The sequence below is a fragment of the Streptomyces sp. NBC_01264 genome (assembly GCF_026340675.1).
Classification (GTDB): domain Bacteria; phylum Actinomycetota; class Actinomycetes; order Streptomycetales; family Streptomycetaceae; genus Streptomyces.
In genome coordinates, this window is sequence record NZ_JAPEOX010000002.1 from 1,819,976 (window position 1) to 1,877,646 (window position 57,671).

Annotated in this window: 46 protein-coding genes and 10 pseudogenes (2 of these 56 running past the window's edge); 40 read left to right on the forward strand and 16 right to left on the reverse strand. The window is 69.6% G+C overall.

Annotation, left to right across the window (positions count from 1 at the left end; translation table 11 throughout):
• On the reverse strand, positions 1-152 hold the beginning of the coding sequence (locus OG435_RS41260) for an STAS domain-containing protein (protein ID WP_266885310.1). It extends 253 nt beyond the left edge of the window; only the first 152 of its 405 coding nucleotides appear in the window; its start codon is at positions 150-152; its stop codon lies beyond the left edge, outside the window.
• A gap of 72 nt (positions 153-224) precedes the next feature.
• Positions 225-893 (reverse strand): HSP18 transcriptional regulator, encoded by a 669-nt coding sequence (locus OG435_RS41265; protein WP_266885312.1) that lies wholly within the window; start codon positions 891-893, stop codon positions 225-227.
• A gap of 129 nt (positions 894-1,022) precedes the next feature.
• Between OG435_RS41265 and OG435_RS41270 the strand changes: the two genes are divergently transcribed.
• The 3 genes and pseudogenes from OG435_RS41270 to OG435_RS41280 all read left to right on the forward strand — a co-directional run bounded on the left by OG435_RS41270 (position 1,023) and on the right by OG435_RS41280 (position 2,459).
• Entirely contained in the window at positions 1,023-1,457 is a 435-nt protein-coding gene (locus OG435_RS41270) for an Hsp20/alpha crystallin family protein (protein ID WP_266885314.1), read from the forward strand.
• A gap of 109 nt (positions 1,458-1,566) precedes the next feature.
• On the forward strand, positions 1,567-1,962 hold the full coding sequence (locus OG435_RS41275) for a DUF2267 domain-containing protein (protein WP_266885316.1): 396 nt from the start codon (positions 1,567-1,569) through the stop codon (positions 1,960-1,962).
• Between the two features lie 52 nt (positions 1,963-2,014).
• Positions 2,015-2,459 (forward strand): annotated as a pseudogene (locus tag OG435_RS41280) (DUF2267 domain-containing protein).
• An 88-nt stretch (positions 2,460-2,547) separates the two neighbouring features.
• On the opposite strand, the gene OG435_RS41285 reads toward OG435_RS41280, so the two are convergent.
• Positions 2,548-2,907 carry a hypothetical protein gene (locus OG435_RS41285; protein ID WP_266885318.1) on the reverse strand — a complete coding sequence of 120 codons (360 nt, stop codon included), beginning with the start codon at positions 2,905-2,907 and terminating at the stop codon, positions 2,548-2,550.
• Positions 2,908-3,497: 590 nt separating this feature from the next.
• Between OG435_RS41285 and OG435_RS41290 the strand changes: the two genes are divergently transcribed.
• The 5 genes and pseudogenes from OG435_RS41290 to OG435_RS41310 form a co-directional block, all read left to right on the forward strand.
• Positions 3,498-3,701, forward strand: a complete 204-nt coding sequence (locus tag OG435_RS41290; protein ID WP_008734853.1) for a cold-shock protein — start codon at positions 3,498-3,500, stop codon at positions 3,699-3,701.
• A gap of 319 nt (positions 3,702-4,020) precedes the next feature.
• The gene (locus tag OG435_RS41295) at positions 4,021-5,541 is read left to right on the forward strand and encodes a DEAD/DEAH box helicase (protein WP_266879728.1); all 1,521 of its coding nucleotides are present in this window, start codon (positions 4,021-4,023) and stop codon (positions 5,539-5,541) included.
• Positions 5,542-5,587: 46 nt separating this feature from the next.
• Complete coding sequence (locus OG435_RS41300; RefSeq protein ID WP_266879727.1) at positions 5,588-5,992, forward strand: CBS domain-containing protein; 405 nt, start codon at positions 5,588-5,590, stop codon at positions 5,990-5,992.
• Between the two features lie 49 nt (positions 5,993-6,041).
• Positions 6,042-6,356, forward strand: a complete 315-nt coding sequence (locus OG435_RS41305) for an SCO5918 family protein (protein WP_266885320.1) — start codon at positions 6,042-6,044, stop codon at positions 6,354-6,356.
• Positions 6,357-6,631: 275 nt separating this feature from the next.
• Positions 6,632-7,123, forward strand: a pseudogene (locus OG435_RS41310) (transposase); the annotation flags it as partial.
• 30 nt (positions 7,124-7,153) lie between these two features.
• On the opposite strand, the gene OG435_RS41315 reads toward OG435_RS41310, so the two are convergent.
• Positions 7,154-8,311 (reverse strand): IS30 family transposase, encoded by a 1,158-nt coding sequence (locus OG435_RS41315; protein ID WP_430625678.1) that lies wholly within the window; start codon positions 8,309-8,311, stop codon positions 7,154-7,156.
• 38 nt (positions 8,312-8,349) lie between these two features.
• On the opposite strand from OG435_RS41315, the pseudogene OG435_RS41320 reads away from it, so the two are divergent.
• A pseudogene (locus tag OG435_RS41320) lies at positions 8,350-9,105 on the forward strand (IS256 family transposase); the annotation flags it as partial.
• Between the two features lie 87 nt (positions 9,106-9,192).
• On the opposite strand, the gene OG435_RS41325 reads toward OG435_RS41320, so the two are convergent.
• The gene (locus OG435_RS41325; RefSeq protein WP_266885322.1) at positions 9,193-9,597 is read right to left on the reverse strand and encodes an ATP-binding protein; all 405 of its coding nucleotides are present in this window, start codon (positions 9,595-9,597) and stop codon (positions 9,193-9,195) included.
• Positions 9,598-10,810: 1,213 nt separating this feature from the next.
• On the opposite strand from OG435_RS41325, the gene OG435_RS41330 reads away from it, so the two are divergent.
• Positions 10,811-11,152, forward strand: a complete 342-nt coding sequence (locus OG435_RS41330) for a MerR family transcriptional regulator (RefSeq protein ID WP_266886539.1) — start codon at positions 10,811-10,813, stop codon at positions 11,150-11,152.
• A 69-nt stretch (positions 11,153-11,221) separates the two neighbouring features.
• On the opposite strand, the pseudogene OG435_RS50230 reads toward OG435_RS41330, so the two are convergent.
• Positions 11,222-11,521: pseudogene (locus OG435_RS50230) on the reverse strand (serine/threonine-protein phosphatase); the annotation flags it as partial.
• 598 nt (positions 11,522-12,119) lie between these two features.
• Between OG435_RS50230 and OG435_RS41335 the strand changes: the two are divergent.
• Positions 12,120-12,494 carry a PRC-barrel domain containing protein gene (locus OG435_RS41335; RefSeq protein WP_266885324.1) on the forward strand — a complete coding sequence of 125 codons (375 nt, stop codon included), beginning with the start codon at positions 12,120-12,122 and terminating at the stop codon, positions 12,492-12,494.
• Here OG435_RS41335 and trhA read toward each other — a convergent pair.
• Positions 12,488-13,273 (reverse strand): PAQR family membrane homeostasis protein TrhA, encoded by a 786-nt coding sequence (gene trhA, locus OG435_RS41340; RefSeq protein WP_266885326.1) that lies wholly within the window; start codon positions 13,271-13,273, stop codon positions 12,488-12,490. The two genes, OG435_RS41335 and trhA, sit on opposite strands and share 7 nt — an antisense overlap.
• Positions 13,274-13,578: 305 nt before the next feature.
• Here trhA and OG435_RS41345 point away from each other — a divergent pair, with 305 nt between their 5' ends.
• The 5 genes and pseudogenes from OG435_RS41345 to OG435_RS50840 all read left to right on the forward strand — a co-directional run bounded on the left by OG435_RS41345 (position 13,579) and on the right by OG435_RS50840 (position 15,912).
• Positions 13,579-14,040, forward strand: a complete 462-nt coding sequence (locus tag OG435_RS41345) for a hypothetical protein (protein WP_266885328.1) — start codon at positions 13,579-13,581, stop codon at positions 14,038-14,040.
• Between the two features lie 520 nt (positions 14,041-14,560).
• Positions 14,561-14,743 (forward strand): annotated as a pseudogene (locus tag OG435_RS41350) (CorA family divalent cation transporter); the annotation flags it as partial.
• A gap of 97 nt (positions 14,744-14,840) precedes the next feature.
• Positions 14,841-15,026: pseudogene (locus OG435_RS41355) on the forward strand (CorA family divalent cation transporter); the annotation flags it as partial.
• 197 nt (positions 15,027-15,223) lie between these two features.
• Positions 15,224-15,385, forward strand: a complete 162-nt coding sequence (locus OG435_RS41360) for a helix-turn-helix domain-containing protein (protein ID WP_266885331.1) — start codon at positions 15,224-15,226, stop codon at positions 15,383-15,385.
• 56 nt (positions 15,386-15,441) lie between these two features.
• On the forward strand, positions 15,442-15,912 hold the full coding sequence (locus OG435_RS50840) for a transposase family protein (protein WP_430625853.1): 471 nt from the start codon (positions 15,442-15,444) through the stop codon (positions 15,910-15,912).
• Here the strand turns inward: OG435_RS50840 and OG435_RS50845 are convergent.
• Positions 15,846-16,142: pseudogene (locus OG435_RS50845) on the reverse strand (IS1380 family transposase); the annotation flags it as partial. The gene OG435_RS50840 and the pseudogene OG435_RS50845 sit on opposite strands and share 67 nt — an antisense overlap.
• Positions 16,143-16,878: 736 nt before the next feature.
• Here OG435_RS50845 and OG435_RS41375 point away from each other — a divergent pair.
• Positions 16,879-17,823 carry a DMT family transporter gene (locus OG435_RS41375; protein ID WP_266885333.1) on the forward strand — a complete coding sequence of 315 codons (945 nt, stop codon included), beginning with the start codon at positions 16,879-16,881 and terminating at the stop codon, positions 17,821-17,823.
• A 122-nt stretch (positions 17,824-17,945) separates the two neighbouring features.
• Here OG435_RS41375 and OG435_RS41380 read toward each other — a convergent pair whose 3' ends face one another.
• A complete protein-coding gene (locus OG435_RS41380) occupies positions 17,946-18,752 on the reverse strand; it encodes a LuxR C-terminal-related transcriptional regulator (RefSeq protein WP_266885336.1) in 807 nt (268 codons plus the stop codon).
• A 501-nt stretch (positions 18,753-19,253) separates the two neighbouring features.
• Between OG435_RS41380 and OG435_RS41385 the strand changes: the two genes are divergently transcribed.
• From OG435_RS41385 to OG435_RS41480, 20 genes are all read left to right on the forward strand, one after another.
• Positions 19,254-20,024: a thioesterase II family protein gene (locus OG435_RS41385; RefSeq protein WP_266885338.1), complete on the forward strand. Its 771-nt coding sequence runs from the start codon at positions 19,254-19,256 to the stop codon at positions 20,022-20,024.
• Between the two features lie 46 nt (positions 20,025-20,070).
• The gene (locus OG435_RS41390; protein ID WP_266885340.1) at positions 20,071-20,964 is read left to right on the forward strand and encodes an isocitrate lyase/PEP mutase family protein; all 894 of its coding nucleotides are present in this window, start codon (positions 20,071-20,073) and stop codon (positions 20,962-20,964) included.
• A complete protein-coding gene (locus OG435_RS41395) occupies positions 20,961-21,923 on the forward strand; it encodes a 3-oxoacyl-ACP synthase (protein ID WP_266885344.1) in 963 nt (320 codons plus the stop codon). The genes OG435_RS41390 and OG435_RS41395 overlap by 4 nt, the downstream gene beginning before the upstream one ends.
• Positions 21,923-24,172 carry an iron-containing redox enzyme family protein gene (locus tag OG435_RS41400; RefSeq protein WP_266885346.1) on the forward strand — a complete coding sequence of 750 codons (2,250 nt, stop codon included), beginning with the start codon at positions 21,923-21,925 and terminating at the stop codon, positions 24,170-24,172. Before OG435_RS41395 ends, OG435_RS41400 begins: the two co-directional genes overlap by 1 nt.
• Positions 24,173-24,236: 64 nt before the next feature.
• Positions 24,237-25,457 carry an acyl-CoA dehydrogenase family protein gene (locus OG435_RS41405; RefSeq protein WP_266885348.1) on the forward strand — a complete coding sequence of 407 codons (1,221 nt, stop codon included), beginning with the start codon at positions 24,237-24,239 and terminating at the stop codon, positions 25,455-25,457.
• Positions 25,458-25,558: 101 nt separating this feature from the next.
• Positions 25,559-26,737 carry a cytochrome P450 gene (locus OG435_RS41410; protein ID WP_266885350.1) on the forward strand — a complete coding sequence of 393 codons (1,179 nt, stop codon included), beginning with the start codon at positions 25,559-25,561 and terminating at the stop codon, positions 26,735-26,737.
• Positions 26,738-26,846: 109 nt separating this feature from the next.
• A complete protein-coding gene (locus OG435_RS41415; RefSeq protein WP_266885353.1) occupies positions 26,847-27,965 on the forward strand; it encodes a saccharopine dehydrogenase in 1,119 nt (372 codons plus the stop codon).
• Positions 27,955-29,151 carry a saccharopine dehydrogenase C-terminal domain-containing protein gene (locus OG435_RS41420; RefSeq protein ID WP_266885355.1) on the forward strand — a complete coding sequence of 399 codons (1,197 nt, stop codon included), beginning with the start codon at positions 27,955-27,957 and terminating at the stop codon, positions 29,149-29,151. The genes OG435_RS41415 and OG435_RS41420 overlap by 11 nt, the downstream gene beginning before the upstream one ends.
• Positions 29,148-30,518, forward strand: a complete 1,371-nt coding sequence (locus OG435_RS41425) for an ATP-grasp domain-containing protein (protein WP_266885357.1) — start codon at positions 29,148-29,150, stop codon at positions 30,516-30,518. Before OG435_RS41420 ends, OG435_RS41425 begins: the two co-directional genes overlap by 4 nt.
• Positions 30,508-31,836 carry an MFS transporter gene (locus OG435_RS41430; protein ID WP_266885359.1) on the forward strand — a complete coding sequence of 443 codons (1,329 nt, stop codon included), beginning with the start codon at positions 30,508-30,510 and terminating at the stop codon, positions 31,834-31,836. The genes OG435_RS41425 and OG435_RS41430 overlap by 11 nt, the downstream gene beginning before the upstream one ends.
• Before the next feature lie 89 nt (positions 31,837-31,925).
• Positions 31,926-33,248: a lysine N(6)-hydroxylase/L-ornithine N(5)-oxygenase family protein gene (locus tag OG435_RS41435; protein ID WP_266885361.1), complete on the forward strand. Its 1,323-nt coding sequence runs from the start codon at positions 31,926-31,928 to the stop codon at positions 33,246-33,248.
• On the forward strand, positions 33,245-34,333 hold the full coding sequence (locus OG435_RS41440) for an NAD(P)/FAD-dependent oxidoreductase (RefSeq protein ID WP_266885363.1): 1,089 nt from the start codon (positions 33,245-33,247) through the stop codon (positions 34,331-34,333). The genes OG435_RS41435 and OG435_RS41440 overlap by 4 nt, the downstream gene beginning before the upstream one ends.
• Positions 34,330-36,621: a class I tRNA ligase family protein gene (locus OG435_RS41445; RefSeq protein WP_266885365.1), complete on the forward strand. Its 2,292-nt coding sequence runs from the start codon at positions 34,330-34,332 to the stop codon at positions 36,619-36,621. Before OG435_RS41440 ends, OG435_RS41445 begins: the two co-directional genes overlap by 4 nt.
• A complete protein-coding gene (locus tag OG435_RS41450) occupies positions 36,618-39,971 on the forward strand; it encodes a non-ribosomal peptide synthetase (protein WP_266885367.1) in 3,354 nt (1,117 codons plus the stop codon). Before OG435_RS41445 ends, OG435_RS41450 begins: the two co-directional genes overlap by 4 nt.
• Positions 39,968-41,500: an AMP-binding protein gene (locus OG435_RS41455; RefSeq protein ID WP_266885369.1), complete on the forward strand. Its 1,533-nt coding sequence runs from the start codon at positions 39,968-39,970 to the stop codon at positions 41,498-41,500. The genes OG435_RS41450 and OG435_RS41455 overlap by 4 nt, the downstream gene beginning before the upstream one ends.
• Positions 41,490-41,786 carry an acyl carrier protein gene (locus OG435_RS41460; RefSeq protein WP_266885371.1) on the forward strand — a complete coding sequence of 99 codons (297 nt, stop codon included), beginning with the start codon at positions 41,490-41,492 and terminating at the stop codon, positions 41,784-41,786. The genes OG435_RS41455 and OG435_RS41460 overlap by 11 nt, the downstream gene beginning before the upstream one ends.
• A 3-nt stretch (positions 41,787-41,789) precedes the next feature.
• Positions 41,790-42,428 (forward strand): GNAT family N-acetyltransferase, encoded by a 639-nt coding sequence (locus tag OG435_RS41465; protein WP_266885373.1) that lies wholly within the window; start codon positions 41,790-41,792, stop codon positions 42,426-42,428.
• Entirely contained in the window at positions 42,425-43,474 is a 1,050-nt protein-coding gene (locus OG435_RS41470) for a C45 family autoproteolytic acyltransferase/hydolase (protein ID WP_266885375.1), read from the forward strand. Before OG435_RS41465 ends, OG435_RS41470 begins: the two co-directional genes overlap by 4 nt.
• Positions 43,475-43,517: 43 nt before the next feature.
• On the forward strand, positions 43,518-44,270 hold the full coding sequence (locus OG435_RS41475) for a 4'-phosphopantetheinyl transferase family protein (protein WP_266885377.1): 753 nt from the start codon (positions 43,518-43,520) through the stop codon (positions 44,268-44,270).
• A 29-nt stretch (positions 44,271-44,299) separates the two neighbouring features.
• Positions 44,300-45,043, forward strand: coding sequence for a hypothetical protein (locus tag OG435_RS41480; RefSeq protein ID WP_266885380.1), 744 nt, complete (start codon positions 44,300-44,302; stop codon positions 45,041-45,043).
• Between the two features lie 190 nt (positions 45,044-45,233).
• On the opposite strand, the pseudogene OG435_RS41485 reads toward OG435_RS41480, so the two are convergent.
• Positions 45,234-45,512: pseudogene (locus OG435_RS41485) on the reverse strand (flavoprotein); the annotation flags it as partial.
• Between the two features lie 200 nt (positions 45,513-45,712).
• Between OG435_RS41485 and OG435_RS41490 the strand changes: the two are divergent.
• Positions 45,713-45,895: pseudogene (locus OG435_RS41490) on the forward strand (CorA family divalent cation transporter); the annotation flags it as partial.
• A 165-nt stretch (positions 45,896-46,060) separates the two neighbouring features.
• Here OG435_RS41490 and OG435_RS41495 read toward each other — a convergent pair.
• Complete coding sequence (locus OG435_RS41495; RefSeq protein ID WP_266885383.1) at positions 46,061-47,530, reverse strand: hypothetical protein; 1,470 nt, start codon at positions 47,528-47,530, stop codon at positions 46,061-46,063.
• A 126-nt stretch (positions 47,531-47,656) separates the two neighbouring features.
• Between OG435_RS41495 and OG435_RS41500 the strand changes: the two genes are divergently transcribed.
• Positions 47,657-50,278 (forward strand): DEAD/DEAH box helicase, encoded by a 2,622-nt coding sequence (locus tag OG435_RS41500; protein ID WP_266885385.1) that lies wholly within the window; start codon positions 47,657-47,659, stop codon positions 50,276-50,278.
• A 98-nt stretch (positions 50,279-50,376) separates the two neighbouring features.
• Positions 50,377-50,754, forward strand: a pseudogene (locus OG435_RS41505) (transposase); the annotation flags it as partial.
• A 66-nt stretch (positions 50,755-50,820) separates the two neighbouring features.
• Here OG435_RS41505 and OG435_RS41510 read toward each other — a convergent pair.
• The 5 genes from OG435_RS41510 to OG435_RS41530 form a co-directional block, all read right to left on the reverse strand.
• Positions 50,821-51,579: a hypothetical protein gene (locus OG435_RS41510; RefSeq protein WP_266885387.1), complete on the reverse strand. Its 759-nt coding sequence runs from the start codon at positions 51,577-51,579 to the stop codon at positions 50,821-50,823.
• A 12-nt stretch (positions 51,580-51,591) separates the two neighbouring features.
• Positions 51,592-56,319, reverse strand: coding sequence for a putative T7SS-secreted protein (locus tag OG435_RS41515; RefSeq protein WP_266885389.1), 4,728 nt, complete (start codon positions 56,317-56,319; stop codon positions 51,592-51,594).
• Positions 56,319-56,882 carry a hypothetical protein gene (locus tag OG435_RS41520; protein WP_266885391.1) on the reverse strand — a complete coding sequence of 188 codons (564 nt, stop codon included), beginning with the start codon at positions 56,880-56,882 and terminating at the stop codon, positions 56,319-56,321. Before OG435_RS41520 ends, OG435_RS41515 begins: the two co-directional genes overlap by 1 nt.
• Positions 56,882-57,280 carry an SseB family protein gene (locus OG435_RS41525; protein WP_266885393.1) on the reverse strand — a complete coding sequence of 133 codons (399 nt, stop codon included), beginning with the start codon at positions 57,278-57,280 and terminating at the stop codon, positions 56,882-56,884. Before OG435_RS41525 ends, OG435_RS41520 begins: the two co-directional genes overlap by 1 nt.
• A 116-nt stretch (positions 57,281-57,396) precedes the next feature.
• A protein-coding gene (locus OG435_RS41530; protein WP_266885395.1) for a serine hydrolase domain-containing protein crosses the window boundary here: on the reverse strand, positions 57,397-57,671 show its end. 958 nt of this gene lie beyond the right edge of the window; the window shows 275 of its 1,233 coding nt (coding positions 959-1,233); its start codon lies beyond the right edge, outside the window; its stop codon occupies positions 57,397-57,399.

Sequence of the window (57,671 nt, forward strand, 5' to 3'; positions counted from 1 at the left end):
GAGGCATGGGCGAGGGCCTCGGCCATGGCGAACCGCAGGGAGGGGGCCGTCGCGATGTCGATCTCGCCGATCGGCCGGACCGCCACCGTATGGTCCAGGACCTCCACGGCGATGTCGTCGGCACCGGCTTCCTGGGGAAAGCGTTCGACCATGGTGGATCATTCCTTCGATCTACAGGCGTGGCCCCGAAGCGTGTTGGTCAGCCGCCGGTTCGGGGTAACGGGTCACGTGCTGCGCTGGTCGTGGGTGTCCTGGCGGAGCTGGTCGGTGTGCCGGGTCATGGCGTCGATGCGATCGACGAGGTCCGCGTCTTCGGGTCGCAGGTGGGGCCGGGTGTCGGTCAGGGGGCGGACGAGGCGCGCGGCGTCGTTCTCGGCGAGGGCCAGGTTCAGGTCGCCGACGGCGCTCTCGGCGCTTGCCGAGAGACCGGTGAGGGAGGTGACCTGGCCGGCGAGCCGTCGCAGGTCGGCCGCGTTGTCGCGGGCCCAGGCGGTCACGGTGCGGTCGGCGGCGCGGGTGTCACGGGTGGCCTGGACACGCTGGTCGCCGGTGCTTCCGGCGATGCCGGGGCGCAGTCGCAGGTAGCGGCGTTCGGCGGCCTGACGGCTGGCGACCCCCAGGGGTCCAGCGAGATCGGCCCAGCTCGCTCCGTGCCCGCGGGCGGTTTCGATCAGGCCGCTCTCCCAGCCGGCCAGCTCCTCCCGGATCTCGCGCAGCATGACCAGCGCGGCCAGCGCCGGGTCCGGGCCGGTGTCGGGTGAGGGTTCGAGCCGGTCCCTGGGGGTGCCCATGTGCGGATCTTGGGCGGCTTTTACGGCCTGGTTGATGGCTTCCAGGGCTGCGGCAGCAGCAACGAAGGGGATGGGTGAGAGCGACTCGGCGGACTCGTTCATGGCACTCCTCGCGACCCTGTCACCCTCCAGGCGACATCCTGGTTGTCATCGTTTCGATGACATGTTACAACGGGAGCACGTTGAAGCGCATTGGCAGTTTCTGCCTGAACCAACTGGAGGTGTTTCGCGATGTTGATGCGCACTGACCCGTTCCGCGAGATGGACCGGATCGTCCAGCAGCTGTCGGGTGCCTCGGGCACGTGGTCGAAGCCGTCCGTGATGCCGATGGACGCCTACCGCCAGGGCGACGAGTACGTGATCGCCTTCGACCTCCCCGGCGTGAGCACCGAGGCGATCGACATCGACGTCGAGCGGAACATGCTGACCGTCAAGGCCGAACGCCGGCCCACGGGCAAGTCCGACGGCGTGCAGATGGAGCTCTCCGAGCGGCCCCTGGGCGTCTTCTCCCGTCAGGTCATGCTGGCCGACACCCTTGACACCGAGCGCATCGAAGCCGAGTACGACGCGGGTGTCCTGACCCTGCGGATCCCGATCGCCGAGCGCGCCAAGCCCCGCAAGATCAGCATCGGCAGCGAGTCCGGCCGCAAGCTGATCTCCGGCTGAACCCTCCAGCACCAGCCGGCAGCGGAGGGCGGGGAAAAACCGATCCCCCTCCGGCACCCCGCCCTCCGCACCCCCCTTTCGCTCTACACCCCTTCTCGGAGGTGTCGTGATGTCGATGCGCAGGGAGTCGTTCCTGGCCCATGTCCAGGAACGCGGCGAGTACGAAACCACGGAGGAGGCGGACCGCGTTGCCCGCGTCGTCCTGGCTCTGCTGGGCGCCCACCTCGTCGGCACCGTGCGGGCCGAGCTCGCGGCCCGGCTGCCCGAGACCTACGCCCTGGTCCTCCTCAACCCCCTCCAGGCAGCCGAGCCCCTCTCGCCTGAGCGTTTCGTGCGGGCGACGGCGGCATGGATCGAGGGCGCCACGGAGAAGACGGCCCTGTGGGACATCGGCGCGGCGCTGTCCACCGCGGCCGCCGCCGCGGGCGACGTCCTCACCCGCGAGGTCCTGCTCCAGCTCCCGCCCGGCTACGACCTCCTCTTCGGCCACCCCCAGCCCACCTGAGCGAAGTCGGCCGCAGACACGAATCCTCGAAGAGAAAGGCAACCGCAGCACCATGTACGACCAGCCTCGACCGAACCCGGCCCTGCCCGCCATGACGTTCGAGCAGATGCTGGAGCGCGTGCGCTACGAGGGTGCGTACCCCACCCGCGAACGCGCCGAGGAAGCCGTCCGCACCGTCTTGGCCGCCCTCGGCCGGCAAGTCACCGGAGACGAGCGCGTCGATCTCGCACAGCGCCTGCCCCTCGAGGCAGCCCTCGCCCTCACCGCCCAGATCCCCGACACCGAACAGCTCACTGGCTGGGGCTTCGTCAAGGACCTGGCCACCCGCACCGGCGGCCACCCCTGCCACCGCACGCTGGGACACCGGCGCCGTGCTCGCCGTCGTCACACGCCTCGCGGGGCCCAACCTCCTCGCCCGCATCCTCCACCAGCTCCCCGGCGGCTACGCCCTCCTCCTCGGCCAGGCGGAACTGCGCCAGCCCCAGCACGCAGCCTGATCCGGCGCTCCGTCACAGCGGTGAGGGCCCGACCGGATGCACCGGTCGGGCCCTCAGTCCTACGGTGGATTCTCGCCGTAGTCGCGGGTCAGCTGTCGGAGTAGCTGAAGTCGCCCACCGTCCAGGCACTGACGTCCTTGATCGAGATGCGGTACATCCCGCCCGTCTCCGGGATGCCCACGGTTCCCTGCAGGATCCGCGCCACATGGAAGTGCAGATGCGTGGGTGGCCCCTCCTTGGGTGTCGTGGCAGTGAAGATGGCGGAGAACTCGCCCAGGCGGGCGGAATCCGTCAGCACCTCCGACACCCATTCTCTCCACACGGTTTCCGGGGCGAGCCGGCCGGTGATGACAGCACCGCCGGTGACCATGGTCAGGGACATCTGGTTGCTCTGCCCGGACTCCACCAGGGCGGCGACGTTCACGAGCAGCTCGTCAGGCTTCGACATGGAAGTCAATTCTATTCTCCGCTGCGCCCCGGCGGGCAAAGCATGCGCGCGATTGCTCTTGCAGGGCCTGCTGGGGCGGCCGCTGTCGGGCCTCCGAACCGCCAATGGCGCCGGTGGTCGAGCCCCTCCCGAGGCGCGTTCGTTGCCGTACAGGACTTCGTCACCGCGAGGACCACCGTCCAACGGTCCGCCACGTCGGAACCTGTCCCCACCACGTCTCCACCAGCCGACTTCGCCGCCGCACTCCTGCAGCCGGCAGCCGGCAGCCGGCAGCGAACAACCGAAAAACACTGCGGTCAGGGCGAATCAATATCTGTCGCCGCGGTCTGAGGATTTAATGGATCCGGTGGGGAGAGTTTCTACCGCAACGCGACTGACGGAAATATTCAACACACACGGGCCGCTGCAGCGTGCTACTGTCGATCTCGGTTGCAGTTTTGGTACCCAAGAACTTCAAGCGCGTCCAGCCGGAATTCGTTCCGCTGGAAGCGCTTTGTATTTCCCGGTTGTTTACCGGGCGGGGCATCATCGCGGCGACACGGCGTCCGCACAGTGCAGATGCTGATGTATTGCCCCAAAGGAGATATGACATGGCTGCTGGCACCGTGAAGTGGTTCAACGCGGAAAAGGGTTTCGGCTTCATCGAGCAGGACGGTGGCGGCGCTGACGTGTTCGCCCACTACTCGAACATCGCCGCCCAGGGCTTCCGCGAGCTGAACGAGGGCCAGAAGGTCACCTTCGACATCGCGCAGGGCCAGAAGGGCCCGACGGCCGAGAACATCGTTCCCGCCTAAGCGCTGACACGCATTCTGCAGCTGGGGCCCGCATCCCTCGGGGTGCGGGCCCCAGCTGCACGCATTTCCCGCGGTGCGTTCACCCGCGGTATCGATCATGGAGACACTCGGCCGACCGGCCCTCTCTGAGCCACACCGAGCCAATTGCTTTGGTTGTCGCGTCCGCATGACGCCACCGTATTCCAGCGCCTGAGCCCGTACAGATTTCCTGTCTGCCAGATCCGCTTTCGCGTCAAATTCGGCCCGTTCTCGCAATTCCCTGCGCCGCTCCTACGCTGCGGGAATTCCTTGATACGTGCCGCATCAAGGAAGGTTCCGCATGAACCCCACACGTACGAACGACCGCTCCTCCCGCACCCGCAGCCGCACCGGCGGCCCCGCTTTCGCCGCCGGCTCCGGTTCGGGTCGGGTCAGCCGATTCGGCTCACCGGCCCCCAGCCGCTCCAGCGGCCACAAGCGCTCCGGTGGCGGAGGCTTCGGCCGTCGCCCCGCCGCACTGCAGGGGGAGTTCGCCCCGCCGAAGACGATCACCCCCGCGCTGCCCGCCGTCGAGGCCTTTGCCGACCTCGCCATGCCGGCCCAGCTGCTCGCCACGCTCACCCGTGAGGGCATGGCCACGCCGTTCCCGATCCAGGCCGCCACGCTGCCCAACACCCTCGCGGGCCGTGACGTGCTGGGCCGCGGCCGCACCGGCTCCGGCAAGACCCTGGCCTTCGGCCTCGCCCTGCTGGCCCGTACCGCCGGGCAGAGCGCCGAGTCGGGTCAGCCGCTCGCGCTGGTCCTCGTACCGACGCGTGAGCTCGCCCAGCAGGTCACCGCAGCCCTCACCCCCTACGCCCGGGCGGTCAAGCTGCGCCTGGCCACCGTCGTCGGCGGCATGCCCATCTACCGGCAGGCGCAGGCGCTGCGCGCCGGAGCGGAAGTGGTCGTCGCCACGCCCGGCCGGCTCAAGGACCTCATCGACCGGGGTGACTGCCGGCTGAACCAGGTCGGGATCACCGTCCTGGACGAGGCCGACCAGATGGCCGACATGGGCTTCATGCCCCAGGTCACCGCGCTCCTGGACCAGGTGCGCCCCGAGGGCCAGCGGATGCTGTTCTCCGCGACGCTGGACCGCAACGTCGACCTGCTGGTGCGCCGCTACCTGACCGACCCGGTCGTGCACTCCGTCGACCCCTCGCAGGGTGCGGTCACCACGATGGAGCACCACGTCCTGCACGTGCAGAGCTTCGACAAGCAGGCCGCCACGACCGAGATCGCCGCCCGCGAAGGCCGCGTGATCATGTTCCTGGACACCAAGCACGCCGTGGACCGCCTCACCGAGCACCTGCTCAGCAGCGGAGTGCGCGCCGCGGCCCTGCACGGCGGGAAGTCCCAGCCGCAGCGGACCCGTACCCTCACCCAGTTCAAGAGCGGGCACGTCAGCGTCCTGGTCGCCACCAACGTGGCGGCGCGCGGCATCCACGTCGACAACCTCGACCTCGTCGTCAACGTCGACCCGCCGACCGACCCCAAGGACTACCTGCACCGCGGCGGCCGTACCGCCCGCGCAGGCGAGTCCGGCAGCGTCGTCACCCTGGTCACCCCCAACCAGCGCCGCGAGATGGCACGCCTCATGCAGGCCGCCGGGATCAGCCCGGAAACCACTCAGGTCCACTCGGGCGACGAGGTCCTGAACCGCATCACCGGCGCGCAAGCACCCTCCGGCATCCCGGTCACCATCACCGCCCCGGTCGTCGAACGCGCCAAGCGCAGTACGGCCTCCCGCGGCCGCCGCGGTCCCGCTTCGGCCGCACGGCGTGCGAGCGCGCGGCAGTCCGCCTTTGATGCGGCGGCCTGAGAACCACGTGATCAGGAAACTGACCCATCTCTGCAGGAGGCAGATTTTGACGCTGGTCCAGATGCAGCCCCGCTCCCCGCACGTCGACATCGTCGGCAGGACGGTGGACGACGCCATGGAGGCGGCCGGTCCGCAGGTCTGCGACGACATGACCGTCGAGGTGGCCCTGGCCGTCACGGCCGGTTCCCGCACGGATCATCTGCTCGTCTGCGACGAGGACGGCCTCTGCACCGGACTGATCACGCGGACGCGGCTCAGCGCCATCCGCGACAGCTCCGCGTACACCGACCGGCTCCGTCTGCGCGATGTCCTCGGCCACGGCCAGCCGTTCGCCTCGCCCACGACCGCGATGGCCGAGGCCGAGCACGCGATGCGCTACCGCAACGTTGCCGCCCTGGCCGTCGTAGACGAACAAGGCAGCGCTCTGGGCGTCCTCGCCCTCGCCCGCTGAACCACCTCACCGTGGCCGGACCGTTCCCTTCTTCTCTCTGTGAGGCATCATGCGCTGTGTCATCGCCCGCTTCCCGTTCGACCTGACCAAGAGCGGCGTCCTGGAGTCCATGAAGGGCATCAAGCCCGAGCAGGTCATCGGCGAGTCCGTGATCATCGGCCGACGCACCTACCCCGTCAAGCAGGTCGGCCAGGTCCTCACCCGCCAGGACCGCCGCGACTTCAGCGCCGGCGAAGTCCTCCGCGCCATGACCCAGCTCGGCTTCACCTGCCACGCCGGCCTCCCCCGAACCGCAGTGGCCACACGGACGCCCAGCCCCCTCCAGCGGGCCTCCGCGATGCTCGGCACCCCCGTCACCGCCTGACCGGTGGGCCCAGCGCGCCACCACCCGCACAGCAAGAGGGCCCGACCGGCACGCGCCGCTCGGGCCCTTCCGCATACCCACAGGGAAGAACATTTGGGTGGACCGCACTCCGGGCGCCCTGGCATCAGCACCCTGATCGCCGCCCGCAACCGGAGCGTGTCTGAAAGATCGTGTAAGTCCGTGATGTGGAAGCCTGGCCCGGGGCTCGGCCTCGGGCCTGTGGGCCAGGCGGATCGGACGAGTCATGGCAGACAAAAAACGAAGCGGCCGCGTCCGTGGCCAGCGACAATACGGTCGACGAGGTGGTCGAGCGGCTGCTCGACAAAGCTGACGCCTCCGGGGCGGCCCTTCTCGGTGAGGGCGGGCTCCTGACCGAGAACACCAAGGCCGTCCTCGAGCGGGCCCTGGAAGCCGAGATGAGTGAACACCTCGGCTACGAACGCGGAGATTCCGGAGGTCACGGGTCTGGGAACTCCCGCAACGGAACCTCGCCCAAGACGGTCCTGACCGATGCCGGAGCGGTCACTCTGGCGGTGCCGCGTGACCGAAACGGCAACTTCGAACCGAGGCTGGTCCCGAAGAACGCCCGCCGCCTCGCTGGGTTCAACGACCGGATCCTCTCGCTCTACGCCCGCGGGATGAGCGTGCGCGACATCCGCTCCCACCTCGCCCAGATCTACGGGATCGAGGTCAGCCCGGACCTGATCAGCAAGGTCACCGACGCCGTGATTGACGAGCTCGTGACCTGGCAGAACCGGCCTCTGGACGCAGGGGGGGGTTCCACTGATCGTTGCGACTCAGCAGTAGGCGAGTTCTCTTGACCAGCGTCTCATGGCCTCGGCCGGTGTTCGGTCTCCGAGGACCAGACGGGGGCGCTCGTTGAGCTCACGTTCGACTTGCGCGAGGTCGCGGGCGGTGTAGTGGTAGAGGTTCGTGCCTTTCGGGAAGTACTCGCGGAGCAGTCCGTTTGTGTTCTCGTGGGTGCCTCGCTGCCAGGGCGAGTGGGGGTCGCAGAAGTAGATCCGGAATCCGGTGAGGTCCTCTATTTCCTCATGGTGGTAGAGCTCTCGGCCCTGGTCCCAGGTGAGCGTGCGCCGCAGCGAGGCGGGCCAGGCGGCGGTCTGGGCGACGAGCGCGTCGCGGACCTGCGGAGCTTTCCAGCCTTGGGGCAGGTGGATGAGCCGGACGTAGCGGGTGGCACGGTCGACCAGGGTGCCGATCGCGGAGGCCTGTGCCTTTCCGACGATGAGGTCGCCCTCCCAGTGCCCTGCTCGTTGTCTGGCCTCTGCCTCGCGGGGGCGGGTGTGGACCGGCCGCATGTTCGGGATGGCGTTCTTGGACGGTATGCCGCGGCGCTGCTTCTTGCGGCGGGAGCGCCGGGTCCTCAGCCGGGCGGTGCGCTTGTCCAGGAGTCCGCGGTAGAGGGCGCGGTAGATGGTCTCCGGGCAGGCGTTCATGTCGGTCTGGCCAGGATGGGTGCGGGCGAGGTGACGGGTGATCTGCTGCGGTGACCAGCGCTGCCCCAGCTTGTCGTTGACGAAAGCACGCAGTTCGTTGCTGGTCTGGAACTTCTCCTCTTTCGGGCGGCGTCGGCGCAGGATGGCCTGGTTGTGCGACCACCACGGGGAGTAGGCACCACCGGGGCAGCGGCCTCGGGAGATCTCCCGGTAGACGGTGGAGCGGTGCTTGCCGATCTCCTGGCTGATCTGCCCGGGAGTACGGCCGGCGAGCAGTCCTTCTGCGATCGCGATGCGGTCGTTTTGGGTGAGGTAGCGGTCGTCGATGGGCACATCGGGCAGGAGCATGCGTCCAGCCTTGATGAACCACAGCGAGCCAGCGCTGGTGGATACGCCCACCTGGCGGGCAGCGGCAGCCCCTTTCAGGCCACCTCTACGCAGTTCGAAGTACCTCTTCGGCACAGACAGCGGCAAACGGTTCGGCGGATGCCTCTGCATAGGACCGGCTCCTTTCAGGAGTCGCGACCACCGATGGAAACCGCCCGGTCTGGCCGATCATCTACATCGACGCGCTGTGGGTGAAAATCCGCTCTGGCTCGGTGACCTCGAAGCCGGTCTACCTGGCCGTGGGCGTCAACATGGACGGCCGTAAAGACGTCCTGGGCTTGTGGGTCGGCTCCGAGGGCGAGGGCGCCAGCACCTGGATGGCGGTCCTGTCCGAGCTGCGAAACCGGGGTATCGAGGACGTCTGCATCGTGGTCTGTGACGGGTTGAAGGGCCTGCCGGACGCGGTCACCGCGACCTGGCCCCAAACCACCGTCCAGACCTGCGTGATCCACCTGACGAGAGCCTCGCTCAGGCTCTCCTCGTCGCGGGACCACCCGAAGCTGGTCCCGGCCCTGAAGGCCATCTACACGGCCCCGACCGAGGCCGCGGCAGAGCAGGCCCTCGACGCCTTCGAGGACTCTGAGCTGGGCGAACGCTATCCGGCGATCGTCCGGACCTGGCGTTCAGCCTGGCCGGAGTTCACGCCCTACCTGGCGTTCCCGCCGGCCATAAGGACCGTGGTCTACTCAACGAACACGGTCGAATCCATGAACGCCCGGCTCCGCAAGGCCACCCGAAATCGTGGCCATTTCCCCTCGGAACAGGCCGCGTTGAAAGTCCTCTACCTCGCCGTCCGCGAGCAGATCAACCCGAAAGCGCGCGACGCGAACCACGTCGCCGCACACTGGAAAGAGGCACTGAACCAGTTCTCACTCTTCTTCGAGGACCGGCTCAGCATCCAATGACACCAGACGACTTACACAAAATCGCTGACACGCCCCGCAACCGCGTACAGGCCGCCCTGGATCGGCTACCCGCCCGCAGGCTCGCGTCTATCCGCAGGTCCGACGGGGCAGGAGGGCGCGTACGGTCTTCCCGCCTTCGGGCGTGGGCGCGACGATGGTGGCGTGGGCGAGGTCTTTGACCATGGGCCAGCCGAACCCCCCGGTGTCGTCCACGAGGTCGGGAGTACGCATGCGCGGCGGGAGAGGACTGGAGTCCTCGACGGCGACCTCGATGGTGTCGGGGTGCACCGCCAACCGGAGCGTGTAGGAGCCGCCGCCGTGACGCAGAGCGTTGGTGACGAGTTCGGAGACGACCAGGATCACGGTGTCGGCGCAATCCCGATCCACGCCCCACGGCCCGAGGGCTCCGAGGAATGTCCGGGTGGCCTGGCGCGCCTCGGAGACGGCGGAGGGCGAAGCAAGGGCTGTGCACTCGGCGCTCATCGTGGTCATCGCGCGCTCCGGGTCTGCTGTCGGTGTCCGGCCTTGCCTGCCCGGTCGTTGTTCCCTGACCCACGACTGTTCAACCTGACGGGACCCAATTACCTCAGTGACACGCACTCAAAAATCTATCCTCACTGGAGTAGACATTGGGCGGTGGCGTGGTTATGGTTTCTCTCGTAACCCAGAGAGACCGCAGGGCCGGGCAGAGACGAACTGCCGGGCAGCAGTACAGGCAGTACCCGTAGGTGCAGTACGCAGGACGGTGCGGTGGTGGAGTTCCGAAGCCAGGGCTGGTGCAGGACGGCAACGGGACTGACGACCGGACCGGGCGGCCCGCAGTGATCAGGGGCCACCACGAGCAGTACCCAGCAGTGAAGTCAGTGAGCAGCACCTCGGTGAAGGCGTCGGCTGCGGGCGCGCGCACCGGGAAGTTCGGCAGTGGGGTTCCAAGCCAGAGCAGACGCAGGACGGGCGACGGGGCTGGCTGCCGAAACGTGGCGCTAGACCAGGCCACGAGCAGTACAAGCAGTACGCATCACCAGTAGTACCCGTAGTTGCAGTGCGCAGGTCGGTGCGGTGGTGGAGTTCCGAAGCCAGGGCTGGTGCAGGACGGCGACGGGACTGACGACCGGACCGGGCGGCCCGCAGTGATCAGGGGCCACCACAAGCAGTACCGCAGTTAACGCAGTGGCAGTACTTGTAGTGCAGTTCTCGTAGGTGCAGTACCCAGCAGTTGAGTCAGTGAGCAGCACCTCGGTGAAGGCGTCGAATGTGGGCGCGCGCACCGGGAAGTTCGGCAGTGGGGTTCCAAGCCAGAGCAGACGCAGGACGGGCGACGGGGCTGGCTGCCGAAACGTGGCGCTAGACCAGGCCATGAGCAGCACAAGCGGTTAGCAGTACGCAGTATGAGCAGTAAGCATCACCAGCAGTACGTAGTCCCCCGTTTGGTAAGTAGTTGATCACTGAGGGAAGGAACGGAGGAGCTTAGCGCCATCAGGATCGCCCGGGCCGGCAGGTTGAAGCCCGGGTACCGCAGGACATCGTTAGTGAGGTGGTCTCCGGTCAAGCAACCGCGATCCCCGCACCCCGATCACGCATGAGTCGGGTCCGCGGACACAGGAGGCCGGCGCAGTACAAGGGCCGGCAGATGGTGTAGTAGTTCCTTCGGGGCCCTGGTGCCATAGGCACCAGGGCCCCTCCACGCGTTCCAGAAAGAGGTTCAATGACAGCAGATGACTCGTTCGGCCGTCTCGACGACGACGACTACCCCGCCTACACCATGGGCCGGGCCGCAGCGATGCTCGGAACCACCCAAGGTTTCCTCCGCGCACTGGGCGAGGCCCGCCTCATCACCCCGCTCCGCTCGGACGGCGGTCACCGGCGCTACTCCCGCTACCAGCTGCGCATCGCCGCCCGCGCTCGCGAACTCGTCGACCAAGGCACCCCGATCGACGCCGCCTGCCGCATCATCATTCTCGAAGACCAACTCGAAGAAGCCCAACGCATCAACGCCGAATACCGCCGCGTGGCCGGCGAATCCTCCGCTCCATCGCCCTCGGCCTGAGGTGACAGCCTGTTCTTCGAGATCGGCCCCGGCACGTCGCGCCCTGCGCAGGGCGCCCACGGCCAGGGTGGCGAGAAGCGCGGCTTCCACATCATGGCCCATGGCATCGGTGACGGAGAGCTGCATGGTGTCGCGGTCGACGACGTAGTCGAAGGTGTCACCGCCGACGTGCGTCGCCGGTTCCAGTGCTCCGGCGACCATGAACTGGGCTGCCTCACATGCCAGTGAGGCGGGGAGGAGCCGGTGCTGGACCTCGGCCGCCAGGTTCAGGGGACGGGTACGGCGGCCCCATTGGTAGACGTCGGTGAAGGACCGGTTGGCGATGACGATGTAAGCCCGGGCGTGCGCGGTCGCAGCGATCTGCCTCATCCCGTCGTCGTCCGGACGGTCCGGCAGGAACAGTTCGACCAGGCCGGTGGGCGTCGCCGCGATTGGTGACGGGCGCCAGCACCCTGACCAGACCGTCTCCCTCCAGCTGGACGGCAGGCCGTTGCGTGCGCAATACGCCCGCCTAGACGGTGCCCGGCAGAGCGACGCGCTCAGGGGGCTCACTGGACTCGACGTCGTCGGCTGCCCCGAGAGGCACCACAGACGACCCGGTGAAGTCCACGATCAGGAACGTGGCCGCAGCAGCGTTCAGGCGGCCCCTGAGCATCCGGGCGACGACATCCAGCGACTCCACAGAGGAGGCGGCTTCCGCTGCCGCGAGCGCCGCTACCGCCCGTGCTGCCGAGCTGGTTCACCCGACAAGCGGGCAGCGGCCCGTACTCGGGAAATGTCGCCCCCATCGCTGCCTGCGCTGGGAGCCACTGTCCGGCCACGAGCGTAGCGCGCACGCCCGGAGTGCTCTGCTCACTGGGTTGCGCGGCAAGTACGGGATGCGGTCGGGCAGACGCGAACCGGTGGTGCACCGAGCCGCCACGTCCGGTCGCCTGGGACGAGGAGCTGGTCTGTGAGCAGGATGTGGATGTACGCGCAGGACAGCGGATACACGCCCGCGCAGTCATTGGTGGGATTCACCGTGGAAGCCGCTGACGGTGCCATCGGGCACGTGGACCGCCAGCAGGACCAGTCCTGCATGCAACACCTGGTGGTCGACACCGGCGTGTGGGTGTTCGGCAAGAGCGTCCTGATCCCGGCCGGGGCCGTCACGCGCATCGATGCCGAAGTGCAGGCGGTAAGGGTCTCGGCCACGCAGGAAGAGATCAAGGCCGCGCCACGGTTCATCACCGACAGCGAAACAGCCGAACACGACTACCTGTCCGCGGTCGGCAACTACTACGTCTCCCTCCGCCGCCCGCTCGCGCCCGGATCCGAAACCGGTCGGTCTCCTGCTCAGTAGGCGGCGAGGAAGACGGCGATGCAGTGCGCGGTGAAGGCTGCCACGGTCAGGGCGTGGAACACCTCGTGGTAGCCGAACCAGCGGGGTGAGGGGTCGGGGCGCCGGAGGCCGTATACGACCGCGCCGGCGCTGTAGAGCAGCCCGCCCGTCACGATCAGGGTGAGGACGGCCGCGCCGCCGCTGTGCAGGAAATCGGGCAGGTAGCGCACCGGTGCCCAGCCCAGGGCCAGGTAGCAGGGCGTGTACAGCCAGCGGGGCGCCCCGATCCACAGGACGCGGAAGGCGATGCCGGCCAGAGCGCCCGACCACACGACCCACAGGAGGACGGACCGCTGATCAGGGCCGAGGAGGAGCACGGCCAGCGGGGTGCAGGTGCCGGCGATGATCAGGAAGATGTTGGCGTGGTCGAGGCGGCGCAGGACGGCCTCTCCGAGTGGTCCCCAGGTGCCCAGGTGGTAGACGGCGCTCGTCCCGAACAGCAGCCAGGCGGTGACGGCGTACACGGTGCACGCCGCAGTGGCCTGCGGTGTTCCTGCCAGACAGATGAGGAGGATGCCTGCGGCCAGGGACGCGGGGACCATGCCGGCGTGGAGCCAGCCCCGTAGCTTCGGCTTGATCGGCTCCACCAGATCGGCCGCTCGCTCGACCAGGCCGGCTGCGGGCCGGGAGCCCTCGCTTCCCCCACCCGTCGGTGCGGAGAGAACACCGCCGGCTTCGGCGTCGTCCCGGGACACCGCTTCCCGTCCTGACTCGGACTGCTGGGCATCACTGGCAACCATGAGTTCATGCTAGGAGCTGACCCGGAGCAGCATCACGTGAGGTGTGCCGCAGGCCACCGGCGTGGCCGGGTCATCCGACTCGTCGTGTCGGTGCTGGCAGTCTTCCGTCAACCGGGTCCGTGGAACTCGTGTAATTCGGCGGGCCAGGGGAACGATCTGGACTTCCGAACGGGCCTCTCCGCTCTCCTACGTCCAAGGACCGCCGATGCTTCCCGAGTTCCGCTCCCACGCGTCCGCCCCCCCTCTCCCATCAGCTGGAACAGCGGCTGGGGCTGGATCCACGTCTCGAAGCCGGCCACATCGACGTGGAGCGCGTCGCGGACATCGCAGTCGTCGCATCGGCCCACTCCGACGGATACGTGGCCACCGCACACCTCCTCGGCCTGCTGGCCGCGCTCCCCGCCCCCACCGCGTCCGGAGAGCACTTCTGGTCGGAACTGTGGAGGTCCTCGGGCTCCCTCTACCTGCTGCCCGCCAACATCAAAGCGTGCGTGCTGAGTTCGCTGGCGGGAGAAGGCACCGGCCTGGCCGGCCAGATCCTCTCGGCCTTCGACGAGATGACCCCGCCCCAGCGCATCGCGGCCGGAGAGGTCATCGGCCAGGCACTAGCCGAGTCCGACCACCTCCCCGACCTCAAAACGCAGGTCATCGGCGAGCTGTGGCTCCGCGACCTCGAACTCACCGCCTGGCGCGTCCTGCACGCGGACCACAAATCAGCCGATCCGGCCAGGCGGGAGGCCTTCCTCGATGCATGGACGAGTGTCTGATCCGCAAGGTCACCTGACTCCTCCCTCCCCTCACCCCTCAACCGTCAGGCGCCCCTTGTCGCCCGCCGCACCACTCCCTTGTCGCGGGCAGCACGCACCCGGGCTGGACCCGGCCCGCCAGAGTGAGCTTGGCAGTAAGGCCCGTTGATCATTACTGCACGGCGAACGCGCTCGCCCGAGCCCGGCCATGACGGCGTGTGTCGGCGGTCAGCGGCACGGGCCCTACCGGGTCGCTGCTGGGGTCAACAGGTGTGCAGACGGCTGTTGGGCCGTCCTGGTCGCCGGCACTCTCGTCGTTCCTACCGCCGGGATCACGGTCCCGGCCAGCAGCAATCCACCGCCACAAGCTGCCTCCGCTGGGGGGAATCTGGGGGGAATGAGGCCTCGCTGGGGGGCGGCTGGGGGGAATCCGCTGCATATACGGGGTGCAGGATGAAAGACTCGGAAAGGCTGATCGCTGCAGGTCAGACCACCTACATAGGGAATTTCCGCAGGTCAGCGGTGTGAGGGTGACGACTTCAAGAAGGTTTCCTCATGGGCTGCCATTTTGTTTGCTCCCACACTCGTCGGAACTATCTACGGCGTGAACTTTGAGTCCATGCCTGAGTTGGGTTGGAGATTCGGATACCCCCTTGCGATCGACCTCATGGGGATGGTTTGCGTCAGTTTGTACGTGATTTTCAAGCGGCGCGACTGGCTCTAAGCCCCCCGCATCACGCTCAGTCATCCTTCGCACTTCGCTTTCGCATCACTCACAGATCGACCCAGAAGCGGCCGTGGGGAGTCCCTGGGGGGAATAGATGCGGGTGATCTCCTCGTGGGCCGCCATCCTCTTCGCCCCCACCCTGGTCGGCACGATCTACGGCATGAACTTCGAAGACATGTCGGAACTGAAGTGGGCAGGCGGGTACCCCTTCGCAATCCTCTTGATGGCAGTGGTCTGCGTCAGCCTGCACGTCATCTTCAAGAAGCGCGACTGGCTTTAACGAGCTCGTGCACGGTTGGCGGTGCGATGCTGAATCGCGATCCCTGATCATGTTCGTGTGGTGGGAAACGGGTCTCGTGCAGCGATCATCAGCGACCGGATGATCACAGGGCTTTCGGCCGATGTGATCGCCGAACTCATCGCCGAGGTAGGCCCGTTATGGCACAGACGACACCAGGCGAAGTTGGAGGCCAGGCCGTGAAAGCGGGCCGTGGCGCCGGCGCAAAGTACCGGCTGGTCTTCATCGACCGGCTCCTGACCACGCTCGTCCACTGTCGCCACGGTGTCACTCACGACGTGCTGGCCTGCCGGTTCGGCGTCGACCGCTCCACGATCACCCGGGCAATCGGCGAGTTGTAGCCCCTGCTCGCAACGCGCGGCTGCACCATGCCGTCCGGCACACCCGCGGCAGGGTCCTGTTCTGCGGTCCAGCCCAGCCGGCAAGCTGCGCCGACATCACCCACGCCCGGCAGTTGGGCCTGGTCAAGCACCTGGCTGACGGCCCGGCCGTGGAGATCCTCGCCGACGCCGGCTACCAGGGCCTGGGCGCCCAAACTGGCGGCCGCGTCGTGACACCACCTCACCGCAAGTTCAAGAAGAACCCGCCGGACTGGTACGAAGAGATCTACGAACGCCAGCGCAAGGCGCATTCCTCACGCCGTATCCGCGTCGAGCACGGCATCGCACACCTCAAGAACTGGCGGGCCCTCGCCCGTCACCTGGGCCACCGCGAGCACATGAGCGATCAGCTGACGGGGCGGGGTAACGCGGCGAGGCGTTGGAAGGACGTGGTCAGTTCGTTTCTCCAGGGCCAGGTCGCCGATATCCGCAAACGCAGGCGTCGGCCGCCGCAGGTGAGGCATGCGGCGACGTGCGGCAGTCGGTAGCGGAGCTTCCTCGACTCGGCGGTCACGCGGGCCCAGGCCAGCAGGTCGATCGCCGCAAGGCCGAGTTCGAGCCAAACGGTGTTGACGTCGAAGCGGCGGGAGGGGAAGCGGCCGAAGCCGGTGGTCCTGCCGCACCGGATGTGGTCCCCGAGAGCGGTAAGTCCGCGGTGGCGGACCTCCAGGAACTGGGCGGGACCACCACTGGAGTAAGGGGTGTCGGTGAGGAGCACCTAGTGACGCAGGCCCTCGTCCAGGTCGAACAGGGACAGCTGGGCTCCGGGGTGCGGCCGCTCGCGGCGCACGATGACGCGGGTGCCGGCTCGGTGATTGCGCATCTGACAGAGAAGAAGGTACGAATTCCTCGTTTCCGCAGGTCGCGGACGTGACCGAGGAAGACTTTCGCGGATCCGGCACTGTCGGCGCGGATGAGGATGTCGATGCCGTACCGGTGGGCGTCGGGCGATCTGCGCGAGCTCCTGGTCGAGCACCACAAGGTGATCGGCGGCAGTGTTGGCTCCGGAGTTCCCGGGCCGCACCGCCCTGAGATGGCCTCGCCGGTGTTCGCGAGGAGACCAACAGCGAGTGAAAGCCGAAGCCTCCCTTCCCGGTGGGTGCAGCATGCTCCTTCCGCATCCACGCGGTTTCCCGGACTGACGCGCGGGCCGCTCGCAGTGAGGCGAGTGCAGCCTCGTCGGTGTCGGCGAGCAACCGTCAAGCCGTGGGCGTGGAGGCGACCGGGCCGAATACCCCTGCCCCGTCCCCCGTAGCGCGGCCGGATCCGCTACCGCCTCACCGCCGCCCGCGAGCGTCACCGCGAGGTCGGCGGCGACCCGGCCCGGATCATGCCCGGTCCCCCGCGGCCGAAGTGGCCTGGTGGGAGCACACTTTCGCGTTTCCGCCCCACAACCAGCCATCCCCTTCTCCCGGGGCCCTGCCGTGGTGAAACATCGGGACTAGGTTGCGCACATGAACTCATCATCTGCATCCTCCGGCATGGATCGACGGGCGCTGATGGCCGCTTCGGCCACCGTGGTGCTCTGGGCCTCCGCCTTTGTGTCCATTCGTGCCTCTGCCGACCATTTCGAACCCGGAGCACTGGCGCTGGGGCGACTGCTGACGGGCTCTGTGGCGCTGGTCTGCCTGCTGGCGGTGAAGCGCGGTGGAGTGCCGCCGCGACAGGCGTGGCCCGGGATCGTGGGATCGGGGGTGCTCTGGTTCGGCGTTTACATGGTCGTGCTGAACTGGGGCGAGCAGCTGGTGGACGCGGGAACGGCGTCCATGGTCGTCAACGTGGGGCCGATGGTGATCGCGCTGCTCGGCGGGTGGTTCCTGAAGGAGGGATTCCCGCCCCTGCTGCTGGCCGGCATGGCCGTGTCGTTCGTCGGCGCGGTCGTCGTCGGCTTCTCGACCTCCGGCGGCGGATCGTCCTCGGTCCTCGGCTTGGTGCTCTGCCTGGTGGCGGCCGTGGCGTACGGGTCCGGAGTGGTGATGCAGAAGCCCGCGCTGAAGCATGCCACCCCGATGCAGGTGACGACGTACGGCTGCCTGATCGGCACCGTCGCATGTCTGCCGTTCAGCGGGCAGTTGGTGTCGGACCTGTCGCGGGCGCCGCTGTCGGCCACGCTCAATGTCGTCTACCTGGGGCTCTTCCCCACGGCACTGGCCTTCACCACCTGGGCGTACGCGCTGTCGCGGACCACCGCCGGGAAGATGGGGGCGACCACCTACGCGGTGCCCGCAGTGGTGATCCTCATTTCCTGGCTCGCCCTGGACGAGGTGCCGGGCTGGGTCACGCTCCTCGGCGGTGTCATCTGCCTGAGTGGCGTGGCCGTGTCCCGGATGCCCGGCGTCCGCAGGCGCGGACCCGAGGAGACCGCCGCGTCGGCGGCCACCGCGGAGACAGTGCGGTGAGCTGACGCGCCGAGCACGGCAGAGCCGGATCGGACACGGACAGGGGCGGGGACATGGTGTCCCCGCCCCTGTTTTTCGTACCCGCTTCTCGCGTCGTCGGGTACTCCTCCATGCCTGCCGCTTCACAGGATCAGCGTGGTCTCATTTCTGCCCAGTTCGTAGCCGAACTGAATTCGGGTGTGCGCACCCAGCTCCTGCTTCATGGCCGCGATATGCCCTTGCAGCGATCTCTCGCTGATACCGAGCCGACGTGCGATCTGCTTGTCCGGGTAGCCCGCTATGAGCAGCTTGCCGATCGATTTCCGGAGTGACGGGATGACCTGTTCGGCCGCCAGCGTGGCATGTGTCGAAACGAAGGGGAAGGGCTGCGCGCGATCCCAGGAGCGCTCGAATATATCTTTGAGGAAGCGCACGATCGCGGGTTCCCTGATGGCTAGGGCGTTGGTGCGGCTTTCATTCGCGGAAATGAAAGCCACGCTCCCGTCGACGATGATGATCCGATCATAGAATTCGGCCAGGGTGCGGACCTGAACTCCGTAGTCGGAAACGGTCCGTACGTAACTCTTGGTCGCCTCATCGAATCGCGTGGTGTGCTGATAAAGGGTACGCATTGCCACGCCCCCCGCTATCTGACGGCGTACGGATTCGAGGGCCTCGTCCAGGACCGGCCCGGGGCGCGGCCCGTCGGGCTGAGCAGTCAGGATCTCCTCGCGCGCACCGGCGAGCGCCTCGTCGATGGCGGCGGCAATGGCTTCGAGCCCGCAGTGGTAGCGGATGTGGACGTCGGCGGGGGCCTGCGCCGCCGACGTTGCGGCCGCTGCCGCGGCCGGGTCGGCCAGGCCTCCCGCGACAAGCCGGGAGAGTGCTTGCAAGTGCTCGGCCATGAGCTGCTGCACACCTGTCGGCTTATCCGGAATTTCATATTCCATTCAGGTTCTCCAACTCGTCCGTCTTGCCCGCTTCCCGAAGCCCGAAGAGTCCCGACAATGCCGACCGAATGTCCGATATTTACCGGTGTGCGACTTTTAGGATCCATCGGGTTTTGGCACTGCGAAAGTCTGAGTCATCTCGAAGCTTGAGTCTATGGCGACCCGGGCGCGAAGGTCATCAAGGCCGAGCACAACGGTCACCTCCACTCCACTAAACGGTTCGGGGCACGCGTCCCGCTCTTTTGAGAGGACCAACCAAATGTGGTCACACCTTTCCCGCCCCCGCACGTCAATCCGGCCGGCCCTAACGGCCCGTATCGCCACGCTGGCCATTGCGGCCACGCTGGCCGGTGGCGCGTTCGCACTGTCCTCCGCGAACACCGGCACCGATCACCGGGCATCGGGCGACGTGAAGATCCTGGCCGATGTTGGCTGGAACTCACCCACGCCCAAGCCGACTCCGTGAGCGCGGTCGTTCCTGTGAGTTCCTCCCCCTGGTTTATGTGCGACACATCGGAATCCGAGTCCGGGCCCGCCGCACGCGTCTACTGCTTCCCGCACGCGGGCGGTAACCCGCGCTCCTTCCTCGGCTGGCAGCCGGACCTGGCGGATGTGGCCGAGATCGCCGGTCTCTGCCCGCCGGGGCGCGGCCGCCGCTACCGGGAGCCCGCCCCCACCGATGTCGCGGAACTCGCCGACGCCGTGGCGCACGAGATCGCCGCCACCGCCGACCGGCCCTTCATCCTCTTCGGACACAGCTTCGGCGCGGTGCTGGCCTTCGAGGTCGCACGGCGCATCGATCACCTGCCGGACTTCCGCCACCTGGTCGCCTCCGGCTGTTCCGGCCCGGCCCTGCTGCCCACCCAGCGGGTGGTGGAGACAGCCCGGCTGGAAGGCCGGGAGTTCACGGAGGCCGTGGGCTTCTTCGGCGGACTGCCGCCGGAGGTCATGGCCGACGAAACCCTGCAGGAGCTGCTCCTGCCGCACCTGCGCGCCGACTTCCGCATGGTCGCCGGATACACGTACCGGCCGGCCGCACCCCTGTCCGTACCGGTGACCTTGATCAACGGTCTGGACGACCCGCACGTCAGCGAGGCCGGACTGGAGCCCTGGGAACGGGAGTGCCTCCGGCCTCCGGCCCGGCACTGGAACCAGGGTGGCCACTTCTACTTCGAGGGCCGCTCCCGGACCGTCACCGACATCCTGCGGTCGCTCCTGCCCGGAGCGCCCGGAGTCGGGCAGCCTGTCGACGGGCACGTCGAACTGATCTGAGCGTGCCGAACCCGTACGACATCAGCGCCACAGAGGAACCCCTGCCGTGAACCTTCCCGTTACCCCTTCCGTAGATCCCGTCGACCAGCACGCCCGCGCCCTCGCCTTCCGCCGGCTCCACGAGGGCACCGAGCCGTTCGTCGTCCCCAACCCGTGGGACGCGGGAACCGCCCGCCTGCTGACCGGACTCGGCTTCTCCGCTCTCGCCACCACCGGCGCGGGGCTGGCCTACAGCCTCGGTCTGCCGGACGGCACGAACCAGGTGAGCAGGCGGGAGATCCTCGCGAACGCCGCGGAAATCGTGGCCGCGACGCATCTGCCGGTCTCCGCCGACCTGGAGAGCGGATTCGGCGACACACCGCGGGACGTGGCCGAGACCATCCGGCTCGCCGCCGCGGCGGGCCTGGTCGGCGCTTCGATCGAGGACTCCACGGGCCGGGACGACCATCCCGTACGTCCCCTGGAGGAGGCGGTGGAGCGCGTGGCGGCGGCCGTCGCCGCCGCTCGGGAGCTCGACTTCCCCTTCACCGTGACGGCCCGCGCCGAGAACTTCTTCCAGGGCCGCTCCGACCTCGCGGACACCATCCGCCGACTGCGGGCGTACGAGGCCGCGGGCGCCGACGTGCTCTACGCGCCGGGCCTCCCCAATGCCGAGGCGGTGCGCGCGGTGTGTGCGGCCGTCCGGCGCCCGGTCAACGTCCTGATGGGTTCGCCCGCCCTGCCGCTGTCCGTGGCGGAGCTCGGCGAACTCGGCGTACGGCGGATCAGCGTCGGCTCGGCGCTGGCCCGGGCGGCGCTCGGTTCGGTCGTCCGCGCCGCCGGGGAGATCCGTACCCACGGGACCTTCGGGTTCGGGGCGGACGCCCTCCCCTACCCCGAAGCCAACGCGATGATGACACCGGCCCAGCCGGCCGGTCAGGAAAGTGACTCCCCACGGTGAACGCCACCCCTGTCTACTTGTCCGCCCCCCGCTACGTTCTCGGCGAGAACCCGGCCGACCACACGTCCATAGCGAATCTGACCGCGCGCGCCGCCGAGCTGCGCATGCCGGCCAAGGCCTCGCTGTGGGGCTGGGGAACGGTTCACCGCACCGGCAAGGACCTGGAGACGCTGGCCGTGGAGAGCGGCCGGGCGACGCTCGCCGCGGCCGGGGCAGAGCCCGGCCAGGTCGACGCCCTCATCCTGTGCTCGACCCGGTTTCCCGGCGGTCCCCATACGCACGGGAGCTTCGTCCAGGCCGTCATGACCGGCCTCGGGCTGAGTGATACCGCTTTCACCGGCGTCACCCTGAACCGCTGCACCAATCTGCTGGTCGGACTGCGCATGGCGCAGGCGCTGGTGGGCTCCGGGCAGCACCACACGGTGCTGGTCGTCACTACCGACCGGATCTCGGACGAGGCGATCCGGATGGAGAACTTCGCCCTGTTCAGTGATGGTTCGGCCGCCTGTCTGGTGAGCGCCCGGCCGTACGGCGAGGACGCGTACGAGATCCTCGGCGGGGCCAGTGCCCAGGACCCGGCGTCGCTCGAATGGTCGAACGAGATCAGCTCGGACCTGGCCCGGGTGGTGAACGACCGCATCCTCGCGCCGCTCGACCTGACCCTCGAGGACGTGGACGGCGTACTGCACCCGAACCTCCTCAAGCCGATCGTCGTGCTGAAGGAACGCCAGGCCGGATTCAGCGCGGGGCAGTTGTTCCTGGACAACATCTCCCGCGTCGGCCACTGCTTCGCGGCCGATCCTCTGATCAATCTCGTGGACCGCGCCGAGGCGGGACAGCTGCGCGACGGCGGTCACTACCTCCTGGCGTCGAGCGTGCCGGGCGTACGAGTCGGCGTACTCCTGCGCAAGCTCTCCGCCGCCCAGCAGCCGACGAGCACTGAAACCTCGGAGTTCTGATGAACGCGCACACCGGTTTTCCCCTTCCGGACCTGACCACTTCCCTGCCCCGCGCGGCCTTCCGGTTCAGTCCGAAGGCCGCCGAGGAAGCCACCGCGGTTCTCGACGCCGCGCCCGCCGACATCTTCCGGCAGCTCCTCGACGACCAGGAGAGCGAGACGACCCTGCTCGTCGCCCGTCGGGCGCTGCACGCCTTCCTTCCCACGGCCGATGCCGAGGCCGGTACGGACGCCGCTACGGACGCCGCTACGGACGCGGACGCCATCGCCGCCCGTGTCCGGCAGGCCCGCACCGCCCTCGAACCGGCCCTCGCAGGCCTGCGGGAGCGCGGCTCGGAGACGTACCGCCTCGTCCTGCGCCAGCGCGCGCCCCTGATGCTGCTCGCCGGCTGCTGGCTGGACAACGTCTCGCAGACCGCCACCCAGCCGTCGGTCATCGTCAACCGGCTCTTCGGCCAGTACTTCTTCCTGCAGGGCGAGGGCACCCCCGAGCGCGGGCTGCTGGCCCGGCGGTGGCGGGCGCTCATCGAGCTCGGGGTGCACCTGCCCGAGATCGAGACCGTGGACTTCCTGAAGGAGGCCGAGGCGCGCCCGCTGACCGCGCTGCACGCCTCCTTCCACCTCGCGCTCTCCCGGCTGCCCGCATCGTTCCTGCCCGAAGTGGTGGGCGTGCACTACGCCGTGAACGCCCTGGGCATCGACGATCTCCTGCTGGGCACGGACACTCCCTTCCTGGCCGAGGCGGAGGCCCGTGCGGTCCTCGCCGAGTACCTCGGGCTGACCGAGAGCTCGCCGACCGGCGCGCGGGACCGGCAGCGGATGACCGCCGCGATCGAGCTGGTGCTGCGCCTCGAGCGGGAGCACACGGCGCTCCTCGGCGAGCTGGCCGACTGGCACGACGGGCTGTCCCTGGATGCCAAGGTCGGGCGGATCGTGGCCCGGCACGCGCCGTACGCGGGCCGCCAGCATCGCAGCGTGCGCCTCGGCGACCGGCGCCTGTCGGACTGGCTCGACGACGAGAACATGGATCTGGCGGCCTTCGTCGGCCAGTTCCGCGAGGCCCGGCAGATGAAGCCCGCCCGCGAGGGCGTGTGCCGCTTCCTGCGGTCCATCAAGTTCGGCGGGCCGATGTTCGGCATCTTCGACGAGCACGAGGCGGCCGTGTTCACCCAGTGGGCGCAGGCCATCGCGGCGGGTGAACCGGCGGACCTCGACTTCCGGCCGAACACCGCCGGCGACGGTCAGGCCCTGGCCTGGGCCCAGGCGCTGCGCGGCAGCGACCCGGCCGATACGGTTCTCGCCGATGCCCCGTCCGGCCTGGACGACCGGCAGTTGTTCCACCGCGTGGTCAACATCGAGCAGTTCCCCCACATCCTGGGGGCCGCCCGGGACCGGGCCGAGGCCAACCTCACGGACGCGGAGCTGCTGTTCGCCCACGGATCGGGCGGCACCCTCACCGACGCGGAGTACTTCGACTACACGCCCGAGGCGCTGATGGCGCGCGTCGACGCGATCTACTGGGACAAGCTGGTCGACCCCTACCAGCCCCTCACGGAGATCCCCGACCGCGACACCGTGATCTTCGAGCAGAGCACCTTCGCCCTCGGCAGCCTGATCGACGGCACCTGGGCCCAGCGCATCGGCAACCTCGGCCGCAACCACCGGCAGAGCGACCACATGCTGTTCTCCATCTACGCCGACGAGATGGGCCGCGGCGATCTGGACAAGAACCACATCACGCTCATCCACCAGGTACTGGCCAGCATGGACATCCACCTGCCGCACATCCGCCAGGACGAGTTCCTGGAGCAGGGCGATCTGCCGGACGGGCTCTACGGGTTCTCCATCCACCAGGTGTGCCTGGCGCTCTTCCCCGACACCCTCTACAACGAGATCCTCGGCTACAACCTGGGCATCGAGATGTTCGGGCTCGGCGCGATGCGGCTCCACGAGATACAGAAGCTGCGCCGCCACAACCTGGACGCGGGCTACGAGCAGGCCCACCTGTCGATCGACAACTTCTCCGCCGGGCACGCCCGGCAGTCGGCCGACATCATCGTCTCCTACCTCGACGGCGTCCGGCGCAATTCCGGTGAGGAAGCCGTCCAGCGGGAGTGGCGCCGCATCTGGCGCGGTTACGCCTCCTTCGCCTACTTCGTCGAGCACAAGCTGGTCGGTCAGGTGCTTGCCGCGCAGCCGGCCGCCGCTCCCGCCGCTCCCGCCGCCGACGATGCAGGCCTGCTCATCTGACGTCTGACGCCCGACCCCTGACGCCGTATCTGCCGACGCCCACCCCCTCGCACGGAGAACCGCTTTGGAACTGACCAGCGCTTTCGATCAGGAGATCCTGGCCCTCCCCTTCTACGACGACGGACACCGCCTCCTGGCGAATGCCATCGGCACCTGGTGCGACGGCCGCGCCCCCCTGTGGAAGGAGGTCCGTCGGGAGGACCCGGAGAAGGCCGGACAGCGTCTGGTGCGGATGCTCGGCGACGACGGCTGGCTCGCCTTCCTGGATCCGCGGTCCGCGCCCGACGGTCCCGCCGGCGGTCCCCCCGGCGACTTCCGCAGCATCGGCCTGATGCGTGAGGCGCTCGCCTACGCCGAGGACCTGGCCGACTTCGCCTTCTCCATTCAGGCCCTCGCCGCCACGCCGATCATCCGGTACGGCAGCGAGGAGCAGAAGGAGCGCTACCTGCCGCGGATGGCCGAGGGCTCGCTCATCGGCGCGTTCGCCGTCTCCGAGCCGGAGGCGGGTTCGGACATCGCCTCGGTCGGGCTGCGGGCCGAGCGCGACGAGGACGGCGGCTACGTCCTGAACGGGCAGAAGGCGTGGATCGCCAACGCCGGGATCGCGGACGTGTACGTCGTCATCGCCCGCACCGGCGAGGGTCCCGGCCCGCTGGGGCTCACCGCCTTCCTCGTCCCGGCCGGCACCCCCGGCCTGCGCGTCCACGAGCGCTTGGACGCGGTCGCTCCGCGCGCCTTCGCCCATCTGTCCTTCGAGAACTGCCGGGTTCCCCGGGAGGCCGTGCTGGGCAGGCCGGGCAAGGGCTTCGTCATCGCCATGGACCTGTTGGAGCGGTTCCGGATGACGGTCGGCGCCGCGGCGCTCGGGTTCGCCCGCCGGGCCGCCGACACGGCGCTGGCCCACGCCCGCACCCGCCGGATCGGCAACGAGAAGCTGGTCGACCTCCAGCTGACCAAGGCCTCCCTGGCCGATATGGACGTCCGGCTCAACGCGGCCGCGCTGCTGGTGGCGCGGGCGGGCTGGGAGGCCGACCACGGCAGCAGGCGCTTCGCCCGGCATTCGAGCATCGCCAAGCTGTACGCGACCGAGGAAGCCCAGCACGTCATCGACTCCGCCGTGCAGTTGCTCGGCGCGGCGGGTGTGATCGGGGACAGTGTCACCGAGCGCCTGTACCGGCAGATCCGGTCCCTGCGGATATACGAGGGCACCTCGGAGGTCATGCGGCTGACCATCGCCGGCACGCTCGATGCCCGGCGCGCCGCCCTCCCCTCTCGCTATCTCTGAATCACGCTTCCCTCAGCATCTCTGAATCACGCTTCCCTCAGCGACTCCACCGCACCACCCCGAAGCACCGAAACGCCGAGCACCCAGCAAGGAGCACCAAGGTGACCACCCCGATCGAAGCGGTCAGGCTGGCGGACCCGTACCCCGGCTACGCGGCACTGGTGGCCGAGCGCCCCTTCGCCTTCGACCCGGCCGTGAACGCCTGGGTCGCGGCGGACGCGGCGGCGGTGCGTGCCGTGCTGGACTCGGCAGCCCTGCGGGTCCGTCCGGTGGCCGAGCCGGTGCCCGCCGGGATCGTCGGCACCCCCGCCGGTGAGGTGTTCGGGGATCTGGTGCGGATGACCGACGGCGACCTCCAGCAGCGCCTGAAGGGTGTGGTCGTCGAGGCGCTGGGGAGCGCCGACCCCGCGTACGCCGCCCGGCTGGCCGCCGAGCAGACCCGGGCTGCTCTGGCGGCTCTGCCGGCGGGCGGCGAAGTCCCCTTCGAGGAGCTGATGTTCGCCGTTCCCGCCCGGGTCGTGGCGGCCCTGTGCGGGCTGGACGCGGACGGCTCGGCGGAGGCCGCCCGGCTGATCGGCGATTTCGTCCAGTGCATCCCCGCACTGGCCACCTCGGAGCAGCAGCGGGCGGCGGCGCTGGCAGCCGCCCGGCTCCGGGAGCTGCTCGGCCCCGGCATCGAGCACGCGGAGGCCGCCGGGGACGGGCTGCTCGCCGGGCTCGTACGGGCCGCCCGGGACGCCTCCTGGACCCGGACGGCTCCGCTGCTGGCCAACGCGGTCGGGTTCCTGTCCCAGACGTACGACGCCACGGCCGGGCTGATCGGAAACACGCTGCTGGCGCTGGCCCGGGGTGAGGAGACCCCGAAGACCCTGGCCGCGACAGAGGCGTTCGTACGGGAGGTGGCCCGGCACGACGCGCCGATCCAGAACACCCGCCGCTTCGCCGCCGAGCCGTTCCGGCACGGCGGCGCCGAGGTCGCCCCTGGCGAGCAGGTGCTGGTGCTGCTCGCCGCCGCGAACCGCGACCCGGCGGTCAACCCCGATCCGCACGCCTTCCGGCCCGGCCGAGAGGCGCCGGTGGTCTTCACCTTCGGCGCCGCCGCCCACCGGTGTCCCGGACAGGGCCTGGCGGTGGCGATAGCCGGGGCGGTCATCGGGGCACTGCTGGACTCCGGGTTCGACCCGGCGCGGCTGCGCGCCGCCGCCGGACCCCACGGGCCGGCCGGGCCGGCCGAAGTCACGTACCGGCCACTGGCCAACGCCCGGATCCCGGTGCTGTAGCGGCACATCCGCCCTCCGCAGTGAGCACACACAAGGCTACCGCCTGCCCTTTTACACCAGACTTATCACCATAAGTCAGGAATTTGCCTCCAAAGGAGAACCCAAGCAAATGTCGGACAATCCGCACCTCTGGATGCGGGCCGAATCGCGGCCGACCGAGCGCCGCGCGCCCCTCGTCCCCGAGGATGCCGCGCACCTGACGAGCCAGGGCGTCGAGATCACCGTGGAGGAGTCGACGCAGCGCGCCTTCCCCCTGGACGACTACCTCACCGCGGGCTGCCGCACCGCCCCGGCGGGCAGCTGGACCGATGCGCCCGGCGGTGCCCACATCCTGGGCCTGAAGGAACTCCCCTACCGGCCGGCCGGACTGTCTCATCGTCATATCTATTTCGGGCACGCCTACAAGGGACAGTCCGGCGCAGGCGAGCTGCTCGCCCGGTTCACGGCCGGTGGCGGCGCGCTCCTCGACCTGGAGTACCTGACCGACGACACCGGCCGACGGCTGGCGGCCTTCGGCTACTGGGCCGGCTACGTCGGCGCGGCCCTGGCCGTGCTGCACCAGCGCGGACGGCTGCGGACCCCGCTGCGCCCGACCGACCTGAACGCGCTGGACGCCCTGCTGAACGAACCCGGCGAGAACGGGAGCGCGCTGGTGATCGGCGCCCTCGGACGCAGCGGCCGCGGCGCGTGCGACGCCCTGGTCACGGCGGGACTCACCCCCACCCGGTGGGACGTGGCGGAGACGGCCACGCTGGACCGCTCGGCCCTGCTCGACCACGACATCCTCGTCAACACCGTCCTGATGAACCGGCCCACGCCGCCGTTCCTGACCCACGCGGACCTCGACGGCCCCCGCCGCCTCTCCGTGGTGTCGGACGTCACCTGTGACGTGACCTCGGAGTGCAACGTCCTGCCGGTCTACGCCGAACTCACCGACTGGGACGCACCGGTACGCCGCCTGCGCGACGGCGACCGGCCGGCCGACCTCATCGCCATCGACAATCTGCCGTCGCTGCTTCCGGTGGAGGCCAGCCGTGCCTTCTCGGCGGAGCTGTGGCCGCTGCTGGCGACCCTGGGCGGTGCCGATCCGGTCTGGGCGCGCTGCCTGGGCGTCTTCGAGACCGCCACCGCCGGGACCGGGACCGGGAACAGCCGAGCCGCCGGGGACTGGGCGGACAGCGACGACAGCCAGGCCCATGAAGGCAAGGAGTACGCCGATGCCCGCTGACCCGATATCACCCGACCCGGTGCCCGCGAGCGGCACCGTCCACTGGATAGGCACCGGCCTCTCGACCGGCCGCAGCGGCCTCGGGCTGCTGTGCGCGCAGGCCGACCTCGTCGTGCTGTGGGACCGTACCGCCGAGCGCGCCGCCGAGCGGCTCGCCGCCCTGGACCTGACCGGCCACGCCGAGGTACGGGCCCTGACGGACGGGGCCCTGGAGGCCGAGGTGGGTGCCGGGGACGTGATCGTGTCGATGCTGCCCGCCACCGAGCACCCGCGGCTGCTGCGCCTCGCCGTCGACCGCCGGGCGCACTTCGCCTGCACCAGCTACGTCTCCGAGGAGATCGCCGAGCTGGCGGAGCGCGCCGCCGAGGCGGGCGTCGTGGTGCTGACCGAGGCCGGACTCGACCCGGGCATCGACCACCTGATGGCCCATCTGCTGGTCGAGAAGGCCCGTGCGGTGATCGGGGAAACCGCTGAGTCGGTCGACTTCACCTCCTACTGCGGCGGCATCCCGGCCGTACCCAACGAGTTCCGCTACCGCTTCAGCTGGGCGCCGTACGGCGTACTCGCGGCTCTCGGCTCCGCCGCGCGCCACATCGCCGAAGGCGTGGAAAGCACCGCCGTGCGCCCGTGGGAGGCCACCGCCGTCCACCGCCTGGGCGGCGAGGACTTCGAGGTCTACCCCAACCGGGACAGCGTGCCCTTCGTTTCCCAGTACGGCATCCCCGAGGGCTGGCACCTGCGCACCTTCGTCCGCGGCACCCTGCGCAACGCGGGCTGGCGCAGCGCATGGGAACCGGTCTTCCAGGTGGTGAGCGCCGGTGACCAGGCACAGGTCCGCCGGCTCGCCAAGGAGCTGGCCGAACGCCACCCGACCACCGAGGCCGACCGCGACCGCGTGGTGCTCTCCGTCGCGCTGGACGTACGCGCCGCGGACGGGAAGCGCTGGCAGGGCTCGTACCTGATGGACCTGACCGGAGAGGAGTCGGAGAGCGCGATGGCCCGCGCCGTATCGCTGCCGATCGCCTACGGCGTCACCCGGCTGCTGGCCGGGGCTCTGCCCCCCGGCCTGAACCGCGCCGGCCGGTCCGAGGAGGAGGCCGCCCGCTGGATGGCCTTCCTGGACTCCAACGGTCTGGGCAGCACGTTCGCCGACACCGTCCCCGCCCCCCGAGGAGCCGAAGCATGACCACCGCGACAGAACCCGAGATCCCTCAGGCGGCCGGTTCCGCGGCCGCGCCCGAGGCCTTCGTCCTCACCGGCGCCTTCTGGGTCGTGTGCCGCAACCCCCGCTACCTGGCGGAGCTTGCCGCGCGGGGCCTGAAGGTCCTGCTCATCACGCCTGCGGGCTACCGCGAGGCCGCGGAGGCCGCCCGCAAGGACCCGGAGCACCCGGCGTTCCTCCTCGACGACATCGCCTTTGTGGACGGTTCCCTCGACCAGGAGGGTTCGTTCATACCGGGTTTCATCGCCCGCGCCCGCAGCTGGCGGCAGACGTACACGATCGTCGGGGCGTACGCGGTCGGCGAGACGCTGGTGGAACCGACCGGCCTGCTGGGCGACGCGCTCGGCCTGCCGGGCCCGGGGCTGCGGGCGACCCGTGCCTGCCGCAGCAAGTACCTGCAGCGCTGGTACCTGGACGAGTTCAGCCCCGTCTCGGTGGTGATCCCCCCGGGTGAGCGCGAGGACACCGCCGCCCTCGACGGGCTGCCGTACCCGGTGGTGGCCAAGCCCGCCACCCGCCACTCCAGTTCGGGCGTGGTGACGGTCGCGGACGCGGCCGAGCTGCGGGCCGAGCTGGCCGGCTACCCCGAGTACGAGACGCTGCTGGTCGAGCAGAAGATCGAGGGCCACGAGTACTCGGTCGAGAGCCTGGTGCAAGGCGGCGAGATCGTCTTCGCCTCGGTCACGAGCAAGGAGACCACCGAGTCGGACGCCCGCTCATTCGTCGAGCTGTCCCACTCGGTCCCGAACGCCCGCCCCGGGGTGGACGACGGACTGCTGGAAGCCAACCGGCGGCTGCTGGAGACCCTCGGCTTCCGCGACGGCATCGCCCACGCCGAGTGGCGGACGGGCTCGGACGGGCGGCCGTACCTGATGGAGGTCGCCGCCCGGACGCCGGGCGACGGTCTGCTCGCGCTGTACCACCTGGCCACCGGCCGGCCCCTGGAGCCCGAGATCGTCAAGATCGCGCTGGGCGAGCCGGCCGACTACCCGGCGCCGCGCCGCTGGACCCGCCAGGTCTACCTGGACCACACGCCCGGCACGCTGGAGGACGTCTCCGTCGACTGGCCGTGCATCACCCCCGCCTGGGTCGGCGCGGGCGGGATCTGGCCGGAGATCACCCCTGGCGCCATCGGTGCGCCCGCCGCGCTGCGCGCCGTACTGGTGCTGAAGGAGAAGGGCGCCGAGCTGACGCCGCTGGCCAGCTCCGACGACCGAGCGGTGACCTTCCTCATCGACGCCCCCTCCGCCGGGGAGCTGGACGAGCTGGAGCGCCGGGTCCGTGCCGCGGTGACGCTGACCGTGGGGACGGTGGAACGCCGTGGCCTCTGACACCACCGCCGAGGCCGAGGACACCGGCACCGGCACCGGCACCGGGGAGGGCACGCAACGGGCCACCGTCTGGGGCACCTTCCGTGAGGCCCCGCTCCCGGTGAAGACCGTGCTCGCCGGGGTCCTGGTCAACCGCCTCAGCGGCTTCCTCCAGGTCTTCCTCGTCCTGTTCCTGACCGCCAAGGGCTACTCGGACGGCAACACCGTCCTGGCCCTCGGCGTCTACGGCGCGGGGGCCGTCGCCGGCTCGCTGATCGGCGGCACCCTGGCGGACCGGCTGGGCGTACGCAACGCCACGGTCGTCTCGATGGGCAGCACCAGCGTGCTCACCGCCGCCCTGCTCTACGTACCGAGCTTCCCGGCGCTGCTCACCGTGATCGCCCTGGTGAGCCTGGGCGCCCAGCTCTTCCGGCCGGCGTCGGCGACGCTGCTGGCCGAACTGACCGCCGAGAACCGGCAGGTCATGATCTTCGCGATGTACCGTTTCGGGCTCAACCTGGGCGCTACGGCCGCACCGCTGGTCGGCTTCGCCCTCTACAACGCGGGCGGCCACGGGTACACCCTGCTGTTCTGGGGCGAGGCCGTGATCGCCCTGGTGTACGCGGTGTTCGCCTGGGCGACACTGCCGGCCCGGGTCGGTTCCGCTCCGGCCGGCGCCGCTGCGGAGCGGGACGGGACCTCGGGCGGCGGCTACGCGGCGGTGATCCGGGACCGGCGGTACCTGCTGTACCTGATCGCGGCCTTCTGTCACGCTGCGGTGTACATGCAGTACTTGTCCACGCTGCCGCTGTACATGAAGGACGAGGGGCTGGCGCTCTTCTGGTACACCCTCGCCGTCTCCCTCAACGGGTTCATCGTCATCGCCTTCGAGCTGCTGCTCACCAAGCTCTCACAGGAGTGGCCGCTGAAGGTGACGATCGGTCTGGGGTTCGCTCTGGTCGGTGCCGGTGTGGCCTTCTACGGTCTGCCCATCGGACCCGCCGCCGTGATCGTCGGCACGCTCATCTGGTCGATCGGCGAGATCATCGGCGGCCCGGCGGTGTTCGCCTATCCGGCGACCGCGGGCCCAACGCGGCTGCGCTCCCGGTACATCGGCAGCTTCCAGTTCATGTTCGGTCTCGGCACTGCGGTGGGTCCGATGATCGGCAGCTGGCTCTTCCTCCGGCTGGACGGTCTGGTCTGGCCCGTGGTGGCCATGGGGTCGCTGCTGGCGACGGTCTTCGGGCTGATCGCCGTACGCCGTCCCGAGCCTTCGCCGGCGAAGACGGCGGACCCGGTGCGCGCCGAGGCTCAGGCCCCGGTCGCCGCGCAGGTCTGAGCCGGCGTGCCCCCCGCCCCCGCACGTACCGCCCTCATCAGCACGACTCGGCCGGTCAGCCACCGGCATGCCTTGAAGGAGAGGACCGCATGAGCACCAACCACGTCCGTCCCGGGCCCGACCACTACCGCTGCATCGGCATCGGGGTGGGCCCCGCGAACCTGAGCCTGGCATCACTGCTCCACGGTCGCCCGGAGGTGAACAACCTCTTCATCGACCGGAAGGAAGCCTTCGGCTGGCACGACAACCAGCAGATCCCCGGCACCACGCTCCAGGTCTCGATGTTCAAGGACCTGGTGAGCCTCGCCGATCCCAAGAGCCCCTTCTCCTTCCTGTCCTACCTGCACGACCAGGGCCGGGTGTACCACTTCCTGAACGCCCAGTTCGCCGACATACCGCGCCTGGAGTTCCGCAACTACCTGGCCTGGGCCTCCCAGCGCAATCCGAACGTCGTCTTCGGTGAGACGGTTCAGGAGGTCGGCTTCGACGAGGTCTTCACCCTGCGCACCGACCGCCGCACGGTGACCGCCGAGAACATCGTCGTCGGGGTGGGCAACAAGCCCTGGATCCCCCCGCAGGGCACGCCCGGTGCCACCCAGTTCCACGTCAACGACTACGTCGAGGCGGCCCGGAACCTGGGCGGCAAGCGGGTCGTCGTGGTCGGCGGCGGACAGTCCGGCGCCGAGGCGTTCCTGGACCTGATCTCCCGCTCCGGCAACGAACTGCCGCGCCGCGTCTCGTGGATCTCGCGCCGTCGCAACTACTTCCCGATCGACGACTCTCCCTTCACCAACGACTACTACATGCCGTCCCACTCGGACTATTTCTACGGTCTGCGCCCGGAGGCCCGCGCCACCTTCAACGCCCAGCACGTACTCAGCAGCGACGGCATCTCCGAGTCCACGCTGCGCGACGTCTACCAGGCCGTCTACGTACACCGCTTCGTGGAGGGCAACACCGACCTCGTCGGGCTGCACCCCAACCGCGACGTCGTCGGCGTCGAGGAGAACCCCGTCGGCGGCTGGGACCTGACCGTCCGGCACAACGACGACCCCGGCGCCCCCGCCGAGCACTTCGACGCGGACGTCATCGTGTGGGCCACCGGCTTCCGGCCGGCCGGGATGGACTTCCTCGCGCCGATCGCGGACCGTCTCGAGCGCGACGGCGACGAGCTGCGCATCGACGAGGACTTCGCGGTGCGCTGGGACGGCCCGGACGACCGCAACATCTTCGTCCAGAACGCCGCCCGCGGGCAGCGCGGCCTGGCCGACCCCAACCTCAGCCTGAACGCCTGGCGCAGCCAGCGCATCGCGGACCGGCTGTGCGGGGTGCGTACCGACGAGCAGCTGGCGTCCTTCATCGAGTGGTCCGCCAAGACCCCTGAGCCGAGCGCCGCGTGGAGCATCGGATGACCCCGTCCCGGCAGGACCCGACGGCGTACGACATCGCGGTGGTCGGCGGCGGCGTACTCGGCCTCACCATCGCCCGGGAGATCCTCTCCCGGGAGCCGCAGGCTCGCGTGGTGGTCCTGGAGCGGGACGCGGTCGGCAGCGGTGCCACCCGCCGGTCGGCGGGCCTGCACTTCCCGCGCGGCGCCTCGGAGCGGATCCGCGCGATGGCCTCCTACAGCCAGGAGCACTACGCGGCGCTCAAGGCGGCCTGCCCCGAACTGCCCGTTCACAGCCTGGACATGACGGTGGTGGCACCCGCTTCCGCACAGGAGCGGCTGGAGGAGGTCTACCTGCCGCAGGCGCGGCTGCGACCCGTCCCCGAGGTGGCCGGGAAGACCGCTTTGCTGCCGGAGGGTACGGCCGCCTGGGAGGGTGACGGCTGCCAGTACGCCGACGTCCACGCCCTCACCCAGCTGCTGGCGCGCGATCTGCGCCGGACCGTGGAGTTCCGCGAAGGGGTCGAGGTCACCGCGGTGACACCCGGCGCCGACTCGGTGGAGCTCTCCCTCGGCACGGGCGGCGAGCTCCGCGCCGGACGAGTGGTCCTGGCTCCGGGCCCCTGGCTCGCGGCCCCCGCGTGGAAGGATCTCGTGTCACCGCTCGGGGCCCGGGTGAAGAAGATCGTGGCCCTGCACATCGAGGTCCCGCCCACCGCCGGAGACCGAGCGGTGGTCTTCCAGGACGAGGACGCCTTCCTGCTGCCGTACCACGAGCGCGGGCACTGGCTGTTCAGCTACACCTGCCAGGAATGGGACGTCGATCCGGACACCGTCCCGGCGAGCCTGACACCCGCCGACCGGGACGCGGCCCTCACCGTCCTGGCGCGCTACGCACCCCACTTGATCGAGCACTGCGTCTCCGGCCGGGTCTTCTGCGACGCCTACGGCCCCGGCTTCGAACCGCTCGTCCGCCCGCTCACCGCCGACGGCCGAGTGGTGTTCGCGGGCGCCGGCAGCGGCTCCGGGTACCGGCTGGCTCCTGCCATCGCGGCGGAGACCGCGAATCTGCTTCTCGTTCCGTCCCCCAGAAAGGACGACGTTTCGTGATCATCAACACTTATGACGACACCGTGCTCAGCGAGGCCTTCGGCCTCGACATGAGCGATATCCACGGTCTGGGCGTCGGCGCCGGCTGGGGCCGGGTCTCCCCCGGCACCAGCTCCAGCATCCACCAGCACGACGAGACCGAGTTCTTCGTTATCGTCACCGGGCGGGGCGAGTTCATCGTCGACGGCGAGCGCCACCCGGCCGCTCCCGGCACGGTCGTCCTCTTCGAGCCGTTCGAGTCCCACGTCCTGGAGAACACCGGGGACACCGATCTGGTCTTCCTCACCCAGTACTGGCGGGATGCCGGCCGCGCCCTGGCCTCGGCGCTCAGCGCCGAGCGCAAGGACTTCGGCGACCGCCCCGTCTTCGTCTTCTCCACACCGCCCACCCCCAACGGCGATCTGCACCTCGGCCACCTGTCGGGCCCCTACCTCGGTGCCGATGTCTACGTCCGCCACCAGCGGCTGAACGGCACCAAGGCCTGGCACCTGACCGGCAGCGACGACTACCAGAGCTATGTGGTCGCCGCGGCCGCCGCCGACGGCGTCGAGCCCGCCGAGGCCGCCGCCCACTACAGCGCCGAGATAGCCAAGACGCTCGAGCTGATGGACATCTCGCTCGACCAGTTCACCGTCACCGACACCGCCCCGGAGTACCGGTCCGGTCTGCAGGACTTCTTCTCCCGCGTGGTCTCCTCGGGCCGGGTCGCGGTCACCGAGGCCGACGCCCTCTTCGACGCCGAGAACGGCCAGTACCTCTACGAGGTGGACGTCAAGGGAATCTGCCCCGGTTGCGCCTCGGGTGCCGGCGGCAACATCTGCGAGCAGTGCGGCGAGCCCAACGTCGTCACCGACCTCACCGACCCGGTCTCCGCCCTCTCGTCGTCCGCCCCGCGCCGCGGCCCGGTCTCCCGCTGGTCGTTGCCGCTGCACGAGTTCCGCGAAGACCTCGACGCCCACCACCGGCTGGGCCGGGTCCCGGCCCGGCTGCGCGAGCTGACCGACCGCCTCTTCCGCCGCCCGAGCCTCGACATCCCGCTCAGCCACCCCTCCTCCTGGGGCATTCCCCCGGCCGAGAAGGACCTGGACGGACAGGTCGTCTGGGTGTGGCCCGAGATGTCCTACGGCTTCCTGCACGGCATCCAGGCCCTGGGCGCGCGCCTCGGCGAGAACTGGAAGGCCGCCGAGCCGGAGCAGGACTGGAAGGTCGTCCACTTCTTCGGCTACGACAACAGCTTCTACCACTCGGTGCTCTACCCGGCCTTGTACAAGTTGGCCTTCCCGGGCTGGGCGCCGGACATCGACTACCACGTCAACGAGTTCTACCTGCTGGAGGGCCAGAAGTTCTCCACCAGCCGCCGCCACGCCATCTGGGGCAAGGAGATCCTCGGCCCGGATTCGGTCGACGCCGTCCGCTACTTCCTCTCCCGCACGCGCCCCGAGGCCGAGCGCACCAACTTCCAGCGCGCCGCGTACGAGGCGACCCTCGAAGACACCCTCATCGGCACGTGGCAGGCCTGGCTGAACGATCTCGGCTCCCGGGTCACCAAGCAGTACGGCGCCGCCGCCCCCGACGCCGGCACCTGGACGCCGGAGCACTCCGCCTTCCTCGGCCGCCTCGGCAACCGCCTCGCCGCCATCACCGCCAGCCTCGGTTCGGAGGGCTTCTCCCTCAACGAGGCCGCCGCCGAGCTCGACGGCATCGTCAACGACACCGTGCGGTTCTCCCGCAAGGAGGGCCTGCTCGCCGAGACCGCCGGCTGGGAGAGCGAAGCACGTACCGTCATCGCCCTCGAACTGGCCGCGGCCCGGCTGCTCGCCCAGGTCGCCGCCCCGATCATGCCCCGTTTCGCCGCCCGCGTGGCCGAGGCGCTCTCCCTGCCCGCGCCCACCGAGTGGCCGCGTACGGTCGAACTCCTCCCCGCGGGCAGTGAGATCCGCCTGGCCGACGCCGTCTTCTTCGTCCGAACGGTCCCTTCGGCGCCCGACGCCATCGCCCCCGCCACCGCCCCCGCCGACTCGCGCCTGGTCCCCTGGCTGAGTGAGCTCGTACGGACCCTGCTGCAGCTGCCCGCCGACCGAGCGGTCGCCACACGCGGCCTGAACGCCCTCGGCATCAGTTCGCTGCAGGCCGTCACCCTGCAGTACCAGATCCTCGAGTCGCTCGACGTGGACGTCACCCTCGACGAGCTGCTCGAAACCGAGGACGTCTCCGCGCTCGCCGCCCTCGTGGAGGAGCGCGCCGGGGACACCGCCGTCACCGAGCTGGTCGAGGCGGACCCTCGATGAGCCTCCGCGACATACTGCGCGAGATCGAGAGCCGCGGCCTGTTCGTGGAACTGTCCGGCACCGATCTGCGCCTCCGGGGCGACCGGCAGAACATGGATCCGGACTTCATCGCGCGGATCAAGGCCGCGAAGGAAGACCTGGTCTCCTACCTCCTCGAAGGGGAGAAGAACGGTCCGGGCTTCCCTCTCACCAACTTGCAGCGCGCCTACCTCCTGGGCCGCAGCGGCATCTTCGAGATCGGCGACGTGGCCAGCCACGTCTACCACGAGATCGAGGGCTCCTGGGATGTGGACCGCCTGGAGAAGGCGTTGACGGCCGTCATCGACGACCACAGCGCCCTGCGTTCGCGCTTCTCCGCCGACGACCGGCAGGTCACCGAGATCCACCGGGCCCGGCTGCGGATCACCCGTCTCGACCTGCGCTCCAAGAGCCCGCAGGAGCAGGACCGGATCCGGGGGGAGCTGCGCGAGGAGCGCTCGCACCGGGTGCTCCCCGCCGACCGGGCGCCGCTGCTCGCCGTCGAGGTGAGCATCCTCGCCGACGACCGGATGGTGCTGCACGTCAGCCACGACGGGCTGGTCATGGACGGGATCAGCATGTTCCTGTTCTTCCGCGCCTGGTGGCGGGAGTACCAGGGCACCGAGGCCGGCACGCCGGAGGAGCTGCTGTACGAGGACTACGTCTCGGCCGTGGAGGCCGCGCGGGACCGGGCCCCGGCCCGCCGCTCGCGCGACTACTGGCTCGCCCGCGTCGACGACCTCGCCCCGCACCCCGACCTGCCTTTGCGCACCAGCCCCTCGGCGCTGTCCTCGTCCCGGTTCTCCCAGCGCCAGGTGCGCCTCGATCAGGAGGCCTGGGAGACACTCAAGGAGCGGGCCGCCGACGCCGGTCTGACCCCGTCGGCCGTGCTCCTCGCGGCGTATGCGGAGACCCTGGCCACCTGGGGCGCCGGAGCGCGGTTCACGATCAACACCACGGTCGCCAACCGTCCGCCCATCCACCCCCGCGTGTTCGAGGCCATCGGCAACTTCTCGGACACCCTGCTGGTCGAGGCGGAGGTGGACCGGAGCCTGACCTTCACGGAGCGGGCCCGCGTCCTGCAGACCCGGCTGCGAAAGGACCTGGACCACCGGCACTTCTCCGGCAGCCAGGTCATGCAGGAACTGGCGCGCCGCCGCGGCGGCGTGGCGGGCGCCCGGATGCCCTTCACCTTCAACAGCGCGATCGGCCACGGCAACACCGAGGCCGACGGCTCGGCCCTGGAACTGTTCGGCCCGGAGGTCTTCACCGTCTCCCAGACCCCGCAGGTCTGGCTGAACGCCTTCGCGATGGAGCAGCACGGCGGTCTCGTCGTCCAGCTCGACGGCATCGACGAGCTGTTCCCCGAAGGGCTGCTGGACGCTTTCGCCCACGGCTACCAGACCCTGCTGGAGGACCTGACGGACCTGCCCTCCTGGCAGCGCACCTCCTTCGACCTGCTGCCCGAGGCTCAGGTCGAGCGGCGCCGCGAGGCCAATGACACGCAGGTCCCGCTGCCGCCGGCCATGCTCGGCGACGCGTTCGTGGAGCAGGCCCTGCGGACCCCGGACGCGGCCGCGATCCTCACCTCCGGCCGCGAGGTCGGCTACGGCGAGCTGCTGCACCGGGCCGCCGCCGCGGCGCGCTGGCTGCGCGAGGGCGGCGTCGGCCGGGACGAGCTGGTCGGCCTGGTGATGCACCGCGGTCCCGAACAGATCGTCGGCATCCTCGCCACCGTGCTGGCCGGAGCGGCGTACCTGCCCGTGGACGCGGGCCTGCCCGCCGAGCGGCAGGACTACATGCTGCGCGACGGCCGGGTGCGCCGGGTCCTCACCAACGCCGACTGGCAGAACACCAGCGGCGAGCGGGAGGTCATGCGCCTCGACATCACGGACCCGGACACCGGCACCGGCACCGGCACCGACTGGGCGGACGCCACGCCCGAGGTACCGGCCCGGCTGCCCGGTTCGGACCCTGATGACCTCGCCTACGTGCTCTACACCTCCGGCACCACCGGCGCTCCCAAGGGCGTCATGGTCACCCACCGCAACGTCGCCAACGTCGTCGCGGACTGCCACGAACGTTTCGGCATCGCCCCCGCCGACCGCTTCTTCGCGATCAGCGCCTTCAACTTCGACCTGTCGGTGTGGGACGTCTTCGGCGCCCTCTCGGCGGGCGCGGCCCTGGTCATGCCCGACAGGGACAGGGCCGTGGACCCGGCGCACTGGCTGGACCTGTGCGAGAGCGCGGGGGTGACGGTGTGGAACTCCGTTCCCGCCATAGTCAACCTGCTGCACGACCAGGCGGTCGCGGACGGGGTGGTCCCGCCCGCGCTGCGCCTGGTGATGATGAGCGGCGACCGTGTCCCGCCGGCCCTGCCGGCCGCGCTGCGCACGCTCAAGGCCGACCTCGACGTGGTCTCCCTGGGCGGCCCCACCGAGACGACGATCTGGAACATCCTGCACCCGGTCGGTCCGGAGGAGGACGGCAGCGAGTCCATCCCCTACGGCCGCCCGAACGCCAACAACCGCGCCTACGTCCTGGACCGGGACGGCCTGGACGCCCCGGACTGGGTGACCGGCGAGATCTGCGCGGCCGGCACCGGCCTGGCCCGCGGGTACTGGGGCGACGAGGAGCGCACCGCCGAGCGGTTCTTCCACGACGCCGTGCGCGGCGAACGGATGTACCGCACCGGCGACCTGGGCCGGATGCTGCCCGACGGAAACATCTCGATCCTGGGCCGCAGCGACTTCCAGATCAAGGTCAACGGCTACCGCATCGAGGCCGGTGAGGTCGAGACGCGCCTGGTCGCCGTTCCCGGCGTCGCCAAGGCCGTGGTCGCAGGCCAGGCGGGCGCCCAGGGCGCCCGCCTGGTGGCCCACCTGGTGGCGGCGGGCGAAGGCCGGCCCACCGACACCGCGCTGCGCGACGCGCTGCGCCGTGATCTGCCCGACTACATGGTGCCCACCACCGTGGTCTGGCACGCCGAGCTGCCGCTGACCAAGAACGGCAAGGTGGACCGCAGCAAGCTGGCCACGGCTGCCGTCGCGGCGGCGGCCCCCGCTCAGGACACCCGCAGCGGAGGTGAGCCCACCACGGAGACCGAGAAGACCCTGGTCTCGATGTGGACGGCGGTGCTGCGCGGCAAGCGGGTCGGCATCCACGACAGCCTGGGCTCGCTGGGCGGCGACTCCATCGCCGCCGCGCGCATCCTGACCGCCGTGCGCAAGCAGTTCGGGATCACCGTCCCGCTCGACGCGTTCGCCGAGATGGACTGCGTCCACGCACTGGCCGGGGCTCTCGACGAACAGCGGGCGGAGGCGTCTCGATGACCGTCACCTCGGTGATCAACCGGATCGTCTCCACCGCTCCGTCCGGCGGCCGGATCTCCTTCGCCCGCCTGGACGGTACGGAGACCATCGGCCTGCCGGAGCTGCACGAGCGCGCCGGGCGGCTCGCCGGACAGCTGCGGGACCGGGGTGTCGGGCCGGGCGACCGGATCGGCATCCTGGCCGCGAACAGCCTGGAGTGGGTGCTGCTGGACCTGGCGGCGCTGCGGCTGAAGGCGGAAACCGCCGGGTTCGAGCCCGGAAAGTTCGACCCGGCGGACGATCTGACCGGACGCTACGGCCTGACCCTGCTCTTCACGGACCGGCCCACGGACACCCACCGGTCCGTGCCGATGAGCGAGGTACGCGCGCTCTCGGAGCCGGCGGCGCGGCCGGACGACGCGGCCGCCGCGGCGCCCGTGACCTGGGCTCCCCGGGACGTGACCACCATCAAGTTCACTTCCGGCAGCACCGGCACCCCCAAGGGGCTCGGCGCGACGGCCGGCAGTATCGACAGCTCGCTCGCGGCGGTGCAGGAGATCTTCAACCACGCGCCGGGGGACGACCTGTTCGTCTTCCTGCCGCTGTCGCTGCTCCAGCAGCGCTACTGGATCTACTCGGCGCTCGCCCACGGGCACGACGTCACAATCAGCACCTACGAGGCGGCCTTCGCGGCGCTGCGCCGGGTCAAGCCGACCGTGGTCATGGGTGTGCCGGCCTTCTACGAGACGGCGAAGCGCCAGGTCGAGTCCCGCATCCGGCGTTCGGGCGGCACCGCCACCGCCGCCGACGCGGCCCGCCACCTGTTCGGCGACCGGATCCGCTACCTGTGGACCGGTTCCGCGCCGGCCGACGCGGCGATGCTGCGCTTCTTCACGGACGCCGGGCTGCCCATCTACGAGGGCTACGGCCTCAACGAGACCTGCATCGTCGCGAAGAACCACCCGGGCGCGACCCGGGAGGGCAGCGTGGGGCGCGTACTGCCGGGCAAGCAGGTGCTGCTCGACGAGGACGGGGTGGTAAGCGTCCGCAGCGAACATCCGGTCGGCTACGGCTACACGTACGCCAAACCAGGTGACTCCGAGCGCGTCTTCGACGCGGAGGGCACGGTGCGGACCGGCGACCTCGGCTACATCGACGAAGACGGCTTCCTCTTCATCCGGGGCCGCGCCGATGACGTCATCGTCCTGGACAACGGCAAGAAGGTCATCGTCCGGCCGCTCGAAGAGCACATGCGGACCAGTCCGGCCATCGCCGAATGCGTCCTGTTCTGCCCCACTCAAACGGACCTGGTCGCGGTCGTCTCACCGGCGGCTCTGCCCGCCGACCCGGACGCCGTCCTCGCCCAGCTCGCCCTGACCAACACCACCTTCGGCAAGGACGAGCAGATCAGCCGGGTCGTCATCGCCGACGAGCCGTTCAGCATCGAGAACGACCTGCTCACCTCGCAGTACAAGCCGAAACGACCTCGGATCCTGGCCGCCTACCGGACCAGCCTCCACGACAGCAAGGCAGGCATTCATGCACCCTGACACCGTCACCGACACGGGTATCGACCCCGCCATCGAGAACGCGGCCCGCGAGATCCTCTCCACCGTCCTCGACCCGGAGGTCGCCCCGCAGGAGCTGGACCTCGACGCGGACCTGGTCGGCTCCTACAGCCTGACCTCCCTCAACAAGGTCCTCTTCCTGACCGAGGTGTGCGAGGCGACCGACGTCGACCTCGCCAACTTCACCGAGCACGACCTCGCCGACATGCTCACCCTGCGCAGCGTCATCGAGTCCCTCACCCGGCACACCAACAACAAGGCGGTCTGAATCATGTCCTGGTCACAGAATGCGGCAGCAGTCCTGGAGAACGAGTACGTCCTGCTGCGGCCGGTCGCCGAAGCGGACCGCGAGGCCGTGCGCGCCGTCGCCATGGACCCCGACATCTGGCGCTACTTCGTCTCCGCCGTCACCGACGACGTCGACTACGCCAGCTTCTTCGACGCCTGCCTCGCCGACCACGCGGCCGGCCGCCGCGCGGTCTACGTCATCGTCGACAAGGCCTCGGGCCGCGTCGCGGGCAGCATGAGCTTCGGCAACATGGCCGAGGCTGACAAGCGTCTGGAGATCGGCTGGTCCTGGCTGGGCCGCGACTTCCGCGGCAAGGGCATCAACCGCTGGGCCAAGTACCTGCTGCTGCGCCACGCGTTCGACGTCCTCGGGGCCGAGCGCGTCGAGTTCAAGACCGACATCCTCAACATCCAGGCCCGCCGCGGTCTGCGCAACATCGGCGCCGTCGAGGAGGGCACCCTGCGCAGCTTCAACTTCATGCCGGGCGGCCGCCGCCGCGACGCCATCTTCTACAGCGTCCTGCGCGCCGAATGGCCCCGTGTGGAGCGGGAGCTCGCCACGAAGCCGAAGGTCGCCCCGCAGGAGCCGCAGGACCTCGCGGTGCTGAGCGCCGCCGGATGACCGGGGGCGGGGAGATACCCCTCATCCACGCGTCGGGCGACCCGTTCGCCGTGGGACGTGCCCACGGTGAGGCCCTCGCCCTTCCCCTCCGCACCTTCCTCGACGACTCGCTCTGCCGGCTGAACAAGGTCATGCAGGAGCCGGTCTCGCTGGACGGTCTGCTGCCGTCGATCGCCGCCTACCGGGCGGCGGTCACAGCGGCGGTCCCGGCCCTGGCCGACGAGGTCTCCGGCCTCGCGGCCGGGGCCGGGATCGGGGAGAGCGAAGCCTGGCTGCTGCAGCTGCGCCGGGAGATCATGGGCTACCGCAAGGTGCCCACCATGGGCGACTGCACGACGTACGCCCGCACCGGTGCGGGCGGCCCGGTCCTCGCCCAGACCATCGACCTCAACGGTGATCTGGACGACTACCTGAGTGTGCTGAAGGTGGAGCGGTCCGACCGGCCCGGGCGGCGCTCGCTCGTCCTGAGCTTCGGCGGGCTGCTCGGCTACCTCGGTCTCAACAGCGACGGCCTCGCGATCGGCCTCAATCTGGTGCTGGGCGGCGACTGGCGCCCCGGCGTGCCGCCGTACCTCGCCATCCGGCACCTGCTGGACTCGGCGGCCAGTGTCACCGAGGCCCTGGAGATCCTGCGCGGGCTGCCGCTGGCCAGCTCCCGCACGCTCGTCCTGTGCGACCGCGAGCGCGTCGTCTACGTCGAGGTCCTCGGCGACGAACTCCGCGTCGTGGAGGGCCCCGAGGCCGTGCACGCCAACCACTTCCTGCACCCCGACTTCGTCGCGGACGACGAGATCAACGTCTTCGCCCGCAACTCCTCGGTCCGCAGGCTGAAGGCGGCCGATGCCGGACTCGCCGCCCTGCCCCCGGGCGCGGGTGCCGAGGAGCACTTCGGGCTGCTGTCGCTGCCGCCGATCCGCGTACCCGACCGGGGCGACATCCGCGCCGAGCGGACCGTCGCGGCCGTCGTGATGCTGCCGGACCGGGGCGAGCTGCACATACGACCCGGGGATCCGGCGCTCAGTGCCACCCAGGTCTTCAGCCTGTAGCGGCCGCCCCGGCCCGTACAGCACGGAAAGGAGGAGAACACACATGGACGCATGGCTGGTGGATCTGGACGAGCATGCGTGGTCACCCGCACGGTACGCGAACACCGGCACCCGCCCGGGCGGCAAGGCCCGTGCGACACCGGAAGAGAGCAGGCGCGCGGCGGAGTTCACCTGCGCGTCCGCCACCCGCCGCTTCCTGCGGGCCCGGCTGGCGGTGCGGGAGCTCCTGGGGGAACGGCTCGCCGTCCCCCCGGGGGAGCTGCGCGTCGCGCATACGTCAGGCGGAAAACCGTATCTGCCGGACCATCCGCACCTGCACATCAGCTGGTCGCGCTCGGAACGGCTGCTGCTCCTCGCGGCGGCCGACACCGGCCCGATCGGCGTGGACATCGAATGGCTGCGGCCGATGCCCGCCGCCCTGGACGTGCTCGCCACGGTCTACCCCGCACTGCCGGTCACCGCCGAACCGGAGGCCTTCCTCCCGGCATGGACCCTGCTGGAGGCCGCGGTCAAGGCGACCGGCCTCGGGCTGACCCGGGGCGCGAAGGACGTCGATCTCGCACTTGGCCCCGGCAACACGGTGTCGCTGCGCAGCATCGTCGGCCACGGGCCCCCGGACGCCTGGTACGGCCATACGGAACCACTCGCGGCCAGCGGCGCGCTCCCGGCGGCCGTGGCCGCCGTGGTCACTCGGGACCGGCCCCCGATGTCTCTGAACCAGCTGCTCGGGAGGGACCGGCCGACGCCGGCGCTCGCCTCCGCGGGCAGCCCGGACGACTTCGTCCTGACCCTGTGACCGCCACCGACGCATTGAGGACCGACACGATGACCCCACCCACCGGTGCCCTGCTCAGGCTGCATGCCGTCGCCCCCGGGCTCGGCACGGCCGACCTGGCCCGCGCCGTCTCCCGCGCCCTCACGGGCGAGGACTCCCCGCCCGGGGGATGGCTCGAGGGACGGCGCGGCCGGGTCCTGCGGCACGAGGGGACCAGCGCCGAGGTCACCGGTGCCTGGGACGGCCCCGAGCTGCGGCTGCGACACCGGGGCGAACCGGCCGCCGCGGCGTGGGCCGCCGGACTACTGGAAGGCATCGCCGCCGTGGCGGCAGGGGCGGACCCGACTGCCGTGCCCGCCGACCCGGCTACCGCGCCCGCCGCCGTGCCTGACGTGAACCGGGACCCGGCGCCGCGAGCGGACGCGCCCGCCTACCTGGCCTGGCGGGCCCTGATGGCCCGCTGGCAGGTCGCCGACCGCGACCTCGCGGAGGTCACCGCACCGGGCCTGCTCACTGCCCCTCTCCCCGCCGCCCCGTCCACCACATCCCGCCCGCCCTACCCGTACCGCCCCGAGGAGCCCGTGTTCGTCTTCGACCACATCGGCCCTCCGAAGCCGCCGCCGGGCTGGCTGCTGCGTTCATGGTTCTCCCCCGACACGGGGCTCTACCACTGCTCGGTCGCGTCCGACTCCCGGCTGTCCGTCCGCACGCCCGACCCGGCAGCCGGTGACCGCTGTGCGGAGCTACTGGCCGCCTGGCAGGCTCTGACTGCCCGCTACGACGCGGCGGTCTGACGGACGGGAGTGGGGCCTGCTGAGGTTGATCCTTTGGAGTGGACACGCCGCCGCTTGACGCACAGGCGGCCAAGATTGTTTCCGGCTCGCGGTTCGCGTTCGATCCCTCTCCTGCCCCGTCACCGTCCGTATTCGGCGAGGAAAATCCTGGGTCAGCGACACGAGAGAAGCTCCCCATCTGCCGCCAACAGAGAAAGCCAACAGCCTCCTCCCAGAGGAAGCGGTCAGCACCGCCACCGCACTTCGGGCGATGCGGCATGTAGCTGCCGAACATCACGCCCATTTCACGCAGCTCATCAACGCTGCGCCGATACGCGCGGTGGGCAGCAAGGGCGGTGTTCACTTAGGGGAGCACCACCGTGGGGATGCCCATGCCAGGTGCCTCGCAGAGGATGCCGGGTGCAAGGCTATCCGCGAAGCTGGCCGCCCACTTTGTTGTGACCGTGTTGAACATGGCTGGTGCGACGGCCCCCGACCTGCGGTGCCCCTCTTGGCGAGACAGTGTCCGCTGGGGGGAATCTGGGAGAAATGAGGCCTCGTTGGGGGGCGGGTGGGGGGAATCGGCTGCACAAACAGGCAGCAGGGTGAAAGGCTCGGAAAGGTAGATTGCTGCAGGTCAGACCGCCTGTGCAGTCGATTCCCACAGGTCAGCAGCGTGAGGGCGACGATTTCAAGAAGATCTCCTCCTGGGCCGCCATCCTCTTCGCCCCCACACTCGTGGGAACCATCTACGGCATGAACTTCGAAGACATGCCGGAGTTGAAGTGGGCAGGCGGCTACCCCTTCGCAATCCTGCTGATGGCCGTGGTCTGCGTCAGTCTGTACGTAATTTTCAAGCGGCGAGACTGGCTCCAAACTCCTCACATCCCACTCAGCTCTCCCCGGTTTCCCCCAACAGACCCCTGCCTAGGCATTGCACGTTGGCGGCCATGCTCGTGAACTGGAAGTGTCGATTAGAACGCAGGCGGCGGCCTTCATGGGTGACAGCCGAGACCATGCGTCACACGAATTCGCTCCTCACTCGACAAAGGGCAGATCGGAGACGCTCAGCACAAGCGCAGCGGTGAGGATCTGCGGTGGCTTCGTCGACATCAACTGCTGGTGGTCCAGCAGTTCGAGACGCTTTCGACGCCGCATATCGAGTTCGACGGCCTTGCGATGGAGGCTCTCGGAGGACACCTTGGGCTTCTCGCCCCTTCGTTCCTTCTCGGAGGCCGCCGCAGCATCGAGGAGCAGCCGCTCACTCTCTGAGGTCAGGCGCTTGGTCACCAGTTCCCGGGCCCTGACCAACTCCGCCAGGCGACGGGGCTGGACCTCGGCCAGATACCGGGGAAGCTGGTTGGCGATGATCCAGCTGGTCGCCTTGTCCTCTGCGTCTGCGAGCCAGGGCAGTCCGTACGCCACGTCGATCGCCGCGCTGTTGGGCACGGCGACGCAGTCGAGGTAGGGCGCGGGGCCTGCCGGCCGCACGGTTCCGCGGCTGTTGACGTAGGCGTAGCCGAACCGTCGGGCCACTGACTCGCCGGTGGCGTCCACAACCTCTTCGACGCCCCCGACGAGGAGGTGCGGTTCGTCGAGGGCGGCCGAGACGAGGACGGTGCCCCGATTGAGGGCGCCCCCGAAGTTCCGGATGGTTTCGGCCATGACGGCGTCATGCAGGGGGTGGCCGGGGGCGAGCAGGTCGACGTGCGCTCGGTCGTGGGGCTGGACGTGGCCGATGTCGAAGGTGACGTGATCGTACTTGGTGGCGATGGGCCCGTTGCCTGCCGAGCGGATGTGCTGCGGCACGTTGGCTACCTTGTAACGCCCCAGCTCGCGCTGGACGATCCGGCCACCGAGCCGGGTGAAGGCGTCCTTGAAGGCCGATTCGATGTCCTGCGGCTGAAGACGTCGAGCGCGGGCTTCGTCCATCGCGGCACGCAGGGCGCGGAGATCTGCATCCGAAAGGTGCTCCGAAGCGAGTGCACGATCGTCCAGGAGGCTCTTGAGGCCGTCTCCGACGGTGGTGTCAATGACCTCGTACATCTGATCCTTGACGCCCGGCCGCTCACCGTACTGGATGGCATTGAGGAGCAAGTCTCGCAGCGGGGTCTCAGCGAACGCCTCTCCCAGAACATCGAAGACCTTCCCGCCGTACGTCTCGCGCATCTGGTCGAGTTTCTCCAGTAGGCGCGTGAAAACCTCGCCCTCGCGGGTGTTGGAGGCGACGAGGTTCCAGAGCCGACAGACCTCCTTCTGACCGATGCGGTGGATGCGGCCAAAGCGCTGCTCGACGTTCGCGTCGAAGGCGCGGCTGCCACTGTGGGCGACGCTCAGCTTCTCCTCGTCTTTCCGGAAGACGACCCGCTGGTCGAGCCCGCCCTGGGCGGTCTTGTAGGTCAGCTCGAGTGCGTTCGCACCGTGCCACTGGGCGGCGATGACCGTGACAACCTCCGCCGGTATGACTCCGTCAATCCGCAGACCCGGCTTGAGCTCCTCGAGCAGCACGTACACAACCTCCTTGCTTGGCAGCCTGTGAACGCTACTCGGGCGTTCCGGCGATTTCGTGATTCCGTCGACTTCGTCAACCGGGGTCGCTAATCTTCCCAGAGGTCATGCGAGTCGGCGGGGGCAATGGAGCGGGAAGCACGTCATCACCTGCGTGGTGTGGTGGAAGACGTCAGCGGGTGGCACAAGCTCGCGATGGGGATCGTCCAGCAACGTGAGCCCGTCGAGACAGCGGCGGAGGACGCCGCCAGGCAGTTCCTCGGTCGAGTGGCTTCGCTCGGGACCACAACCACCACTACATGGCGCGTATTGCAGGTCTCGCCGTCCGATGTCGACCTGGCGACCGCGCTGGCCTGCCGTCAGGCGCTTCCGGTGCTCACGGCCAACGCCCAGCAGGGCATCGACCAATTGACCGACGACGCCAGCCGGGCGCTGATGGCCGTCCGTGCACTCTTCGGTGCCCGCCGGATATTTTCGGGCAAGGGCCGCAAGGACGAAGCGGGGCAGGCTGCGACCTACCTCGCATCCCTTCACGAGCGGGCTGCGAACACCGGACTCATCACCGAGATGGAAGGCCTGGCGGCATGGGACAGAAGGAGCGTCCCCGCAGTCGGGCCATCGGCCATCCTCGATGACACGGTCGGCTTCAGCCACCGCCTCGGCGCCCAAGCCGAACTCATCGGACGCCATGAACTGGACGCCGCCAAGACCGCGATCGGCTCGATCGATAGGGCCCTGAACCGCGAGGACAAGTTCAGAACGGCGGTCAACACCGCCGGCAATGCCGTCCGACAGACCGAGGTGCGCAAGCTGGTCGCCGAGATGCCCGTCGAGCGGCTCAAGGAAGCAACCCACGGCCAACTACGCATCACGGCGCTGGTCGACGCCGGAATCAGGAACGTGCAGCAAGTCCTCGACCAGAAGTCACGGATTCGAACGCTCCCCGGGGTCGGTGAGACGACGGGCACCCGGATGATCGGCGCCGCGCAGACCATCTGGCAGACCACGATGGACGAGATGCCAGTCCGCATCGACATCAAGAACCGATCCCAGGCCACCACGAAGCTCCTGAAGACAATGCAGGCCTGGGATGCGGCACGCTCGATCCGCAGCGCGACAGCGGACCTCGCCGCCGCTGACGCGGTACGACCACTCCTCCAGAGTCTTGATCCCCAGACCTCCCACGTCGTTCTCGTCCCCAAGGCCCGGACCGTAGCCGAGTTGCGTGCCGCGCTGGCGGCCGTCGAGCTCCGCGGGGCGGTGCTCGACAGTAGGGCTGGCGTCGCAGGCGGTGATCCTTGGGAAGATTTCAGCGCCCGGCCGGCCGACTACTACGCGATGCTCGCAGAGCTCGGGTTCCTGGCCGACGACGCCGAGACGAGCCAAGGCGACCTGCCGGCCGAGATCGTCGAGGCGGTCAGGGAACTCAAGCTCGACGCCACCCACCTGAAGGCGTCCCTGCGCGGATACCAGTCATTCGGTGCACGCTTCGCAATCGTGCAGCGGAAGGTCATCATCGGCGACGAGATGGGTCTGGGAAAGACGGTCGAGTCACTCGCCGTGCTCGCCCACTTGCGCGCCAAGGGCTCCTCCCATTTCCTGGTCGTGTGCCCCGCCTCCGTCGTGACCAACTGGGTGCGCGAAGTCCAGGCGAAGTCCGATCTGCGCGCGTATCGCCTGCACGGGCCGGGGCGCGATGACGCGCTGAAGTCCTGGATCCGGAACGGAGGAGTCGCGGTCACCACCTACGACATCCTCGGTTGGCTGGAAGGCCGGATTCCCGAAAGTGCCGAACCCGCATGCCTGGTGTTCGACGAAGCGCACTACATCAAGAATCCGGATGCCCAGCGAACCCGGCGCTCCACAGCCCTCATCCATACATCGGAGCGAGCGATCCTCCTGACCGGCACCCCGCTGGAGAACCGGATCGAGGAATTCCGCAATCTCGTCGGCTACCTCAGGCCGGATCTGTCGATCAGTGCCTCGGAACTCGCTCCTCGCCAGTTCCGGAAGCAGGTGGCACCGGCCTACCTGCGGCGCAATCAGGAAGACGTCCTGACCGAGCTCCCGGAGCGGGTGGATGTCGACGAGTGGATTCCGATGTCCAGCGCCGATGAGCAGCACTACCGAACGGCTGTCATCGAGGGCAACTTCATGGCCATGCGCCAGGCCGCGCTGCGCGCCGGCGCCAAGTCCGCGAAGATGCAGCGCCTCATCGACATCGTCCAGGAGGCAGAGGACAACGAGCGCAAGGTGCTGGTCTTCTCGTACTTCCGTGACGTCCTCGATGAGGTGGCGGCGATCCTTCCGGGGAAAGTGTTCGGGCCTCTTACCGGCTCCGTACCCGCCGCGAAGCGACAGAGCATGGTCGATGAGTTCTCCCAAGCCCACCACGGGGCCGTCCTCGTCGCCCAGATCGTGGCAGGCGGCGTCGGTCTGAACATTCAGGCGGCATCGGTCGTCGTGATCTGCGAGCCCCAGCTCAAGCCGACGACCGAATGGCAAGCCATCGGCCGCTCCCACAGGATGGGGCAGCTGGAGTCGGTACAGGTACACCGCCTGCTCTCCGAAGAAGGCGTCGACCAGCGCATCGTCGAGATCCTGGCGCGCAAGAATCAACTCTTTGCGGAGTTCGCCCGCGTCTCCGAAACCGCCGACAGCGCCCCGGAGGCATACGACATCACGGACGCCGAGCTGGCACGGGAGATCGTGGCGGCCGAGCGCGAGCGCCTGCTCGCGGGCGGCTGACGGGCGCCACACCCCCCAACTCCTACCCGGAAGGCCGCCACGAGCTGCGACGTGCTGCGGCACGGTGTGCGGGGCCCGCCGGATCTCGACCGACGGCGCTCTTCGGGATCTCCCCGGTCTCCGTCTACCGGGTGATCAACAGGCTCGGCCCGCTGCTCGCGCTGGAGCCCGCACCGCGGCCGGTAGCCGACGCGGACCGGTTGTGGATGGTGGACGGCACCCTGATCCAGGTCCGCGACCGCACCGTGGCCGCCTCGTCCCGCAACTACCGTTTCTCGGCGAACGTGCAGGTCATCATCGACGCGGACACCCGCCTGGTCATCGCGAGCGCACGGCCGGCACCGGGCAACAAGGCCGAGGCCCACGTCTGGCGCGAGTCGGACCTGCCGGCCGCGGCAGCCGGGACGACGGTCATCGCGGACGGCGCCTACCTGGGCACCGGGCTGATCGTCCCGCACCGCAGACGAGCGCGCAGGGTCACACGACCCGCGCGCTGAGGTGACGCGGAGGCGGGCCGGACGCGTCCACTGCCCGGCCGGCCTTCACCGGTTCCCGTAGTCCGTGACCAAGTCGGCGATCTTCACGGTCAGGGCATCGATGCGGTGGCGGTCCTCGCGCTGGACACGCAGCCGGTGGTGGAGATCCCGGAGGGTGGCCAGGGCGGCCGGGTCGCGGCGCCTCACCTCGTCGAGGAGGGGCGTGGTGAGGAGGTCCAGGCATTCGGTGAACAGGAGGCGGGTGGCCGCGGCGGGGGGAGTCGGGGTGGGGGCGGTGAAGCCGGTGGTCAGGTAGCGCACGGGGTCCTTGAGGCTCCACCCGACGACGGTTCCGTGCTGGACCAGGAGCGCCACGCCGGGCGCGATGCCGATCCGGGCCTCCAGCGGGTCGTCCAGGACGTCGAGATCGCGCAGACACGTCAGTTCGCCGTCCGCGGGTGCGCGGCACAGCTCCGTGGTCACCTCCAGATGGAAGTCCCGGGCCTCGTCCGCGCGCAGACCACCCGGGCGGACGACAGGTGTGCCGGGAACGCGCGCCCAATCATCGGCATCGGTGTCTCCGACGGCGATCTGGAACTCGGCGCCGACCAGGTTCCGGCTGGCCGGATCGAAGTGGAGTTCGTCGGGCGTGTCCCACAGATACGGGTGGCTCCCGAAGGTGTCCAGGAGGAACCGGCCGCGTTCCTCCACGTTCGCGTACGTCGTGACGGACACCTTGAGGTCCCAGAAGTCGAAACGCGGGGTGATGCTCAGCGGCTCACCCGTCACCGTCGCGGTCCAGTCGTCACCGATGGTGAGTTTCATGTGCGTGCCACCTCATCTGACCTGCTCTGCGGGAGCCATGTAGCCGTTCTTGGCAGGAATCCTGCCTTCCACCACGTCGGTGTGTGTAATCGGTGCACCGGGGTCGCCGGGGGAGCCGCCCAGCGCCTCGAAGCCAGAGGGCCCCTTGATGCCGGACGAACCGTAGGCCGTGATGACATTGCCCGGCGCGGTGTTGTCGGCACGGACCACAACGATGTCCTCGCCCTGACGGAAGATCAATTTTCCGGTGCCCGCCGTCGAGTAGTACACCGAGTCCGGGTTCTTGAGGATCTTCAGGACCATGTCCTCGGTGAAACCGTGGTCGTGCGCGTGGTAGTTGCCCGCCTTCTTCATCCCGCCTTCCTGCGCCCTCTCGATGACGTCGTCGATGGCCTTGAGCGCGACGTCTTTGGCCTTCTGAGCCTTCTCCTCCTTCGTGTACTTGGGCATGAGGCCCAGCGGGTCGCACGCGCTGTTCGGGTTGGACACGTAGGCGACGGGGTTCGGCGCGGGAGCCAGCCCCAAGGGGTCCGGGGAGGCGTAGCGGCCGGTTTCGGGGTCGTAGTGGCGGAAGAGGTTGTAGTGGAGGCCGGTCTCGGGGTCGTAGTACTGGCCCGGGAAGCGGAGCGGGGTGTAGGTGCTGCTGTCACGAGCCCAGGCGGTGGTGCCCCACAGGGTGGACCGGGAGCGCCACGCGATGTCGCCGGACTCGTCGATCAGCTCGGTGGGGGTGCCGATGAGGTCGGTGGCGATGGCGAAGAAGCGGCGGTCGATCTCGCGTTGGCGGTCGTCGGCCGTGAGGATGCGCTCGGTCTGGGCCAGCGGGACGTCGCCGCGGTGGTCCCAGGTGAGGGCGACCGCGTTCGGCTGGTCCGGCTGGTGGGTGGTCTGTTCACACAGGGTCAGGCCGTCCCAGGTGAACAGGACCTCCTCGACGACGGTCACGCCGTCGGCTGCCATGCGCTGCTTCGCGGTGCGGCGGCCGAGCGGGTCGTAGCGGTAGCTCCAGCGGGTCCCGTCAGGGGTGGTCACGCCCGTGAGGCGGTTCTCCGGGTCCCACGTGTAGCGCCAGTTGTCGGGCTTCCGGGAGAGGCGGGTCTTCTGCCGCAGGGTGACCCGCCCGAGGGCGTCGTGTTCGAAGCGGACGTCGCCGGCGCGGGTGATGCCGGTGCCGGCGTAGGCCCGCGGTCCGGTGGCTTCGCCGCCGGGGTGGCCGGAGGGCCAGGACGCCGAGGTCTGGTTGCCCGCGGTGTCGTAGGCGTAGCGCTCGGTCCAGCCCTGGGCGTGGACGGCGGTGACCCGGCCCGCCCGGTCGAGGTCGAAGGTACGGGTACCCGTCAGCCGGTCCGCGAGGGACATCAGGTGACCATCGGCGCGGTAGGTGTAGGCGCGACTGTTGACCGCGCGCCCCGCCGCGGTGATGTGCTGTTCGGAGAGTCGGCCTGCCTCGTCCCAGGCCGAGGTCATGGTGATCGCGTCGCCGAAGGCCCGGGCCAGTTCGCGACCGGCGGCGTCGTGCGTGAACTCGACGCGGTGGCCGCCGGTGGTGAGCCGGTGGGGCTGTCCGTCGGAGCCGTAGGCGTAGGAGGTGACGTGCCCGGTGGGTGTGGTGCGGCGCGTACGGCGGCCCGTGGCGTCGTAGGCGTAGCTGATGGGACGGCCGTCCACCAGCTCGGTCTTGGTGCGTCCGCATCGGTCGTACTGGTAACGCAGTGCCCCGTCGGGTCCGGCCGCTTCCAGCAGGCGTCCGGCCCTGTCGTAGGTGTAGTAGGTCGTCCGGCCGTCGACGTCCTTGCGGACCGCCTGGCCGAGCCGGTCGCGTTCGAACGCGATGGTCCCGCCGAGCGCGTCGACACGGGCGGCCAGCCGGCCCGCGGCGTCCAGCCGGTAGGTGAGGGTGCGGCCGTCGAAGTCGGTCTCGGAGACGATGTTGTCGGCGGCGTCGTACGTGTACGTCCAGGTCAGCCCGTGCGGATTGGTGACGCGGGTGAGGCGCAGCGCGGAGTCGTGCTCGAACTCGTAGCGTGCGCCGTCGGGTCCGGTGCGGGCGACCGGGAGGTCGCAGTGGGTGTACTCGAAGCGGGTCACCCCGCCGGACGCGTCGGTACGGGAGAGCAGGTTTCCCTCGCCGTCGTACGTCCACGTCTCCGTGGCGCCTTCGGGGCCGGTGCGCCGGGCGAGCTGCCCGTCGGCATCCCATTCCAGGCGGGTGACACCGCCCATCGGATCGGTGATGCGGACCGGCCTGCCGAGGGCGTCCCGCTCCGTCCGGGTCACCGATCCGTCCGGCGCGGTCACCTCCACGGACAGCCCGGCCGCGTCGCAGACCACATGGGTCGTGGCGCCCTCGGCGTCGGTGAGCGAGGTGAGGCGGGCGCCGTGGTCGTAGGTGTAGCGGGTGGTGGCGCCGGCCGGGTCGATGACCGCCGTGCAGTTGCCGCGTTCGTCGTACTCGTGGAGCATGCGCGCGCCGTCCGGCCCGAAGACTTCCGCGGGCAAGCCGAACGGGCCGCGCACGGTGTGCAGTTCGCTGCCGTCGGGGCGGATCGCGCGGATGACGCGGCCCTCCTCGTCGTACGAGAAGACGGTCGTGAGGCCCAGCGGATCTGTGCGGGTCAGGAGGTTGCCGCGCGGGTCGTAGGTGAAGTGGGTGCTGTGGCCGAGGGGGTCGGTGACGGCCAGGACCTTGCGGCCGGGCCCGAACAGGTGGCGGGTGGTGTTGCCGTCGGGGGTGGTGACCGTCGTGGTGTGGTGACCCGTCCGCGGGTCCGGCTCGCCGTACGACAGGGCGATCTGGATGTGGCCGGCCTCGCCGCCCTCCGCCACGACGCGATCCAGGTCGTCGTAGACATAGTCGTAGCGGCTTCCGTTGGAGTCGATCCAGGCGGTGACGCGGCGACGGTCGTCGTACACGAAGGCGGTGGTGGCGCCCGAAGGCTTGGTGACCGCTATGAGGTTGCCGTCCTCGTAGCCGTAGCCCATCAGGGGCAGGTCCGTGCCACCCTCGCCCGCACCGGCCAGGGACAAGGAGGTGACCAGGCCGTCGATGACGGACAGGTTCAGCTGGTGGCCCGCCGAGTGGACCAGGGCCGACGGCAGGCCGTCCTCGTCCCTCTCGACGGTGACGCGGTGGCCGTTGCGTTCGGAGATGCCCGACAGCCAGGCTTCGCCGTCGCCCCCCGGTTCGCCCCCGGCCGGGGCGGCGAAGTGGAAGACCAGACCGCTGTCCGGCTCGGTGACCGTGTAGTCGCCGTCCGCGTCGCGGGTGAGCAGCGTACGGGTCCCACCGCCTTCGGGGCCGGTGGGTAGGCCCGGGGCGGCGTGCGGGTACGCGATGAGCAGCCCGGTGGCGGTGACGTGGACGACCCCGACCGGGTCGATCTCCAACCGTTCGTCAACGGTGGACGTCCAGGCGGGCCCCATGAAGCGGCCGACCGTGCAGCCGGATTCGGTGCGGCGGGTGAAGACCAGCGGCAGGATGCCGGGCAGGGCGACGTCCGTCTGGGGGAGGAACATCCGGCCCGTGGAGAGGTCCACCGGGTCACCGTCCACGTCGCGGTCCGGGTCCGGGGTCTTGTGGGCGTCGCCCGGGGCATCGGAGAGCGTCTGGCGCCCCGGGCCCTTGAGGTCGTCGAGGTGTTTGGCGGTCGAGCCGATCTTCTTCAACGAGCCCAGGCCCTTGGAGCCGACGAGCTCCGGGATCATCTTGCCGAAGCCCTCGGAGGGGTCCTTCATGAACTCGTCGAGCATCTGCTTGCCCGCGCCCATGGGGTCGTTGGCCATGGTGACCAGGCCCGCCGCCGTCGAGTTCAGGTTCGTCACGTACTCGGCGGGGTGGGTCAGGTTGTACGGGTCCATCGGGTTCAGCGCACGGGCGAAGTTCACGATCCCGGCCGTGCCCTTGATGACACCGCCCGTCAGGTGCGTCTTCGCAAGGTCCAGGTAGTCCATGCCGTCGCCGAGCTGCTGCGCGTACGAGGGCTTCGGCGGAGCCGCGTCCCGCGCCGCCCGCACCGCCGTACGCACCGTCTCGGCGACGTCGTTGCGCTGCTTGCGAGCCGTGTCCAGCTTGTCCTGCGCGGCCGTCGCGATCGCGGCCCCCGGATCGGTGAAGTTCTCCGAGGGGCGGGGCGGCAGCGGATCCTGCTTCGCCTTCAGCGCGTCGTTATAGGTACCGACCAGCTTGTTGTGGGCGTTGCGGGCATCGGTGGAGACCTTCTTCGCCCGGTTGTACTCCTCCAGCGCCTCCTTGGCCTGCCCCTGCGCCCACTCCACCGTCTCCGCGAACCGGCCCATCGCGTCGGCGGCCTTCCCGAAGGCCTCCGCCGCCTTGAACCAGCGCGGCGGCTCCTTCGCCACCGACTCCCGGAACGAATCGGCCGTCCTGCCCTTCAGGCCGTCCGGCTCCCCCATCCCCTTCAGCCCGTTGCCGACCTTGTCGAAGGACGCCTTGAAGTCGTTCAGGTGGGAGACCTGCGCGCGCATCTTCGACACACTGCCGTAGACCAGCCTGTTCGGATCCTCCGTCTGACCCAGCTCCAACTCCGCTACATCAGCGCCCAGCCGGTTGGCGGCCGAGCGGCTCTTGTCACGGATCCAGTCCCCCGCGCCGTCCAGCCCGACGTCCTCGGCGAAGTCCGCCGTCTTGTCACCGGCCCACTCGACCGCGTCACCGACCTTCTCCGCACCCTTCTCGACGCCGTCCTCGATGACGTCAGGAACGAAATCCCGCCAGCCCATCAGCGACCGCCCCCGTCACGCTTCGCCTGCTCCAGCAGGTCGTTGATCGAACCGATCTTCCCGTTGGACTTCAGCTCCTCCCCCGTGTCCGACCAGGTCTGCCGGATCTGCTCGTTGCCCTTCTCGAAGGACTCCGCGCTGTAATCGGGCTTGTAGGCGTCCGCGGAGAAGATCTCGCCCCACGGCTTCTTCTCGATCTCGTCCTCACTGGCGTGCGGATTGCCGTACGCCGCGTTCGCGACCACCCGGAACGTGCCGTGGAGGTACTGCTCCTCCTCCCACACCGTCCCCGCCGCGATCCCCAACGACCGGGCGAGGGTGCTCGCGTCCTGCACCAGACTCCGCACGCCCCACTCCCAGCGCTCGCAGAAATCCTCGAAGTCGGTGGCGAGACCCGGATGCCCGGTCTCCATCCCCGTCATCGACAGGTTCTCGAAACCCGCCCCCATGGAGGCGCCGGCCGCGTCCCCGGACTCGCGCAGCTCCCCGATCGCCGCCCGCAGGCCGTCCTGGATGTTCTTGACCGCCGCCGGCGAGACCTCGAGGTCACCGTCCCCCGCCATCAGGCCACCGCCCCGGCCAGGTCCACGGCGCTCCCGTCGGGGACGATCCCCGCGACCGGCGGGAAGAACATCGACCCGTCCTCGTCCGCCACGTTCACCGCCACGCCCGCCGGACCGTCCGCCGCCGGAATCACCGCGTCGACCAGCCGCGCACCCAGCACCGAGAGGAACTCCCACTCCCGGCCCGCGTCACCGCGCGCCTCCGCGAACCGCGCCAGCGCCTCCTCGTCCGTGAACGCGTAGATCCACCGGATACCGCCCGAGACCGCCGACATCAGACCACCGTCGGGGCCATCGGGGAGCGGTACCAGGAGGACAGCCCGCCGGAACTCCCCCACCAGGCGTGCCGGATCACCCGATCCGTCCCGTATCGCGGCGATCTCTCCGGTCAGTTCCATGGCGTTGCGCCCCCCTCCGCACGGTCCACATCCGAAGAGGAAACGGTACCCCGACCGCCACGTCCCGAAGTGGCGCCCTCATCGGTCGCAGGCCGCTACGGGCATCCAGGCGGGGTTCAGCGGCACAGGGCGGTGTCCACGGCGCGTTCGAGATTCCTCCGGGCCGCCTCGTCGGTGAGCTGCATGGTGACCGCGACGTTGGTGGCACGGCCGTCGTCGGTGGCGCCGCCGCGGGTCTCGTACCCCGGGAAGCTGCCGCCGTGGCCCCAGGAGAGACCGCCGCACGGCAGCGGCCTGCTGACGAGGCCGAGTCCGTAGCGGGCGGCGGGGCCGAAGGTCGCTTCGGCGGGGACGGTGGAGCGCATCTGGGCGAGCTGGGCCGCGGGCAGGA

Coding starts and splice junctions, on each gene's coding strand:
- OG435_RS41325 (WP_266885322.1), bottom strand. CDS start 9,597: ATGACCACGATGAGCGCCGAGTGCACAGCCCTTGCTTCGCCCTCCGCC.
- OG435_RS41415 (WP_266885353.1), top strand. CDS start 26,847: ATGTCGGACAATCCGCACCTCTGGATGCGGGCCGAATCGCGGCCGACC.
- trhA (WP_266885326.1), bottom strand. CDS start 13,273: ATGGTTGCCAGTGATGCCCAGCAGTCCGAGTCAGGACGGGAAGCGGTG.
- OG435_RS41460 (WP_266885371.1), top strand. CDS start 41,490: ATGCACCCTGACACCGTCACCGACACGGGTATCGACCCCGCCATCGAG.
- OG435_RS41285 (WP_266885318.1), bottom strand. CDS start 2,907: ATGTCGAAGCCTGACGAGCTGCTCGTGAACGTCGCCGCCCTGGTGGAG.
- OG435_RS41435 (WP_266885361.1), top strand. CDS start 31,926: ATGAGCACCAACCACGTCCGTCCCGGGCCCGACCACTACCGCTGCATC.
- OG435_RS41275 (WP_266885316.1), top strand. CDS start 1,567: ATGTCGATGCGCAGGGAGTCGTTCCTGGCCCATGTCCAGGAACGCGGC.
- OG435_RS41295 (WP_266879728.1), top strand. CDS start 4,021: ATGAACCCCACACGTACGAACGACCGCTCCTCCCGCACCCGCAGCCGC.
- OG435_RS41500 (WP_266885385.1), top strand. CDS start 47,657: ATGGAGCGGGAAGCACGTCATCACCTGCGTGGTGTGGTGGAAGACGTC.
- OG435_RS41465 (WP_266885373.1), top strand. CDS start 41,790: ATGTCCTGGTCACAGAATGCGGCAGCAGTCCTGGAGAACGAGTACGTC.
- OG435_RS41520 (WP_266885391.1), bottom strand. CDS start 56,882: ATGGCGGGGGACGGTGACCTCGAGGTCTCGCCGGCGGCGGTCAAGAAC.
- OG435_RS41480 (WP_266885380.1), top strand. CDS start 44,300: ATGACCCCACCCACCGGTGCCCTGCTCAGGCTGCATGCCGTCGCCCCC.
- OG435_RS41375 (WP_266885333.1), top strand. CDS start 16,879: ATGAACTCATCATCTGCATCCTCCGGCATGGATCGACGGGCGCTGATG.
- OG435_RS41335 (WP_266885324.1), top strand. CDS start 12,120: ATGTACGCGCAGGACAGCGGATACACGCCCGCGCAGTCATTGGTGGGA.
- OG435_RS41450 (WP_266885367.1), top strand. CDS start 36,618: ATGAGCCTCCGCGACATACTGCGCGAGATCGAGAGCCGCGGCCTGTTC.
- OG435_RS41400 (WP_266885346.1), top strand. CDS start 21,923: ATGAACGCGCACACCGGTTTTCCCCTTCCGGACCTGACCACTTCCCTG.
- OG435_RS41470 (WP_266885375.1), top strand. CDS start 42,425: ATGACCGGGGGCGGGGAGATACCCCTCATCCACGCGTCGGGCGACCCG.
- OG435_RS41515 (WP_266885389.1), bottom strand. CDS start 56,319: ATGGGCTGGCGGGATTTCGTTCCTGACGTCATCGAGGACGGCGTCGAG.
- OG435_RS41270 (WP_266885314.1), top strand. CDS start 1,023: ATGTTGATGCGCACTGACCCGTTCCGCGAGATGGACCGGATCGTCCAG.
- OG435_RS41455 (WP_266885369.1), top strand. CDS start 39,968: ATGACCGTCACCTCGGTGATCAACCGGATCGTCTCCACCGCTCCGTCC.
- OG435_RS41305 (WP_266885320.1), top strand. CDS start 6,042: ATGCGCTGTGTCATCGCCCGCTTCCCGTTCGACCTGACCAAGAGCGGC.
- OG435_RS41475 (WP_266885377.1), top strand. CDS start 43,518: ATGGACGCATGGCTGGTGGATCTGGACGAGCATGCGTGGTCACCCGCA.
- OG435_RS41440 (WP_266885363.1), top strand. CDS start 33,245: ATGACCCCGTCCCGGCAGGACCCGACGGCGTACGACATCGCGGTGGTC.
- OG435_RS41510 (WP_266885387.1), bottom strand. CDS start 51,579: ATGAAACTCACCATCGGTGACGACTGGACCGCGACGGTGACGGGTGAG.
- OG435_RS41425 (WP_266885357.1), top strand. CDS start 29,148: ATGACCACCGCGACAGAACCCGAGATCCCTCAGGCGGCCGGTTCCGCG.
- OG435_RS41525 (WP_266885393.1), bottom strand. CDS start 57,280: ATGGAACTGACCGGAGAGATCGCCGCGATACGGGACGGATCGGGTGAT.
- OG435_RS41420 (WP_266885355.1), top strand. CDS start 27,955: ATGCCCGCTGACCCGATATCACCCGACCCGGTGCCCGCGAGCGGCACC.
- OG435_RS41380 (WP_266885336.1), bottom strand. CDS start 18,752: ATGGAATATGAAATTCCGGATAAGCCGACAGGTGTGCAGCAGCTCATG.
- OG435_RS41315 (WP_430625678.1), bottom strand. CDS start 8,311: ATGCAGAGGCATCCGCCGAACCGTTTGCCGCTGTCTGTGCCGAAGAGG.
- OG435_RS41290 (WP_008734853.1), top strand. CDS start 3,498: ATGGCTGCTGGCACCGTGAAGTGGTTCAACGCGGAAAAGGGTTTCGGC.
- OG435_RS41265 (WP_266885312.1), bottom strand. CDS start 893: ATGAACGAGTCCGCCGAGTCGCTCTCACCCATCCCCTTCGTTGCTGCT.
- OG435_RS41385 (WP_266885338.1), top strand. CDS start 19,254: ATGTGCGACACATCGGAATCCGAGTCCGGGCCCGCCGCACGCGTCTAC.
- OG435_RS41330 (WP_266886539.1), top strand. CDS start 10,811: ATGACAGCAGATGACTCGTTCGGCCGTCTCGACGACGACGACTACCCC.